Here is a 56,099-nt window from a genome sequence, read left to right as displayed (position 1 = left end):
TCTCGGAGGGACGGCCGTTAATTGGTTGGGGATCCTCTCTCCCCGACCATTTACTTTTTTCTGTTTGTTATCAGGCAGTTACGGACACCCTCTTCTTGAGGACGTAGCACCAAAACGTAGCACACCGAACACAACGAGTTGCGGCGAAACGCCCTTAATTAGCGACAAAATAAGAGGCTTAGGCGACCGTACGCGCCCGCCGTGAGGGGCTTCATCAAAAGTCCTCCCAACGATTACTGATCGCATTGGCTCATAGCCGCCACTGACCTTTAAAGCGGGGCTTTCCACAGCATAAATTCTCTCGGCCATTGAAAGCGTTGCCGGGTCTGGCAACATGCCTGTCACTTCATAGGAGCAGCCAGTGGACTTAGACCATTACCACTATCATGACGGAAGGCCCGTTTCATTTGATAGGACCAAAGTGATCCAACTCGAACCGCACGAAAGCGGGACGGGAACGTTCGTACGGATCGCCTATGAGGGCGGTACAACCGCTATGCACCTAAGGGAAGATTATGAATATCTAAAAGAACGGCTTCCTGACAGTCAGATAACCCGCATCATGAGAGAACGCGCTGAGAAGCGCGGCGAGTCCTTCGACCGAAAAAGCGTGTTCGGCGATCTAGATGAAGCTCCCTTCTAACTGCTTCGCCTCCCAATTTAACTAGAGATTTGCGAGAGCCAGCTCAGACAAAGCGCTTGCGCTATCGTTACCAACCAATAATGGTTCGATATCAAAATGTTATGGAGCCAACTTTGAATCAGAACGATAGCAAAGCGCTTATCCAAAAGCCTGACCAATATCTAGCCGACCGCGCCAAGAACCTCGATGAACTTCTAGATCAGATCACTTTGCCGGATGGGACTGAGGAAGCTATTATTTCCGGTTCAGCAAAGAAGCTCATCCGAGACAAAGCTCTCGGCCTGTTCAAAGTCGGAGAGATAATCAAAGAGTTCCTAGATTGGAATGACAATGTAGATAAAGATATCAAAGAAGCTAAGAAGAATGTACTCCTAGCTCATTATTTCCAGAAGAACGAGTCTAACTCGCTTGCCGTTTCTGAATTGAAAAGCTTTATTTCGAGCGCTCAGGGCAATACCCTGTTCAACAAAATAGTTAGAATTCTTGATGATAGCCCACCCGATGAGCTACTCATGAAGCATCTATCGTCTGCTTTAAAGCATATGATAGACGGAGATTTCATAGGCCTGTTTGAGTCGCACAAGTACGCTCTGTCACAAATTGAACAGATTAGTCCACAAGCGCTGGCGATATTGGCTGACAAAAGCCGATGGCCTCATATGAAGTTGGGAGGTTATTCTGCCAACGGGACAAAATTATCTTCTGATTGGCTTATGGAATTCAATAACGCCTACAGCCAGTCGAAAGGGGTATTCGATGAAGAAACAAGAACTAGGATCAGGTATTCAATAAGTGAACTCATAAACCGCAGAATAGTGGAAGCTCATCTGGTTGGACAAAGCGTAGCGAAGTGTACGGTCACAGATATAGGCGCGCTCATTGAGCCTTACATAAGTAGCTAGAAACGTGCCCTAACCGGGGTAGCGCAACGAAGGGTTGCCCTACCCTGATTGATAGAAATGCCCGCTCGGCCGCACCATTGTATTGTAATCGACCGGTTCCGATACATTGGCGCGAACTGTATCTAAAGTTAGACTCCACATATCTTAGATACATTGCTAGTTTCGTTACACCGAATCGATACAGGAAGTGACGAGATGAGCCGTACCTTTGCCTACTGCCGGGTAAGCACCAGCGACCAGACCACCGAGAACCAGATTCAGGAAATCGCATCGGCGGGCTTCACGGTCGATCCCAAGCGGGTTGTTACAGAGACGGTTTCCGGTTCGGTCGCCGCGATGGAACGCAAGGGTTTTGCTAAACTGTTAGATCGGCTGGAAGCTGGCGACATACTCATTGTCACGAAGCTGGACCGCCTAGGCCGCAACGCTATGGACCTTCGTACCACGGTCGAACGGCTGGCAGCAGAAGGCGTGAAGGTTCATTGTCTTGCCCTTGGCGGCGTGGACCTTACCAGCGCGGCGGGTAAGATGACCATGGCAGTTATCGCCGCTGTAGCTGAGTTTGAGCGCGACTTGCTTATCGAACGTACACAGGCCGGGCTTGCTAGGGCGAAGGCATCGGGCAAAGCTTTAGGACGCCCACAGGCCCTTACCGGCGATCAGCAGCGCATTATTATAGAGAAACGGCGGCAGGGAATTTCGCTTGGCGCGCTGGCTAAGGAATTTGCCGTGTCGCGGGCTGCAATCCAGAGGGTGGAAAAGAGGCTAGCATAACCTCTTTTCTAATTCTGTAATGAATTGTCAAATTCCCTCGACAGAGTACTTCACATAATTGCTCGATACATCAATTATATTTATGATAAAATTCTCAAATTCTATCCGTGTTGGGCTATTAACAAAATTAATAATTTGCTTTTTGCTAACAACCTTCGGATCAACTTGTCCATCGATATGAATGTATTCTAATTCTATCGCCTGATCCTTAAACTTGTTAAATCTCAGTACTTTACGATCAATTTTGTTGAAAGTGTATTCCGGGAATACGTCCACCTTCTGGTACAATACAGGAGATTTTAGAGGCCCAGCCCTCTTAGCGCTGGCACTTGATCGAAAATCGAAAGTTCCGTTCCTGTCAGCGTCTTCCATACAATCTATCATTTTTATATTATGATAGGGCTGTTTTATCCCGTTTATATAATGATCGTATAGCTGCCTGTAGCAGGCTACACTATTATCTTTATCGATAAATTCGTATGGTATTGGCCCGCTCAATGCAAAGTCTTCGTTGGCCTTATCGACAAGAGCCACCGCCACTCTTTTTGCAACACTGCGGAATGCTATATTTTCTCCTCTTTGAGCATTTTGGACAATGTTCAACGGACTGGATTCCACCCGCGTTTCTCCATCGGAGCTAGCGATTGCGTCCATTGCCGCGATGAGAAGGAAAGCAATCAGCATTTACTAAACCTCGATTTTGGAGCGAACTGGCTCATATCAACTCAAGTCTCGATAATTTCGCTAAACAGCAATCCTACTGAGACGATGTAAAAACTGTACAGTTGCAGAAGGGGATTGCCCGACTCCCACTGTTTTGCCAAGAGGATCAGGCAGTTTGAGGTAAGCAAACTGTGGGGCGTGGAATCCCCTCGTTAGGTCAACCGGTCAAGCATTCTTGGCCGGGTGCCTGCGTGCTGTCCAAGGTTCTGCCTAAAAGCGCAGGGCCTTGTGACCTACAGGGATTCCAACACCCGGCTTCGGTCGGGTTGCGCCTCCAATTTTGAACGGGGGCATGATGATCCTAACAGCTATCGCGCTCATGCTGGCGGCGCAGGAACCAATCGTTCAACCCATGCTGGTCCCAGCGGACGGGAAGAAGCACAAGCTACAGCACAATGGCGAGACGTTCGAAGTTCGCAACTACGGCGACAAGATCACTGTTTATCATATTCCTACGTTTTTCGGTCGCAAGCGAGGATCAATCATCCGTGACTGGAATAGGGAAGTTGCTCGTTTAACCAGCGGTTGCGACATTGACGACGAATATGTGGACCCGTTCAGCCTACAGCTTCAAGCCAATCTGATCTGCCAGCCTGTAGCCAGCGGTGCTAAAGGATGACCGACCCCGTTATGGATATGCCGAGGACGGAAGCGGCGGTGAAATGGGGCTGTGTTGCTGCCCCCTTCGTCATCATCCTTCTTGTCGTCCTGTACGCCAATGACATGCTGACCTTCACCAACCCTGCTGATCCCAACCAGCAGTACGCCGACCGTGCGATGGCAAGCGCCAGAGACAGCATGTTGGACCCTACGGCGGTTAAGTTCAAAGACCTGACCGTCAGCGCGAAGGCCCGCTGTATGTACGGGCAGATTTTGGGTAAAAATGCGATGGGTGCGTACACCGGGTATCGTGATTTCGTTTGGACCAATGGTCAGACATTGGTTTCAACTGCCGATCAGACCAGCCCTTTATCGACGGCGGGTGACATTGATACGGTGACGAAATATTTTAAGGCTCGGACGGATTGCATAAGTGCCATGCCGACTGATCCCGGCAGCTTGCCGCTGACCATACCGGAAGCATGATGTAAGAGAGGGGGGAAGTCGTAGAAGATAGACCCCCACCCCCATTCCTATCGATTCACAGTGCCGTCCCCGGTTTATACCGTCCTCACACCCTCTTGGCGCTCATCGCAACCCGTTATCCTTTGATCTTCAACATGGGCACCGCGCCGGTATGCTTCTGAAAGCAACGGCTTAGAACCTCCATAGCCAATTCCTGATCCTTTGCCGGAACAATGATGCTGTCATGTACCGGCAAAGCTGGAACGTCATGTTTGTAGGCCAATATCTCCATAGTTTCCAATATGATGCAGCTTTCCACATATTGCAGATCATCCCAGCGGTAAGGGCTGGTATCCCATTCCCGTAATAGGGGCAGAACATCGAAGACGGCTTCTCGAACGTCATCGACGGCGTACTGGTTTAGGTCGATCTTCCCCTTTCTGAGAACCGCAGCTATCGTCTGTTCGGCCCAATCCCCAGCGGTTCGCGTCCGCCCCATCATCATCGCGACGTAAGCCTTGGCGACATCGCGCGGGAAACGGGTAAGAGTATAGGGATCGATAGCGGGGTCTAGGGGCTGACCCATAAGCCCATAATAAATGCGGGTATGGCAGGACGAGATATCAATCTCACAAGCCGGACCGCCATTTATAAGCATTCTCGAACGATTTTCGGGGCTCATCCCTTGGTAGCCGCCGCCTTCTGAAATGATGCGTCCGCCCTTGTTGAAATCGAAGCCTTCAACGTCCCCATTATGGAATATCCGATAGAAGGCATGGTGGTTGTCAGGGGTAATAACCTGCCCTGCCCAAAAGTGATTGAGCCGGTTCATTCTGATCCCTTCGCGTAATAATCGGGGATCGCGGGAATCGTACCGGATATACGCCTTCTGCTTCTTTTTACCGTTGGCCCATAGCCGCTTCTTCGTCACCCTTATTGGATTAAATATCGCCTTTGGCCGGGGCAGCTTGCCGAAATGCATCGACCTGTTTTTAGGGGTGATCCCATAGCCCAAAGCAAATTCCAGCAGCTTCGGCGTCATCTGCATGGTGGTGACCTTACCTATGCCGTCCTCAGCCCGCCGCCACCACACTCCCCTCTCCACCGTGATGAACCCCGCCTGTTCCATCTTGTCTTTGATGCCGGTGAACGATTTGAAGCCCACATGACAATGTTCGAAGGTATTGGGGGACATATACCGGCCACAGGGCTTAGGAGGGCTGTAGGAGTGCCCTTTTAGAAGATCGCGAACGACAGCAGCGGTCGCCTTGTACGCCTTCCTTGTTGGCCTTTTCTGTACATCTGCCTGCTCATATAATTCCTGAGCAAGGCTTTCGATCAATGCTCTAGAATTATCGGAAGAACATTTCCCATTCAACTTCATATTATAGAAACCTAAATCATCCCCATAAGTATAATCAATCGAATGATCTAACGAATCTTCTTCTAATTTAATACCATTTAACATCAGAATATCTATCTATTATATACAATAAAGGGAAGAGGGAGAGAGGAGCATTGGAGTAACTTTTTGTTACATTCCATTTTCCCAGACAAACAGGTACAAGCTTCCCTATCTTCATGAACAGGGCAGGGCTTTTTGCGTTGAAAGGATCATTAGGACATCAGACTCCCCTTGCCGGTCATCGGATGACCCTACATCAGCAGGCGGGTTGTTATTTGAGGTTGTAGGAATAGGGTCGCCCTCATCCATGAAATCGAAGCGCAGTTGTATAAAGTCCATGAGCATTCCTCGCGTTAAAACTGAGTACAAACGCGGGATAGACCAATCTTATTGGGACACAACAGCTAGAACCTTGCTTGTTATGTGATGACCTTCTTGCCTTATCAGCTATTTTATGTCCGATCTTAGATGGGCCACTTTGTCATTATGTTTAATTAACTTATAGGATTATTTACGAAATACGGCGATTTCGTGTTAAATCACGCCCGATACACGTTAAGGCGTGTCAATCCTTTAACACACTAGCAGTTTGCCAATGCCGGAAATGCTGGGTTTGAAATATCTTCTGTATGGTTGGTACGGCTGTTGGATCAGGGATTGCGGTACGAATGCCGATCCTCACCCAAGCCGCGCGATGGTGGACGCCGCCGCCGCTGACATCGCACCATACATCATTCCCTCTTTCGGGCCTTCTGCTATGCAGCCCTATTGACGCCATGGGGGGTGGCATTGTGACAAAGCAAACTAGAACAAAGACCAGCCGCAAGAAGCTTGGCATTCCGCCAAAAAGAAAAGTATCGGCCATTAGGATCGATCGCAAAAACAACTTCGTAATGGTCGCTACAAATAACATTATACAGAATATGCTACATCGGGACGGGCCGAAAGTGAGAAGGTCTTTCGACATTATTACTCGTACGCACGTAGCTGAGTGCAGCGCGCTATTGGGTGATACGGTGGGTATGATGATGTTGCATCTGCCCAAGATCGATGATGACGGTTACAAGGCTACCGTCTCTCGCCTGCTTAACACAGCCGTAAACACCTACCTTGCAAGCATAGAGACTGCTCGTCATGGTTTCAGACGTCAGTACGGCGTTCTAGCTCGCACATTGATTGAGCTTATCGCGACGGTCATTGTGATAGGAACGGACCCCGATGCCCTTGAGCGGTTCCATGCGGGTGGATTACCCTCGACGAAGTGCGTCGGCTGGGCAAAGGCAGTTCTTGAACCGATTGGCATGTACTATGGAATGCTAAGCAGTCAGTTTGCACATATTGGTCCAGTTCATGCCATACTAGAATCTCCGAAGACTTACAGTCGTGATGATGAAGCACTTAAGTTCATTATCGCCACAATGCGAAGTAACATTTGGTTGCTATATCTAGCTACTGAGCTTTCATACCATGATGAATTAAGCGAATGCCGATATTGGAAGGCGATAGGACGCGGTGTTGCTTATAACCCCGACAAAAAGGAGCGCGCTTGGATGAACAGCTTTCTGATAAATCCGTACGAGGATGAACAACTGTAACCACAAATATCTGCAATCATGCGCCGAGGCGTCAGCCCCATGCGCAAACATGCTCTATTTTGCCCTCAGAATGCCCGTAGAGCGCGATCTAGAAGAATTGGCTACCCTGGGTAGCCCAACGAAACAATCGCGCCAGAAACGCCCTAAATGGCGGAACTATCATCTGGCGCTTTGATCTCACTGTACAAGAGTGCTGACCATGTTAATTGATCGCTTCTCTCGCGATTGTGAGCTTATGTACAATTTCCCGGAGAGTTTCATGAATATCACAATCAAGATCATGGTCAAAGAACATGTGAACTATTTCATCAATGGCTTGATTGATAAGGGTTGATGGTACTATCGGATTATCGTTCATTATATTCTCTCTTTTTTGATGCTTGTAATTATTCAATGCAATTCGTTTTCGGACTTAGTAGTGAAGTCCCTCAATCTCGCTTCACCTGCCTCTAACTAAGGTGAGAGTCAGCTTTAAAGCCAGCCTCCGCCGGTGTGCGGACGCTGTGCTAGCCAATCCCGTATCTCGGTGTAGCGCCACCGCACAGCCTGTTTTCCAATGCGGTAGGGACGAACAAACCTACCTTCCGCCATCATCCGATAAATCGAGGCCGTGGACAGAGATGTGAGCGCCTGGACCTCAGCGCGCCGCAAATATCTTTCGTCTTCCATTGTGCGACTCCTTTGCTTGGGAGGCGGCATATGGGATCGCTTGAACTGCCGTTCAAGTGAAAAATCGGCCCTTATTAAAGTTTTACTATCGCAATTACTATAATGATTCTTAAACACTTGATACGGTTGTTAGAACATCGTCAAACAATCCTAAATTATATATTCTGCCCAATCCGTCATAAGCGCCCGTCTCTTCTCAAATAGGTCCGACCGCGCATAGGCAGCTTCGGCTTTATCTTTAATTACGTGCGAGAGCGCGAACTCTATGACTTCGCGGGGATGGTGCGTCTGCTCGCCTGCCCAATCCCTGAATGACGACCGGAAGCCGTGCGGCACGGCTGGGATCGCCAATTCCTTCATCAGCTTGGAGAGCGTCATATCCGACAGTGGTTTATCGGCGCGTGTACCGGGGAACACCAAGTCGGAATCATTCTGCTTAAGGGCCTTGGCTCGCTCCAAGATCGCAAGGCATCGATCCGACAACGGCACTCTATGAGGCTTCTTCGCCTTCATGCGGTCGGCGGGGATCGTCCAGACCTTTTTATCCAGATCAAATTCGCTCCATACAGCTTCGCGGGTTTCTCCTGACCGGGTGGCAGTCAGTACCAAAAACTCAAACGCTAGCTTGGTTGCTATGCCTGCCTCGCTGCCGTGAACCTTGCGGATGGCATCGGCGACCTTGTCATAGTGAAGGGCTTTCCTGTGTTTGACCTTTGACCTATCATGTTTGGGCAGCGCCTGCCCAATAGCGTCGGGGGTATAGTGATACGGGTTCATGCTTATCTCAGTCGTCATGGTTATTGGACTGAGGCCGGTACACCGGGGCGTTTTCGACCTCGGTTTCCCATTGAGCGAAGAAATCTGCGACTGGCAATAGCGCAATAATCTTGCTTCAAGTAGGGCAGCACTAGAAAGTGAATTTAGAAATAATTGTTATTTATCAACGTTATGGATTGAAATACGCGCCAACATGAGGGGTAATTTATTTTTCTGCTACTGATGATGATACGTACGGCGAAAGGGTTGCGCCCACCGAGCCCGTCCGCTCCCTTGCCTCAGAACTGGGGGCTGAACCCGACCAGAAATTGCCGTTAGGCTTGCCTTCGCGACCACTCCAAAAGAGACATTCTAAAATCCGATTGTCGCGCCATATAAGCCGAACAGCGCGAAACCGCCGAAGAATGCCACGTTGCCCCAATATGCGAATGGCTTGACGATACGTCCCGGTATGACGGCGTTTCCAGGCAAATTATAATCGGCAGCAAAAACGAGAACGAGAAGGCCGCAGCAGACGAAAAGACCTGTCCCTGTCCACTGCGCGTTCGTCATAACGTAAAGCTCCCAGCCAGCTTATGCCTCGCAATCGCCTGCTTTCCAACGTCATTTGGAAAGCTGCCCGCATAAAATCGACCAAAGGTGGCCGCTTAAATCGCCAAGCCTCCGTACAGAAAGCGGACGTCAATCATCTTTTGAACCCGGCGAGACGGCAGCAGATCGCTAGGAAAGTCACCGTTTCTCCAAGCCCGTTACAGTGGATAAATCGCGCGATGTAGCTGGCATCATCATGGCCCACGTTGCACAGCATATTAAGCCAAAGATCGGCGCGGCATATCCATCAGGATCGTAAGGAACCGAGGGCGCTCCATCCCTCAGCCATTGGACGGAAATCCCTTTACCTAGCAGCCAACCGGCAATGCCCAACAAGACCATCGAGGCATAGCGATGTCGAACGAGCAAACGGCGTATTGGCCAAGTGAGGGGTGCAACGACAAGGCCCATTACTGTCATGGTTATCGGCACTCCCAACAAGAAAGCCGGTGGACCAAAAAGGAATAGGGCGACTGGAAGCCATGCGACGCTGCCTCTTGCCTGTCCAAAAAGCAGCAGGAAAGTGGCGTATGCAATGGCGCCAATTGCACTGCCCAATACGGCCGACAAAAGGGCGCGTTTGAGAAATAGCTGTGCGTCTCGGCTCATATCGGACGTAATAAGGTGATCGAAGGCAAAGCGCTACCTCATCACGGCTGCTTCCTGCCATTCCCGCCCAATAGCGGTCAGTCTCCAATCCACCCATACCAGACATACCGCCCCGAGAAGCAACGCAGTTCGTCCCGTTTAAAGGCCCCACAGCAGACATGCTCTATTTTACACGTAGAAGGCTCGTAGAGCGCGATTTAGGGGTTTTGGCTACCTGAGTAGCCAAATTCAAAGATAGGTCTTCCTGAGGCTTTAAATCTATGATCAGAGATTTTGTTTGTAAAGGTGAGTAAAATCCACTCCTTCGAAGCGTACGGCCTCAATAATTTCAGCTATTCGTCCGATAGTTCCTTGCCGTAGCTTACCATAACCAGACGTAACTGTCTTTTGACTATGACCAAGCACCACAGCTATATCCTGATCAAAATACCCTGCCAGACGTAGTTGGTCTGCCAATCCATGGCGGAATGAGTGCGAACCAAAGCCGTCCCCCGCCTCCTTGAGGCCGATGCGTTCCAAGTACACCCGCCAAAACCGTGACGCTTTACCGCTTTGGTCCCGTTCGTTTTTTTGAAGTTCGGGAAATAAACGATGATCGCCATCTTTGGCAGCCCGCTCCCTTTGGCAACGTACATGATCGATGAAGCCCATGGCGATCAGGGTGGAGTGCAGGGGAGCGATGCGGTTCTTGCCTGATTTGGTCGCCTGCCCCTTTGCCGGTTCGTTCTTAATTTCGATGTAGTGAACGTCCCCCTCTTGCCGGATGTCCTCAAGCCGTAGCTGAGCTATTTCTCCTAACCTAGCACCGGTGAACAAGCAGACCAATGGAAGCCAGAAGCGCCAATCCCTTGTCTGGACATTTCCTTTTTTAAACTCCTTCCCATCCCGAAGGAATCCGGTGAACAGGGGAGACCGGAGGATTATATTCAACTGCTCCACCGTGAAGGGCGGGCGCGCATTCTTCTGTTTATCAACCTGATAGAACAGCCCATTTACGGGATTGTCTTCAACGTACCCTTCACGCTTAGCCCAAGCGAATAGCGCCGAAACAGCGGACAGCTTCCTGTTGACGGTAACAAGGTCGAGGGTCTGCATTCCCCGCTCCTTGGCGACGGCGGCGATCTGCCGGACGGGCATCCCTTTGAACTCGTTTCGTTTACCGTACGTAATAGGAAGAGAGGTTTGAAGGTTGCGCCATTCTCGCACATCGGACGGCTGGATTGATCGCAAGCTACGATCTACCCCAACAAAGGAGGCGAACTCATCAATGGGCTTTCGATCCTGCCGTAAGGTATCGGGCCGCTTCCTGCCTTCTGCTAGACGCTGGGCCTGATAGCTATCATATAGCTCAGCAATGCGCTCGCCTTCTCGCGCCCTCTCATTCTTCCTTTTCAATGCCGCTTGGACTGGCACCGATGGCATGAACGCGTGTTCTGTATCATCAATGATCGCCACCGCCCGCGCAAACGTGTCTGTCCCCGCCCGCGCTAGCTGCTGAACAAACTCAGCGAATTCGGGGCTTCCCTCCAACAAGTCCCACCCGCGCTTGTGGACCTGCCGGACAGCATGACCGCGCCAGTACGTATAATCTTCGCCTTTCAGCAGACGGATCGAGTCAGCATGACGGCGTTCAAACTCAGACCGCAGCGCTCGGTAATGAGCATCGCCAAGCTGGGCCTTGACCTTTATTAGCTGCCCTACGCGCTCGCTGGCCCGCTCATACCCAACCACAAGTGCCGCTTCTTCCAATTCCGTCTCTGTAGGACGAACAAGGCAGCCCTGAGCCTTCGTACCCCGGTCTGACGACGACAGGGCAGCTTCCACCCTAGACTTCCATGCCATGAGGACCGGCAGCGCAGTTTCCTCAGCGCGCCGACGATCAGTGACGCCTAGGGACTTGGTAAATTCCCGCTTCCCGATGACAGGGCGGGCAGCAGCAGGGACCATCATCCGAAGCTGCCAATGTTGGGATCGGGGACGTTTGCGAAGGTAACTGTTCAACATCAAAAATTCGTTCCGAATGTGGAATAACGTAGCACTCGCACGTAGCACTGCCACAATCGGAACCCGCAGAAAACCGCGACTCCTAGGACTTCTAAGGGGTTTCTTACCTCACTTAACCGGCAACTTAGACCTCCTCTCTCCCCGACCAATTTCTGCGCATCAATGTGAATATAAGGCGTCGCGCCGGGCCGTGGCGCGGGCCTTCATGCTTGGCTTTACATCCTCGAACCCGTTCGGGCTGAGCGAAGTCGAAGCCCCCAGCCGAGCGGAGCGAGGCAAGACCGCCCTTCGTTTTCCTCAAGGCGAACGGAAACATAAGGGGATGATCCCCGCCCCTGCATGCCCGCAGGAGCGTTTCAGCAGCCCGTCAGCACCGCCAAAGCAGGACACAAGGCCCGGCACACCCGCACCGGGCCCTCCTCCAGCATCTCCGCGTCAGGCTTCGCCGAAGACGCGGCGGAAGATCGTGTCGACCTGGCGGAAGTGATAGTCGAGGTCGAACTTCTCCTCGATCTGTCCGGGGGTCAGCGCGGCCGTGACATCGGGATCGGCTTTCAGAAGCTCCAGCAGCGATAGCTGCCCATCCGACTCCCACACCTTCATCGCGTTGCGCTGTACATAATGGTAGCTATCCTCGCGCGAGACGCCAGCCTGCGTCAGCGCCAGCAGCACGCGCTGCGAGTGAACGAGGCCGCCCATCTTGTCGAGATTCTTCATCATCCGCTCAGGATAGACGAGCAGCTTGTCGATCACGCCCGTCAGGCGGCCCAGCGCGAAATCGAGCGTGATGGTGGCGTCCGGGCCGATATAGCGTTCGACCGACGAGTGGCTGATGTCGCGCTCGTGCCACAGGGCGACATTTTCCATCGCGGGCATGGCGTAGCTGCGCACCATGCGGGCAAGGCCGGTCAGATTTTCGGTCAGCACCGGGTTGCGCTTGTGCGGCATGGCCGAACTGCCTTTCTGTCCTGGCGAGAAATACTCCTCCGCCTCCAGCACCTCGGTGCGTTGCAGATGGCGCACTTCCACCGCCAGGCGTTCGATCGAACTGGCGATGACGCCCAGCGTCGCGAAGAACATGGCGTGGCGGTCGCGCGGGATGACCTGCGTGGAAACCGGCTCGATGGCGAGGCCCAGCTTGGCCGCGACATGCTCCTCCACGCGCGGGTCGATATTGGCGAAGGTGCCGACCGCGCCCGAAATGGCGCAGGTGGCGACTTCCTCCCGCGCGGCGACCAGGCGGGCGCGGCAGCGGGAAAATTCGGCATAGGCCTCCGCCATTTTCAGGCCGAAAGTGACCGGCTCGGCGTGGATGCCGTGGCTGCGGCCGATGGTAGGCGTCAGCTTATGTTCGAAAGCGCGGCGCTTGATGACGTCCAGCAGCTTGTCGAGATCTTCGATCAATATATCGGCGGCGCGGGAAAGCTGAACGGCAAGGCAGGTGTCGAGCACATCGCTGGAGGTCATGCCCTGGTGCATGAAGCGGGCTTCGTCGCCCACCTGCTCCGCCACCCAGGTCAGGAAGGCGATGACGTCATGCTTGGTCACGGCCTCGATCGCGTCGATGGCGGGCACGTCGATCGCGGGATTGGTGGCCCACCAGTCCCACAGCGCCTTGGCCGCCGATTTGGGCACGACGCCCAGTTCGCCCAGCGCCTCGGTCGCATGCGCCTCGATCTCGAACCAGATGCGGAAACGCGCCTCCGGCTCCCAGAGGGCAGTCATTTGCGGGCGGGCGTAGCGCGGGACCATCGGGTCGAATCCTGATTGCTGATGAAGGGTCGCCGCGCGACTAGCAGCCTCGTTCCCGAAGGGCAAATGGGCGGAAAAAGGCTCTCCTGTCCTGCCTTCCTACAGTCCTTTCATCGTGAATATCGCAGCCGGTACAGACGAGTTGAACCATATGCGAGGGCGAATGGAGGAAGATGAACAAATGTTCAGGAAATCTGCCGGACAGTCATGTATTCAGATGAATAATTCATCGTGCCGCGTGTCTTGCAACGATGGGAATTAATTAAGGAGTTCGCGATGATCCGCGTTCTGACATTGTCGATGGCGATGCTGATCAGCCTGCCCGCTGCCGCACAGCAAGCCTCTTCTCCGCAGACAGACGCCACTGCGCCCTCTGCTCCTTCCGCCACCCCCGCAAGCCCTGCCGACTCCATCGCGTCGATCGTCGACACCGAGTTTCCGGCCTATGACGCCAACAGCGACAACCAGCTCGACAAGAGCGAGTTCTCCCGCTGGATGGTCGCGCTCAAGGGGCAGGAGATGAAGACGACCGGCAAGACGCTGGCCCCTGCCGAGATTACCGCCTGGGCGGACGGCGCGTTCGCCACCGCTGATGCTGACAAGAGCACTTCTGTCAGCAAGGCCGAACTGATCAGCTATTTGAGCGGCGGCGCCTGACGAAGAACCTCCCGCGCCAAAGCGGGAAGACCAGCCTGAACAAGGGCCGCACATGAGGCGGCGTGGAGCGAAGGCCACGCCGCCTCCTTTTTTTTAAGCCGTATAGATCAGCCGCGCTTTTTGTTCGCGTACAGCAGCGCGGCGACGATGGCGGCCGAACCGATTCCCACGGCCGTGCCCATCCACACGCCCTTGCTGGCGGACTTGCGCGCGGCGGATGCCAGATCGGCCTTGTCTTCGGGGGTATCGGCGGTTTGGGCGCCTTCCGAGGGCGCATCATGGCTGGGCTTGGTCATAATGGTCCGAAACTATGCACTAAAGCCGCGGCAGGGAAGCCGCTTTCAATAATCGGGCAGCGTCTGGCGCGCTTCGCCCCATCCGCGCAGGTCGCGGCTATTGGCGCGCTCGATCAGCTGATCGACGTCGGCGATGGTGAATGCGCCCGCACTCTCTATGTCTTCCAGTTCCTCCCAGGTCACCGGCACGGCAACAGGCGCATTTTCGCGAGCGCGCACGACATAGGGCAGGACAGCGGTCGCGCCCCGCTGATTGCGCAGCCAGTCGATGAAGATGCGGCCCTTGCGTTTGGCCTTGCTCATGGTGGCGGTAAAGCGGTCCGGCTCCGCTGCCGCCAAGGCGCGGGAAAAGCGATCGGCGAAATCCTTCACCTGCGGCCATTGCGCCTGCGGCGTCAGCGGCACGACGACATGAACGCCCTTACCGCCCGACAGCATGGGAAAGCTGGTGAGGCCGATATCTTCCAGCGTCCAGCGGATATCCCCCGCCGCCTTCTTCACATCCTCAAAATCCAGCCCCTCATCAGGGTCGAGATCGAAGATCAGCCGGTCGGGCCGCTCCACATCCTCCACTCGCGAACCCCAGCCGTGGAATTCGATCGTTCCCATCTGAACGCAGGCCAGCAGCCCGTCTATATCGTCGATGTAGAGATAATCCTCCTCATCCCCATCTTTCTCGCGGATGGGAATATGCTTCACATGATCGCCGAAGCTGCCGCTGTCATGCTTCTGGAAAAAGCATTTCTTCGCCCGTCCCTGCGGGCATCGCACCAGGCTGATCGGCCGGTGCGCGATCCAGGGGAGCATGATCGCGCCTGCCGCCGCATAATAATCGGCCAGTTGCCCCTTGGTCACCTTAGCCTCGGGGAAGATCAGCCGATCACGGTTGCTGATAGTGATGTCGCTCTCAATCTCCGGCGCTGCCATGGGCTTCTCCCGCCTGACCTCTTTTGCCGCCTTGTCTTCGCGCAATCCAAGGAAGCTCCCGTGCCGAACGACATTGTCGCCGGTGAATTCGGCAAAGGCGATTTCGGCGACCAGATCCGGCCGCACCCATTGAGCGCCCCGCGATTCACTGCGGGGGACAGCGACGGCAGGCGCTTTGCGCGCGCGGGCCTTGAGCAATTGGAGCAGGCTTTCGCTATTACGCGCATTGAAGCCGGTGCCCACCTTGCCCGCATAGACAAGGCCGTCCTCACCATGTTGCGCAAGCAGGATATTACGCAGGGCGCGGCCGCTCGCGCCGCTGGGGGTCCAGCCGGCGATGACGAATTCCTGCCGCCTGGTGCATTTCACCTTGAGCCAGTTCCTGGTTCTGGCGCCGCGATAGGGAGCGTCGGCCCGCTTGGAGATGATGCCCTCCTGCCCCGCACCGCACATGGCGTTGTACAGCTTTTCCCCGGCGCCCACTACATGATCGGCAAAGTGGATATGCGCCGCGCCATCGCCGATCAGCGTGGACAGCCTTTCTTTCCTGGCGACGGTGGGAAGCGCGGTCAGGTCCTCCCCGGCAAGCTCCAGCAGGTCAAAGGCGAAGAGATGGAGAGCGCCGCGATCCTCCCCCTTCAGCACGCGCTGGAGTGTCGAGAAGTCGGGGTTGCCGTCCGGTCCCATGGCCACGACCTCGCCATCGATCAGGGCAGGCGGGAGATCGAGCGCGGCCACCTCGGCCGCAAGGGAGGAGAAACGATTGGTCCAGTCGAGCCCGGTGCGAGTGAAAATCTGCACGCGCTTTCCCGCGACGCTGACCAGGCAGCGATAGCCGTCATATTTGATTTCATGAATCCAGCCATTGCCAGTGGGCACGGTGTCCACGAGCGTCGCCAGTTGAGGCGCGCGGAAGGCAGGCGGCTTGCCGGATGCGCGCTTCCGCGGCGGTGTGCGGGACGGAGTGGCCTTTACCGCTTCCATCATGGCGGCATCGAAGGACTTGCCCCTCTTCCCCTTGAGCGAAATCGGCGGCGCATCAGCGGCGATCTGCCCCATGGTGCGGCCGCTGCGAATGCTGGTCAGTTCCCGCGAAACCAAATCATCGGCGGCCCCGGCATAGCCATCCTCGATCTTGCGCAGCAGCCAGTTTTCCCGTTTCTCACCCGGACGCGGTTTCAGTCGGATCAACAGCCATTCGCCCTTCATCCGCTGGCCATGCAGGATGAAGTGAAGATGGCCCTTTTCCAGATCCTTGGCGCTCTTGCCGGGGACAGGCTCCCATGTCCCTTCGTCCCACAGCATCACGGTGCCGCCACCATATTCGCCCTTGGGGATCGTCCCTTCGAAGCTGGCATAGGAGAGCGGATGATCCTCCGTCCGCACGGCGAGCCGCTTGTCGGCGGGGTCAAGGCTCGGGCCTTTCGTCACCGCCCAGCTTTTCAGAACGCCGTCCATTTCCAGCCGGAAGTCGAAATGAAGACGGGTGGCATCATGCTTCTGCACGATGAAGCCGTTACCCCCACTGCGCCCCAGCTTGCCCGCTGGCTCCTTGGTGCGCGTGAAATCGCGCTTATTGTTATAGAGCTTTAGCGGATCGGCTTCGGCCATGGATCATGCCCGCCTTCGCGCGGGGGCCTTGGCCGTGCCAGTCCGCCGCGCGGCGGGCTTTCGGGTAGTGCCTGACTTGGCTGTCGCGCCAGCCGGGGGTTTCTTGCCGCCCGTGTCGACGGATTTTTTGAGCGCGGCCATCAGGTCAATGACATTACCGCTCCGCTTGGCCGGTCCGGTGTCCTCTTCCTCGATGATCCGGCGGCCCTTCGCCTTTTTCTTCTTCTCGATCAACCGCTCTAGCGCGTCGACATAGCGGTCATGGAAGCTGTCGGGCTTAAAGGGCGCGGTCTTCTTTTCGATCAGCGCCTCGGCCAGGTCGAGCAGTTCAGCGTCGGGTTTGACATCCTCTATCTCGCGAAAATAGCTCTGGGCGCGGTTGACCTCATCGGCGTAGCGCAGCGTTTCCAATATCATGCCGCGTCCGCACGGCTTGAGCGACACGATATATTCGCGGCCGCGCATCGCCAGCTGTCCCAGGCCGACCTTCTTCGCCCGGCGCAGCGCTTCGCGCAGGACGACGAACGCCTCTTCGGCAAGGTCATCGGCGGGTACGACATAATAAGGCCGCTCATAGTAGAGAACGTCGATCTCGTCGGCGTTCACGAACTGGGTCAACTCTAGCGTCTTCTTGCTCTCCAGCTTGACGGCCTCAATCTCTTCGGGTTGCAGCAGGACATAATCGCCCTTGCTCACCTCATAGCCTTTGACGATGTCCTCCGGCTTTACCGGCCCGATGCCCGGCACCGTCTTTTCGTAGCGGACGCGCTTGCCGCTGGGCTCATGAATCTGGTGGAAGGCGATCTGCGCGCCCGATTTGGTGGCAGCGTAAATCTCGACAGGAATGGACACCAGCGCCAGCCTGATCTGACCCTGCCAATATGCTCGCGCCGCCATGATCCGATGCCTCCTTGCGACGGTGAAAAATGCGCGAGGGAGGGCCAGAGTTCCGCGTTGACCGCAGCAAAGCCGCAACGCCCAGTGACTCGCATTCGCCCGCCGGACGGCAGGAAATCGGGACGAACCGCTTTCGAAGACCGCCGAAATGCCCTAAGCTGATGGAAATCAGCAGCTAGGACGACATGCCGATGCAATTTTTGCGGACTGCCTTCTGGGTCGTCATCGCCGTGGCCCTCGCCTTTTTCTGCATGGCGAACTACGTGCCTGTGACCGTCCGCCTGTGGGGTGACCTGGTGATGGAAACCAAGCTGCCGGTCCTGCTGATCGGCGCTTTCCTGCTGGGGGCGCTGCCTTTCTGGATCATGGCCCGGGCGACGCGGTGGCGGATGAAGCGCAAGCTGGAAAGCGCCGAGCGCGCGCTGGTGGTCGCCAGCACCCAGCCTGCGCCAACATCCCCCGCGCCTTCCGAAAGCGCGGTTTCCCCGGCACCATCCCTTTCTGCAACAGGAACAGCATGAGCAGCCCTATTTACGTCGCGATCGACACGCCCGACCTGACCAAGGCCCAGCATCTGGCGCAACAGGTGCACAATCATGTCGGCGGGCTGAAACTGGGGCTCGAATTCTTCTGCGCCAACGGACATCATGGCGTGCGGGAGATGATGAAGTTCGGCCTTCCCATCTTCCTGGACCTGAAACTGCATGACATACCTAACACCGTCGCCAAGGCGGTGCAGGCGCTGCATGGGCTGGAACCTGCGGTGCTGACCGTCCATGCCGCGGGCGGACGCGCGATGCTGGAAGATGCGAAGGCGGCTGCTGGCGTCAACACGAAGGTAATCGCCGTCACCGTGCTTACCAGCCTGGACAATGAAGACCTCACCGACATCGGCGTCGGCGGCAAGGCGGAGGATCAGGTCGCGCGTCTCGCTGACCTTGCCCGCAGCGCCGGGCTGGACGGCATCGTCTGTTCGGGCGAGGAGGTGGCGATGGCCAAGCGAGCATGGCCCGACGGCTTTTTCGTCGTGCCCGGCGTGCGTCCCGCTGGCGGCACGATGGGCGACCAGAAGCGCGCCGTCACCCCGCGGGAGGCACTGGATCGCGGCGCGTCCATCCTGGTGGTGGGACGTCCGATCAGCCTGGCGGAAAATCCCGATCTGGCCGCGCGGGAAATCGAAGCGACCCTCTAACCCTTGATTTGGCGCGACCTGCTCCTGCGCGCCAGTTCGAACATTGGTCATGTTTCCAGGAGCGCAGGAACATGAGAGGCTTCGGTCCGCTACAGCTCCGTGGCGGGATCAATAGTCCTTCGAAATGCGAACGTTCGCGCTTTCCCGTCCCAGTGTGGATATGGCGGCCAGCAGGGATAGCCAGCGGGTCACCTGATATTCGATACGAGTGGCGGAATAGCCCTGCCCATCGGTGATCAGCTCCACATAGGTCTTGCGCGTCAGATATTTGCCTGCCGCCAGCGACGTGCCCTGCCCTTGCGCTGGATCGGCCGCGATGATGCGCAGCCGGTCCAGCCCCGCTGCCTTGCGCACCGCGTTGATCGGGTCCAGCCCGCCCCCGCCCTGGAGCGATCCCACCGCCGACGCCAGCTGCAACGCCTCTGGCGCGGACAGGTTGGTGATCGACGTGCCGAAGAGGATGCGGGACAACAACTCATCCTGCGGCAATGCGGGAACGCTGGTGAAGCTGATGTCGGGTTTAAGGCCCGTGCCGCCCACATGGATGGTCGCTGTAAGATCATTGACGTCAGCTTCGGCATCGATGTCCAGTGACGGATTGACCGGCGTGCGCCCGTCGAACTGGATCTTGCCCTCGCGCAGTTCAAACCGCCTGCCCGCGAAGGTATAGCCGCCGCGCACCAGTTCCGCCCGGCCGGAAATGGCGGGGCTGGTCACTGTGCCGCCAATGTCCAGATTCGCGCGCCACTCGCTGTCGAGGCCAAGGCCGGTGACGGTCAGGCGATCACGCGCCCGTGCCTTGATCGCCAGTGCCCAAGGCTGCCGCGTGCGCGGCCGCTCTATCTCATCGCCGTTACGGCTCGTTTCGGTGACGCGCAGTTCGGGGATCTGCGCCACCGCCGCAGCTCTGCCCAGGGTGAAACGGCTGCGGTTGAGGATCAGGTCGCCGCCGATAGCGCCGCCAGTACCGTCGGACCGCAGCGTTATCGGCCCGCTCACCGTAGCGGCGATATCGTCGCGTTCCAGCAAGGCGGCATCGTCCGCCTGCAACCGCAGGTCCATGGCCACGCCGCCAATGCCCGCGAAGGTGAAGCTACCGGTGCCAGTCACCTTGCCGCCGTTGCGGGCCGTGGCCGAGAAATCCGAAATGACGAGCTGCGCGCCGGAAAAGCGCCCGCGCGCGCTGACGCCGCTGAGGCGCATGCCGGTGACCGCGCTGTTGATCGCCGCCTTGTCCGTCGCCAGCGATCCGGCGATGACGGGATTGCCCAAGGTGCCGCGCGCATCGGCGGTAACGCTGACCGGGCCGGAGATATCGACGATCTCCACCCCTGTCAGCCGCCAGAGCGTATCGGCCGTCCCCTTGAAGCGAAGCTGCGCGAATAGAGGCGCGCGGTTCAGCCGCTCTACCAGACTGCCTTCACTGCCCAGCGGCGTCAGCAGAGCCTGGGCGCGGCCGATCGTCTGCCCATCAGCGGCGAAGACCATGCGGGTCGCCAGCCGGTCCTGCGAAAGGATAGCGTTGACCCCGGCATCGACGGGACGTGAACTGAGCGACAGGCCGGAGCGGGAAAGGCCGCGCACCCGCAATTCCGCCGTGCCGCTGGGCAGTCCCCCGCGTGTATGAATGTAGCTGAGCGCGCCGGTCGCGGTGCCGCCAAGCCCCAGATCGTCATAGGCGATGTCGAGCAGCGACAGCGGCAGCTTGTTGAGCCGCGCCTCCACCCGCGTGGTCGCGCCGCTCAATTCCCCGCCCAGTTGCACCGAGCCGCCCGCATAGCTGATCGTCGCGGGGGAAAGCCGCCATCCTCCTTCCGTACGCGTGAAGACCGCTATGCGCGTCAGGCGAACCGGACGGGCATCCACCGTGCCCTTGGCAGTCAGCCGAATGCGGTCAGGTTCGACATTGGCCTCTCCCTGAATGTCGAACAGCCGTCCACGCTGGCCCGACAGGCTGCCCCGAACGACGCCCCGGCCACCCACCAGTTCAGCATTGGCCGTCATGCGCCCGACAAGCAGGCCGCCCACGCGCAAGCCCCGCGCCTGCACGGCGGCGTTGACCGACGTACCAGCCGGATCGAGCAGGATCGTCGCGTTCAGCTTGCCGCGCCGGATCGAGATCGCCGCCGGGCCTGCAAAGCTCGCATCCGTGGCATCGAGCTTCATGACCAATTGCTGCACGCCATTCACTGGCGCAAAGCCGATGAAGCCCGCGACAGGCCCGGTTACCGCCAGCCGGCCATCAAGCCCGCCTGTCACCGGAAGAAGATCGCCGCTCGCGATGACGCCGGATACGGCAAGGCGCGCCACCCGCACCACGGCCTGCCCATCGCGCGGCAAGAGGATCATGCCATCACCAGTGAACGGCCCCAGCGTCGAACCTCCTTCGGCAGTGAAGCCATATCCGGCATCGACCGGCGTCAGCCGTGCATGCAGATCGGTGACGCCCAGCGCATCCAACGGGCGCTGGAGCAGCAGGTCGACCGCAGGCCGCTCGATCCGGCCGTCCAGCGTCAGGCGCAAGGGGCCATAGCGGTCATGGGTGCCGCTGCCTTCGAAATGGAATGTGCGGTCGCGCCGCCGGTAGCCCTCCGCGGAGAGCCTGAGCAAGGGGGCCTCAAGCCGCAGACCGGAGAAGATCAGCCGTCCGTCAGGTCCCAGCGACAGGCCGCTGCGCAGCGTTGGCAGGCCCCCGCCCAGCGACCGCAGGAAGCTGTTGTCCAGCCGCCGCATCTTCGCCAACGCATTGCCGCTGAGGCTGAACGCGCCTTTGGGACCGGGCACTGCGCGCAGGCGGGATACAAGATCCACTATGCCAAGTCCCCGGATCGCCAGGCCCCTGATCTGACCATCAAGGCCGAAATCATAGCGGCCGGTCTTAAGGTCCGCGAGCATCAGCAGCCTGCCGCTCAGCTTGTCCGAACGGATCGTCATCGGATTGCTGACGATTTGCTGGCCCTTGATCTGAAGCACGCCATCCAGCGAAAAATTGCGCAATATGCCCTCTACCAGCTCCCCTTGGCCATCGAGCCGCCGCGCCTTGAGCTGAATCGGGATCAGTGCCGGGCCATTCTTCGCCTTGCGGCCCTTTCCCTGGGCGCGCACGTCGCTGATCATCGTGCGGTCGAACGCCAGTTGGCGGGCGCGCAACAGATATTCATAGCCGAAGGCCGCGAACGGTCCATCCAGGCGGATGCGCGCGGTCACGTCCCGTCCGCGCATTGATTTAAGCAAGGCTTGCGGGCGAGCCAGCTTCACATCGACCAGCACATTGTCGAGCGCATTGTTGCGCAGGTCGAGCGCCCCGTCGGCGTTCAGCTCCAGCGCGGCGGAGGTCAGCGACAGGAAGCCATCGATCCGCCGGTCCTTCATCGCACCCTTGGCATTCACCGCCAGCCGGGGCGCGGAAAGGCGCTGGATCAGCCCCTGCCTCACTATCGCCGATCCTTCGATCGAGCCGGTCGCCGAATAGGTCCCGCCCCTTGCGCCAAGCTGAAGATCGACTACCGGGTCACCATCCAGCGTGCCGGAAAGGCGGCCATCCCACCGGGTCCAGCTTCCTTCCCCGCGTACCCGCAAATTGGCGTCCTGCCGCAGGCCAGCCATCGCCGCCAACACGCCGCCCTTGGGCGCGTTGAGCGTCACGTCCAGATCGAAGCGGTCGTCATCGGGGCGGCTGTCGAGCGCGATGTTCAGCGCATCGTCACCGTCCAGTGACCGCGCGGAAAGGTCTATCACCGCCCGCCGGTCCCGAATGTCGGCGTCCCCGCTGATCGTCGCCTGCTGCACACGCCCGGTGATGTTCCTGCCGATCGTCAGCCGCTGAATGGAAAATTGCATCAGGCGGATATCGAAGCCGGGAAGGATCGGCCCTTCCCTCTGGCTCGGATTAAGCTTGGGCAGCTTGTGCAAGGTGGCGGCGGGGATCACCAGCCGGTCGATGTCGAGCCGGTTGGAAAGCCATGCGAAAGGCCACCAGTCCAGCTCCACGCGCGGCGCATCCAGAAAGGGCCCCTTCGGATCGGACAAGGTCAGGCCGTGCAGCACCGCCCGGCGGTAGATGCTGCCCTCGATGCGGTCGACATGGATGCGCAGCCCTGACGGCGGCGCGATCCGTGCGATCCGCGATATGAGGAAGCGGTGGCCCGAAGGCGTGTCCAGCCAGGCCAGCGCGCCCACACCGGTGAACAGCAGCAGGGCCAGCATTCCCGCAAACCAGCGCTGCCACCTGCCGTCCCAGGCACGTTGGCGTTTGGCCTGAGGATCGCCGTCCGCCATCAGAAGGCCTGTCCCAGCGAGACATAGACGGCGATCTTCGGATCATCCTTCTGCGGATTGAGTGGGGTGCCCACATCGACACGGATCGGGCCGAAGCTGCTATAATAGCGCACCCCGATGCCAGCGCCGATCCGCAGGTCCCGGAAGCGCGGCAGGAAGCTGGTTGAGATATTGCCTGCGTCCACGAACGGAACCACGCCGAAATTGCCGAAGCGTATGCGCGATTCCAGCGAAAATTCGGCAAGGCTCTTGCCACCGATCGGATCATTGCTGGAATCGCGCGGGCCGATCGCCTGATAGCCATAGCCGCGCACCGACGCGCCGCCGCCCGCATAGAAGCGCCGCGACGGGGCAATGCGGTCGACCGTCGATCCCAATATGGTGCCGAAACGCGCGCGCGCGGCCACCACCACCCGATCGGTCACCGGCTGGTAGACGCTCCCGTCCAGCTGCACGCGCGCATAGCCGAAGGTGCTGTTCTGGAAGGACAGTTCCGGGCTGACGCGTCCGCCCAAGCGGAAACCCGTGCTGGGATTGAGCAGGTCGTCACTGCCGTCATAGGTCAGGCTGAGCGGCACGGCGCCGATCAGGAAAGTGCGCCGGTCCCCGCCGCTGAAAGCGTCCTTTTCGTCGGACGCGATGACCTCAGCGCCGATCCGCCATACCCATTTCTTCTGGAAAAGGATGTTGGTCTGCCGCTCCAGCGCGCCGGACAAGGTTATGGTGCGCGCGTCATAGGCATCGCGCTTGATATTGCTGACCGACACCAGCCCGGTCAGCACATGGTCACGGCGGCGGAAATTGTTGCGCCGGTAGGTGAAGGAAGCGGTCTGCTCCTGCGTCCCCAGAACCCCGCGCACCGTCACGGCCCCTTCGGGCGGGAAGAGGTTGCGGTGCTGCCAGCTGACCTCCGCGCGATAACCTTCGCCCGTGCCGTACCCCAGTTCTCCGGCGACCGTCCGCATCGGCGCGGGCCGCACATCCACGGCCAGATTCACATGCTCGCCATCGCCCGCATCCCTGGGCGTCAGTGTGACGGCAGAGGCAAGGCCGGTCGCGATGATGGCGTTGCGCAGGTCTTCCACATCGGACGCCATATAGGGGTCGCCCGGCCGGAACCGGGCGATGCGCTGCACATGGCGGGCGCTGAATATATCGTCGTTCGACAGCAGGATCGTGCCGAAGGTGCGATAGACGCCGGGAGAGACCACGATGTCTAAGTCGCCCCTGCGTTCCTCATGATCGATATGCACTTCCGGCTCACCCACCTTGGCGAAGGGAAAGCCGTTTTCCGCGAGTGCAAGCGACAGCGCTGTCTGCCCCGACAGGATCGCATCGGCGTCGATCGGGTCGCCAACCTTCAGCGGAAAGGCGCTGCGCAGTTTGGCTTCCCGCTCGCCTGCGGCCGATAGTCCCTCCAGATCGACTGAGGACAGCAGATAGAGCGTGCCGGGCACTATGCGGAAGGAAACGGCCAACCGGTCCTCACCCGCCGGGGCGACGGAGGAGCGGATGCGGGCGGCGTAATAGCCCTTGGCCCGCAGCAGCCGGTCCAGAAGCTCAGTATCCTCCGCAATGCGCCGGTTGATCTGGGCCAGATTGGCGGGCTTGTCCTCCCCCAGCCGCAGCGCCGACAATTCGCGAAAGCGCGCGTCGAACTGCGCGTCGGCGATCTCCTCCACGCCCTTCAACTGTACCGTATAGCGATGTTCCTGGGCAGGATCGGCGAACGCACCAGCCAGATCGGTTTCGGCTGCCGCTGCCTCATCCTTGCTTTCAGTAGCAAGTTCCGGCTCATCGGCCACGGGCATGTCCGCCGTCTCTTCAGCGGGAAGGGACTCTACGCTATCAGGCTGCTCCAGATCGGGCCAGGCAATGCCAATATCGGGCATGGGATCGAGCGGGGTCTGCTCCTCCCCGTTTGCTGGGGGCGGGGCAGCACTCTGCGCATGCGCGGGATGCGCCAACAGCAGCAGCGGCGCGAAGATAAGTCGAGCAGCTTGCGGCATGCCTGAAATGCGGCAGTTGGTCCGCAAACCGGTGTTCATATCAATGGTCTAGACCATATGGACGGGCAAGCGCCAGAGCGTATCGGCACATGGATGGTCAACCGGCCGGGTTCAAAAAGCCGTGTTCAGCCGGTCCATCAATGCGCGGGCGGGACTGGTCAGTTGCTGCGGCCGGGGGCGCGCCATCTTGTCCATGCTGTCCTGCAATCTGGAGACGCGCTCATATAGTTCCTGGCTCGCCTCGATCAGCGCCCTTGCCGCGAAGGGGAAGGCCGCCGCCACCTCCGGGTCGGTGCCGGTGGCGCGGCCCAGGCGGTATTTTTCGTCGGTCAGATCCGCATCCCCAATCTCCCCCCGCTGCCAGGCCCGCTGGCTGAGAAGCCAGGCGATGATGTGCATCAGCCGGGTAGTCACCTTGAGCGATTCGCAGGCGAAAGATACACGGCGCAGTGGATCGTCGATCCCCTCCTCTTCCGCTTCGCGCATATCGAAATAGGACCGCGCCTCATCCGCCATGACCATGGCTTCCAGATACAGGCCGTCGACAAGACGCCGGTGCAGACCGCGATCAAGGAACGGAGTGGGAGACATGCTGCATTCCTGACATAAAAGATATGGCTTGTCAGGCCCAGGCGCACCCTGTTGCGCGGCCTGTCCCATTCGGGGCCGTTCTGGCGCGGAATTAACCACGATCTCCCGGCAACCGAGCCGTCAGGCGATGATGTCGGGGATTAGCGAGTCTTCCAGCAGCGCGATTTCGTCGCGCAGCCGCAGCTTGCGCTTCTTGAGTCGCGCGACCTGCATCTGGTCGCCCGCTCCGCTGCCCACCAGCGCGCCAATCGCGCCATCGAGATCCCTGTGCTCGACCCGCAGCAGTTCCAGCCGACGCATGATGTCTTCCCGGCTCAACCCGCCCTCGCTTTCCACGCCCTTTTCCGGCTGTCCCTGATAGCTTGGCTCCGCCCATCGAACCATCGCAAAATTTGGGGCGGCCCGCCGCAAAGCACAGTTCGCATGGGGACAAAGCCGAAGATTCATGATTTACTCATCCATCCATCACCCTCGCAAGGAGAATGTCATGGAAAATAGCCACATTTCAGCTCTTTCGGCCAAGCATGCAGGGCTTGAGGCACGCATCAAGGCGGAGACGAGTCGGCCCATGCCTGACGCGATCCTGGTAGCCTCGCTCAAAAAGCAGAAGCTGCGGCTGAAGGAGGAAATGTCGGCGCGAAATTGAGCCCGGCATAGGCGAAGGGACTGGGCGGCATCATCGCCGGTCAGTCCTCCGCCGCCCGCCCATTGCATTCCTTCGACAGGCGCTGTTCCACTGCTCATGTGTAGAGGCGGCCGCAGGCGGCGATTGCTAACGACTGGTCCTCGATGGGCGGAAATGGATGGGCGCTTGGCGCTGCGTATCGCGGGACACAGGCTTGCGCGCCATGTGCGGGTCGATCTCATGGGCGAACTCAACGCCTATTTTGTCGTCGCGTGACCAGACGACCTTGCCGCGAATCCAGCCGATGCCGCGCAATTCCATCAGCAGGTCGATGCCCGCAGGCACCGGCCGTTCGCAATCGGCCATCATGCCCGTGGCGGACAGGTTGCGCACCCGCGCGCGTCCAAGGGGAGCGCCTTCGGTGGACTCCAGGCTGGTGAGCAGGAACAGGCTGTCCCTGGGACCGGTCCGCGCCGGACCCCGCTCACCCAAATCTTGTTCGCTGTCCATCATCAACCCTTGGGATGCCCGCTGTTTCTAACGGACTTGCCATGAGCCGGTGGACAAAGGGTTAATCGTCGCGGGAAACCTTTTCCTGCCGCTCGTGCCGTTCCTGGGCCTCAACGGTCATGGTCGCGATCGGACGGGCTTCCAGACGGCCCAGCGAAATGGGTTCGCCGGTCACTTCGCAATAGCCATATTCGCCCTCGTCAATGCGGCGGAGCGCGGCGTCGATCTTGGAAATGAGCTTGCGCTGGCGATCGCGGGTGCGCAGTTCGATCGACCAGTCGGTCTCGCTCGACGCGCGGTCGTTGAGGTCAGGCTCCCGCAGCGGCTCGTTCTGGAGAACCGCCAGCGTGCCTTCCGCCTCCGTCAATATCTGCTTTTTCCAGTCCAGCAGCCGCTGGCGGAAATATTCGAGTTGCAGGGGGTTCATGAACTCTTCGTCAGGCGACGGACGATAGTCGGCGGGAAGTAGTACAGCCGATTTTGGCGGATTTTGGCCGTCATTATCGGAATTCAGGACCGATGCCATCTGGCTCTCCGACTCGATAGGCCCCCTCATGTTTGATTTGCGGAGCCGTGACTTATGGTTGAGCGCGCCTAATAGCCAGCAGCGCCGGGCGACACAAGCGCCCATTCCGAAAGCGACTCAGCCGCCGCACACGCCAGTGAGAGACCGGTGGCGGCCCGGCACCTTCACGACATGGAGGCGCCATGACCCCGTTAAGAGACGATTGTTCGCCCAAAGCCGTTCCACAATGGGACGTTAACCATCTTGATTGAACGCCATTAAGAATTTCTCTCGACTTAACCCCGGCATTCAGAGTTAACGCCATTGAAGTTAATGCGCTCTTTTGCATTTTTGCATGAAGGGGATTGTTCTACGGCCATTACCGGCATGCGGTGACTGGACGGAAGAACAAGAAGACAAAGAAGAGTGGATCACTATGTCGGTACGGATGGCATTGGCTAAATTATGCGCATGCACCTGCGGCGGAGCCTTGATCGGCGGCGGTGCGGTTCATGTCGCGGAAAGCGCTCGTCCCGCGGGGGTCCACAGCAACAAGAGCGCGAAGGCCGCTCCGCGGCGCCATGTCACCCGGCCAGTGAAGCGCAAGGTGGTGAAGACCGTCACCTCCTGCGCCCCGCAGACCATCACCGTAACGACCCAGGCCCCGCCGGTGCCGCTGCCTCCCCCCATGGTGGCAAGCGAGATGCCGGTGATGTCGGGGGGCGGCGGCGGCGCTCCGGTGGTGATGGCGGGAGGACCTGCCTTCGGCGGCGGCGGCTTCATCGGCGGCTTCTTCGGGGGTAGCGGCGGCGGAGGCGGCGGATCGATCGTGATCTCCTCTACCAGCAGTTCGACCGGCGGCATCAGCAGTTCCACAAGCTCGACCACGGGGGGCGTTTCCACCTCGACGGGCGGCGTGTCCACGTCCACCGGCGGCGTTTCGACATCGACCGGCGGCGTGTCCACCTCCAGCGGAAATGTCTCTACGTCCAGCGGCAATGTCTCTACGTCGAGTGGTAACGTTTCCACGTCCAGCGGTAATGTGTCGACGTCGAGCGGCAATGTGACGAGCAGTTCTTCCTCGTCCACTTCCAGCTCGACCTCTTCGTCCACCTCGTCCAGCTCCTCCACCAGCAGCTCGACGTCCAGTTCATCGAGCACCTCAGGCGGTACATCGACCAGCACGGGCGGGACGGATGTTCCCGCGCCGCCGATGGTTCTGCTGTTCGGCGCGGCGGCCGTGGCATTGGTGGCCCGGCGGCGCTTTGCCGAGCGGAAGGCGCAAGCCGCCTGACACGGCGAGACGCATGAACAAAAGGGGCGGCCCCAGCGGAGCCGCCCCTTTGTCATTTTCGACCCGCGCCGGTTCAGCTTTGGGCGATGATCCGTTCAATCTCCGGCACGGGATGGTTGGCAAGGTCCTTGGCGATCTCTCCCACCAGACGGCTTTGCACTTCCTTGTGATAATGTTTGCGCATCTCGCCAAGCGCTGCTGGCGGAGCCACCACGATCAGCTTTTCAAACTCGTTCGCCAGAGCGCGTTGCTTCAACAGGTCGGTCGCTTCGGCGGCGAAGCGCGCTTCTTCCTGGGCATGATAGTCGGTCTTGCCCATCGTCGCCTGCCCCCCGATGGTCGAGGGCGCCTGGCCCGACAGGTCTGATGACTGGTCCCGGTCGGCGGGATTATCCTGCAACTTGACGGTCTCCGCTTCGAGATTGGGAGCAAAGCGGTCGCCCTTGTTCCGAAAGAACAGCATCTTGCGTCCGTCCGCAACCAGTACCATCGCATCATGATCGATCCACATCGAAGGCTCCTTTCTCTGTCTGCCGCCCTGTCAACGGACATCGGCGCGCAGGGTTGCGCGGTTCAACGCGGAACGGCATAGGGCTGACCCATGCACGACATCCGCTTCATCCGTGAAAATCCCGCTGCTTTCGACGCTGGCCTCGCCCGGCGCGGCATGGCTCCGCAGAGCGCGGAAATCCTGCCGCTCGACGAACGCAGCCGCGCGATCAAGACGGAGTTGCAGCAGGGCCAGGCGCGCCGCAACGAATTGAGCAAGGCGATCGGTCAGGCGATGGCGGCCAAGGATGTTGCCAAGGCAGAGGCGCTGAAGGCGGAAGTCGCGTCGCTCAAGGAGCGCATGCCCGCGCTGGAAAATGAAGACCGCGCGCTGGACGATCAGTTGCAAGCGCTTCTGGCCGCCCTGCCCAACATCCCGGCCGCCGATGTGCCCGGCGGCCAGGACGAGGCGGATAATGTCGAGATCGCCCGCTGGGGCACGCCACGCGATTTCGGTTTCGCGCCGCAGGACCATGCGGATTTCGGCCCGGCGTTAGGACTGGACTTTGAAGGCGCGGCCGCTTTGTCGGGTGCGCGTTTCGCCGCATTGCGCGGACCGATGGCGCGGCTGCATCGCGCGCTCGCCCAATATATGCTGGACCGGCAAACGGGCGAAAATGGCTATGAGGAAGTCAATCCGCCCTTGCTGGTGCGCGACGAAGCACTGTTCGGCACCGGGCAGTTGCCGAAATTCGCCGAGGATCTTTTCCGCACGACCGATGGCCGCTGGCTGATCCCGACGGCGGAGGTCAGCCTGACCAACCTTGTCCGAGAGCAGATCGTCCCGGTGGACCATCTGCCGCTGCGGCTGACGGCGCTGACCCCCTGTTTCCGGTCGGAAGCGGGGTCGGCGGGGCGCGACACGCGCGGCTTCATCCGCCAGCATCAGTTCGAGAAGGTGGAACTGGTCGCCATCTGCGCGCCCGATGAATCGGCGGCGGAGCATGAGCGGATGTGCGCGGCGGCCGAAGGCATATTGCAGGCGCTGGAACTGCCCTATCGCAAGATGCTGCTGTGCACCGGCGACATGGGCTTTTCCGCCGCCAAAACCTATGATCTGGAGGTCTGGCTGCCGAGCCAGCAGACCTACCGCGAAATCAGCTCCGTCTCGAACTGCGGCGATTTCCAGGCCCGGCGCATGAATGCGCGCTACCGGCCGGAGGGTGAGAAGCAGACGCGTTTCCTGCACACGCTGAACGGATCGGGACTGGCGGTCGGGCGGACGCTGGTCGCGGTGCTGGAAAATTACCAGCAGGAGGATGGCAGCGTCATCGTGCCCGCCGTGCTGGCGCCGTATATGGGCGGGATCACGAAGCTCAACCCCAACGGAGGTTAGGTTATCCATGCGCATCCTGCTCACCAATGATGATGGCGTGCATGCGCCTGGCCTCAAGGTGCTGGAGGATATTGCGCGCACCCTGTCGGACGATATCTGGATCGTCGCGCCGAGCGAGGAGCAATCAGGCGCCGGGCACAGCCTGACGCTGACCCGCCCCCTGCGCATTCGCAAGCATGGCGACAAGCATTATAGCGTCACCGGCACGCCGACCGATGCGGTGATGATGGCAGTCGGTCACCTGATGAAGGATTGCCGCCCCGACCTGATCCTGTCCGGCGTCAACCGGGGCGCCAACCTGGCGGAGGACGTAACCTATTCGGGCACCGTGTCGGCTGCGATGGAAGGCGCGATCTCCGGCATGAAGTCCATCGCGCTCAGCCAGGTTTATGCGCGGGAAGGCATGGCGGACAGCGTGCCTTTCGCCGCCGCCAGCGCCTGGGGCGAAAAGGTGCTGCGCCCGCTGATCGCGATGCCCGCCAGTCCGCGCATGCTGTTCAACGTCAACTTCCCCGCGATCGACCCGGATGAGGTCAAGGGCATCCGCGTCGCCCGGCAGGGCTTCCATGATGTGGGCCGCACGCACATTGTGGAGGGAACGGACCCGCGCGGCTACCGCTATTACTGGTTCGGCCTTGGCAGCAGCGCCGCCGTGCCCGAAGGCAGCGACCTTGCCGCCATCGCCGATGGATATGTGACGGTGACCCCGCTGCATTACGACCTGACGCAGGACAGCGCGCTGGCCGCGACGGCGCAGGCCTTCGGCCTCTGACCCGCTGGCGGGGATGGAAAGCGTGGCCGGGCTGCATTAGGGTGGCGCGAATGCCCCGCCCCTTCCTTTCCGGCCTGCACATGGACGCGGCATCGGCGCGTTGCCGCCCATGAGGATCACGCCGATGCGCCCGCCGCTGGCCATGACCGGCTTCCTCAGGCGCAGGTCATCCATGCCGGTCTGGGCGGACCTTGCCTGGCGCGTGGCGCTGGTGTTCGGCCTGGTGGCGGTGGTGCTGGCGATCCACTGGGTGGGTCGCGACGGCCTCAAGGACAATCTGGACGGCCGGATCAGCTTCATCGACGTGCTCTACTTCACCACCGTGACGGTGACGACCGTGGGCTATGGCGACATCGTGCCGGTCAGCCCGGAAGCCCGGCTGTTCGAAGCATTGCTGGTCACGCCGATCCGGCTGTTCGTATGGCTGATATTCCTTGGCACGGCCTATAATCTGTTTTTCCGCAACATCCTCTACAGGTGGCGCATGGCTCGCATTCAGGCCGATCTGCACAATCACATCATCGTGACCGGCTTTGGCACCAGCGGCAGCGAAGCGGTGCATGAGCTGCTGGCGCGGGGCGTCGATCCGCGCGAGATCGTCGTCGTGGACCCGGATGAAAAGGCCCTGATCCAGGCGGAAGATCTGGGCTGTAACGTCATGTGCGGCGATTCCACGCGCGACCGGACGTTGAAGGACGTGGCGGTCCATCGCGCGCGGACGCTGATCGTTTCGGCGGGACGGGACGACACGTCGATCCTGATCACGCTGACCGCCCGCCATCTCGCGCCGCGCCTGCCGATCAGCATCGTGGTGCGCAACGAGGATAATGAACTGCCCGCGCGCCAGGCGGGGGCGACGACCGTGATCAATCCGGTCAGCTTTGCCGGGCTGCTGCTGGCGGGCAGCACCAGCGGGCCGCACATCGCCGACTATATGGCCGACCTTGCCGCTACGGGAGGACAGGTGCGTCTGCACGAGCGATGCGTCATGCCCGAAGAGGTCGGCGGGCCGCTGTCGGCGATACGAACGGGGCTGGGCGTGCGCATCTATCGCGGAACGCAGGTCATCGGCTTTTGGGAACCCGGTGCCGCGCAGTTGCAGAGCGGCGACATGATCATCGAGATCGTGGCGGGCGTGGAGCATGACGGACCGCACAATCCCGCCTGACTCCGCCGCAACAAAGGCTATTGGTGACATGGCCCCCGAAAATCACTATGTGCGCGCCGATCATGGCAACCAAAATTCCCGAAGCGCCGAAGGTCGGCATGGTGTCGCTGGGCTGTCCCAAGGCACTGGTCGACAGCGAGCGCATCCTGACCAAGCTGCGGTCCGACGGCTATCAGATGTCGGCCGACTATGCGGGCGCGGACGTCGTGCTCGTGAACACCTGCGGCTTCCTTGATTCGGCCAAGGAAGAATCGCTGGAGGCGATCGGGGAAGCCATCGCCGAAAATGGCCGCGTAATCGTCACGGGCTGCATGGGCAATGAGGCGGAACTGATCCGCCAGAAATTCCCACAGGTGCTGGCCGTGACCGGCGCGCATCAATATGAGGCGGTGGTGAATGCGGTGCATGAAGCATCGCCGCCGGTGCCCAACGCCTTTGTCGACCTGGTGCCCGAAGGCGGGCTGAAACTGACGCCGCGCCATTACAGCTATCTCAAGATTTCCGAGGGCTGCAACCACCGCTGCTCCTTCTGCATCATCCCGTCGATCCGGGGCGACCTCGTGTCGCGGCGCGTGGACGCGGTGCTGCGCGAGGCGGAAAAGCTGGTGCAGGCGGGGACGAAGGAACTGCTGGTCATCAGCCAGGACACCTCGGCCTATGGAGTCGATACACGGCATGAGAGCCGGTCGTGGAAGGGGCGTGATGTCCGCGCCCACATGACCGATCTGGCGCGGGAGCTTGGCCAGCTGCGCACCGCCGATGGCACGCCGCCATGGGTGCGGCTGCATTATGTCTATCCCTATCCGCATGTGGATCAGGTCATCCCGCTGATGGCGGAGGGGCTGCTGACGCCCTATCTGGACATACCGTTCCAGCACGCCTCGCCCAATGTGCTCAAGGCGATGAAGCGCCCGGCCAATGAAGCCAAGGTGCTGGACCGCATCCGCAACTGGCGGTCGATCTGCCCGGATATCGCCATCCGGTCGTCCTTCGTCGTCGGCTTCCCCGGCGAGACGGAGCAGGATTTCCAATATCTGCTCGAATGGCTGGACGAAGCGCAGCTTGACCGGGTCGGCGCTTTCCGGTTCGAGCCGGTCGAAGGCGCGGCCGCGAACGGCCTGCCCGGCGCGGTGCCCGAAGAGGTGAAGGAGGAACGCTACCAGCGGATCATGGAACGGACCGCCGCGATCAGCGCCGCGAAGCTCAGCGCAAAGGTTGGCTGCGTGATCCCCGTCATCCTGGATGAGGTCGGGGAAGCGGACGAGGATGGCGCGATCGGCGCGACGGGCCGCAGCCAGGCGGATGCGCCGGAGATCGACGGCAATGTCTTCCTGCGCGATGCCGGGGAAGGACGAAAGGCCGGGGACATTTTCGACGTCCTGATCGAAGATGCCGACGAGCACGACCTTTACGGCGTGCCCGCCACCCGTTGAGGCAGCTTACCCCGGCGCGGCGAAAGCGTCCTGATATTCCGTCTTGATCGCCTTGCGCATCGCGGCGTCCACCGGCAGGAACACTTCATAGCTTCCTTCCGCATAAGGACCGGCGCTGTAGGGGCTGATCATCACGGTGACCCCTTCGATCAGCTTGCCGCCCTTCGACGCGGGCGTCAGCACTTCCTTCATCGGATCGATGCAGTCGGAGAAGGGATCGTCCCCGCCTCGCGTGACAGGTTCGCCACGCTTCTCCGCCCGTGCCTTGTCCAATTCGTCACAAAAGCGGTCGCGAATCGCAGCGGCGAATGCGGCCTCTGATGTCATCAGCGCCGGAAAGCTGGTTTCCCGGCGGCGCGCCTTGTCCCATAACAGGGCCTTGTAAGCCGTCATCCCATGTGCGCCGCCCGTATAGCTATAGTTGGTCGATTGCAGCGCCAGAAAGCGCGGCGTGTCCGCCGTCACCGTCCAGCGGGTTTCCAGGCTATGCGCGTGAAAAGGAAAGCCCGACTGACGCGCCCCCTTCCGGTCCTGCTCCGCCATCTTCAATGCGTCGGCCTTCCCCTCCGTCATGTCCTTGCGCAGCTTGGCCGCAAGGTCAGGCACGGCAGACACCTGAGCGGGCCAGGCATAGAGGAATTCCAGCAATTCGGTCTTTTCCGACTGCTCGAACGGCTTGGCCGGTGCAGGGCGCGGCGCTTCCGCTCCCGCCATGCGGTTGAGGAAATTGGTGGTGGCGACATCCGCGGCACCATCCTGACCCTTGGCTTCATTCTGGCTGGAGGGAGAACAGGCGCACAGCAGCAGGGCCGCTCCAGCGAGCGGCCCCGTCAGCAACATCGATGCGGTGCTCAATGCGCTTTGGCCGCCGCCAGACAGCGCTCGCTGATCGCCTTGCGCGTATAGCTGCTTTGCAGCGCGGCGGCGGCGTTGGGCCAGCCTTCCGCCACCAGCGCCTGCTCCACGGCATGGGCGCCATCGAAGCGCCCGCTTTCGGCCAAGGCGTAAGCGCGGGCGCGCAGCGCCTGTAAACGGCTGTCTTCGCTATGCATCATCGCTTTTCTCCTTTTTTACCCGTGGTTCCAATTTAGACCCGGCGAGCGCAGTTGGCAAAGGCCCAGCCGTCATGATGAGCCTTCCCAGCGACGAAAATTCCGCTTCCCAACCTTGCCGCCATTGTTCAGAGTTCATGGCATGACGCAGTTTTCCGACCTGATCAAAGCCGATAACAACCAGCCAGCCCATATGATCCAGATTGTGGATGCTGGAAGCTTCGAAACATGGCTGGCGGCGCAGCCCGATCGCGTCTGGGCCGTCATCGCGGCGCAGAAGTTCAGCGGAAAAGGCTATGAACATGCGATCGTACCGGGCGAAAGCGCCGGAGATTGGTCGGTCGTCGCGGGCGTGGCCAATCATGCGGAACTGGGCGCATGGTGCCTGGCCAAGCTGGCGGAGGTGCTGCCTGAGGGGCACTATCGCCTTGCGGATGCGCAGGCAGGCCCGGCGATGCTTGGCTGGCTGACCGCCCAATATCGCTTCGACCGCTACCGCAAGGATGACGCCGCATCCGGCCCGCGCATATTGCTGACGGGGGAAGTGGCGAAGATCGACGCCGCCGTAAGGCTTGCGCAAGCCGTTGCGCTTGTCCGCGATCTGGTGAACACACCTGCCGCCGACATGGGCCCTCCCCAGCTTGAAGAGGCCGCCCGCAAGGTCGCGGACGAGTTCGGCGCTACCCTGACCGTGACAAAAGGCGATGCGCTGGAACAGGGCTTCCCCATGATCCACGCGGTCGGCCGCGCTGCGGACAAAGCCTTCGCGCCGCGCCTGATCGAGCTTCGCTGGGGCGATCCGTCGCACCCGCGCCTTGCGATCGTTGGCAAGGGCATATGCTTCGACAGCGGCGGGCTGGACATCAAGCCGTCTTCGGCGATGCGCCTGATGAAGAAGGACATGGGGGGCGCTGCCCACGCGCTGGCCCTGGCGCGCCTGATCATGGGTTCAGGCCTGGCCGTCCGGCTGCACATGCTGATCCCCGCCGCTGAAAATGCCGTGGGGGGCAGCGCCTTCCGCCCCGGCGACATATTGCGCAGCCGCAAGGGGCTGACTGTGGAGATCGGCAATACCGACGCGGAAGGCCGCCTGGTGCTGGGCGACGCGCTGGCGCTGGCGGGAGAGGACGAGCCGGAGTTGATCATCGACTATGCGACCTTGACCGGCGCGGCGCGGGTCGCGGTCGGGCCGGATCTGCCCGCCCTCTTCACCAACGACGATGCGCTGGCGGCGGAGATGGAGGAAGCGGGCAAGGCGGCCGATGACCCCTGCTGGCGCTTGCCGCTGTGGGACGGCTATGCCGAAATGCTGAAATCGGACATTGCCGACATCAACAATGCCGGTGAAGGCGGATTCGCAGGCGCGATCACCGCCGCGCTGTTCCTCAAGCGTTTCGTGCCGGAGAACGCGAAATGGATGCATCTGGACACGTTCGCATGGCGTCCCTCGCCGCGTCCGGGACGGCCCAAGGGCGGCGAAGCGCTGGGCCTGCGTTCCGTCTTCCACCTGCTGCAAAGACGCTACGGCGGAGCTGCGCAGAAATGATCATTTGCCACAATGCCGTTACGCAACCGCATTAGACATTGTGCGTTAGGGGGGCATGGACGCCGCATCTTCCCCAGACATGGCCACTGAGCTGAACCGCCCCGGCCTGAAACAGCTTGGGCAATGGATGCGAACGCTGGTCGATTATGTCCGATCGGGCAAGCCCGACCTGACCAACCGTCAGATGGCGCTGATGATGACGGTTTATATCAGTGCCGGCCCGCACACCGTGCGCGGTTTGGCCGAGGCGCTGAACGTTTCCAAGCCGGTGATCACCCGCGCGCTCAACAAGCTGTCGGCGCTGGGTTACCTTCGCCGCGAGCGCGATGCGGCGGACCGGCGCAATATTTTCATCACCCGCACCCCGAAGGGGGCGGAATTTCTTGACGCCTTTCACCATTTCATCGCAGGAACCGGCCGCGATGAAAGCCACGATTTCTCCTCAGCGTAAGGCACCGCCTGAACGTACCCGTTTCAAACTGGATGGCCGCTCCGTCACCCTGGACAGCCGCATCCATGCCGCGCGCGGGGACCTTGCCGATGTGTCGCTGGCGGGGGTGCTGTTTTCCGCCCATTATGCGCGCGCGGTCGAGCTGACCTGCGTCGCGGCGGGCGCAGCGATCCTGTCGGCCCCTTCGGCGACGGCAACGGCGGTCAGCGAACTTCTGCGGGGCGAAAGCTTCCATGCGCTGGACGTGACGACCGATTGGACATGGGGCTTTTGCGGCCATGACGGCTATGTCGGCTATGTCCGCCGCGAGGCCCTGGACACGCACGAGGAAACGAACCACCGCATCTTCGCTGGCACCGCACCGCTGTTCAGCGCGCCCGACATAAAGGCGCCGATTGCCGACTATTGGCCCGGCGGCGCATTGTTCAAGGGAGAGGCGCAGGGCGATTTCCTGATGTGCAGCGACGGCTATATCCACCGCAGGCACGCCGTCGCCTCCGATGCGCTGGAAAGCGACTGGGTTGCGGTGGCGACGCGCTATCTGGGCCAGCCCTATGTCTGGGGCGGGCGCGGCCATCGCGGCGTGGACTGTTCGGGACTGGTGCAGGTCGCGCTGGGACAATGCGGCGTCAACGCACCGCGCGATACGGATTTGCAGCGGGAAGGGATCGGTTCGCCCCTCCCCGAAGATGCTCCGTCGCAGCGCGGCGACCTGGTCTTCTTCCCAGGCCATGTCGGCATCATGGCCGATGAGCAAAATCTGTTGCATGCCAACGCATATTGGATGGCGGTGGTGATCGAGCCGCTGGCCGATGTGGTGGCACGGCTGGCGGACGACCATGCGCACCCCATCATCGCGCGGCGGAGGATCAGCGCATGACTCACAAGATATTCATCGACGGCGGCGTCGGCACCACGGGGCTGGAAATCGTGGAGCGGCTGGCGGGCCGCCCCGAACTGTCCGTCGTCACGCTTGACAAGGACCGGCGCAAGGATGCGGATGCGCGCAGGGATGCGCTGAACGCCGCCGACATCGTGATCCTCTGCCTGCCGGACGATGCGGCGCGGGAAGCTGTCGCGCTGATCGGGAACGAGAGCACGCGGGTCATCGATGCGTCGACCGCCCATCGTGTCGCGGACGGCTGGACCTATGGCTTTCCCGAACTGGAGCCGGGCCATCGCCAGAAGCTGGCGCAGGCGCGGTTCGTCGCCAATCCCGGCTGCTGGCCGACCGGCTTTCTGGCGCTGGTGCGGCCGCTGGTGCTGGCGGGGCTGCTGCCTGTGGACTGGCCCGTCACGGTTTCGGGCGCGTCCGGCTACTCAGGCGGCGGCAAGTCGATGATCGCGGAGTTCGAAGGGCCGGATGGCGCACCCACCGCCTTCCGCCCCTATGGCCTCGGCCTGTCGCACAAGCATGGCCCAGAAATGCTGCGCTATTCGGGCCTCCAGCACCCGCCCCTGTTCGCGCCTGCGGTGGCGAACGCCTATCGCGGGATGATCGTGGAAGTGCCGCTGCAACTTTGCGCGATGCCGGGCGCACCCAGGATCGCGGATATTCATGCGGCGCTCGCTGATGCCTATGCGGGGTCGGCGATCGTTCAGGTCGCTCCGCTGGAGGAAAGCGGCGCGATGACCCAGTTGCGGCTGGAGCATGTCGGCGCGACCGACAGGCTGGCGCTGTTCGTCTTCGGCAATGAGGGAACAGGGCAGGCCCGGCTGGTCGCGGCGCTGGACAATCTGGGCAAGGGCGCGGCTGGCGCTGCTGTCCAGAATCTCAACATCCTGGCCGGGCTCCCGGAAACTGCGGGCCTGCGGCTCTAACGCCGCAGCCCGTCAGTGGACCGTGCCGACCGGCTTGGCCTGCCTCAACAGCACGATCAGACGTTCGATCTGACGCCAGCGGCAGAAATGAATGTGGTTGCCAAGGTCGCGGCTTTTGTCCGCACGCGCCGACGCCTCATAGCCGGCATTGTCGCCAAAGGCCGCGATGAGTTCCGCCGCATCCTCAAAGCTCTTTCGATCCGAAAGATATGGCAGTTGCATGTGACCCCGCATTCCGTCCCGCTTGCCACATAAGCCATTCAATCGGCGTGCCATTTCGCCGCCACGCCCGTTCGCTGCGGGATTGAAGGGTGAACGCGCCGTTATCCACGTCCCTCTCTGGCACATCCATCCCGCAGAGGGACGGCCGCCTGTTTCGAAATGACGCGCAAGAAAGCCGCTGGCGCACGCGCCCTCCCCATGGCAATGCAGGCGCACGATGAGGAAAGACAGGAAGAATCCCACCGGCGCGGGCGCGATCATCGCGTTCCTGATCCTGGGCGGCACGATCGCGGGCGGCCTGATGGGACAGCCGAGCGCCGGGCTGCTTGCCGGGGCAGCGCTTGGCGCGCTGATCGCATTGCTGCTGTGGCTGCGGGAGCGCCGCCAATAGCTTAGGGGCGCCGCTCCGATCCTTGCGGGCCGATGGATCGCATCCTAAACAGGATGGCATGAAAAAACATCTGATCGCCATCACCCTGATCGTGCTGCTCATCATCGCGGGCGCCATCTTCTACTTCGCACGAGGAGACACGGCGAAGCTGGCGGCGGGAGCGGACACGGGACGGGAGCCGGTCTTCACTTCGCCCCGCAGCGAGATCTTCCCGACGATCAACGTGGCGAAGGCCGTTCGCTGGCAGGCCAATGAAAAGCCAGTCCCCGCCAAGGGCCTGACGGTGGCCCGCTTTGCCGAGGGGCTGGCGCATCCGCGATCGATGCTGGCGCTTCCCAATGGCGACATATTGGTGGCCGAGACGAACAGCCCGCCGCGCCCGGCCGAGGGCATTGTCGATCGCATCATGACCTACCTGATGGACAAGGCGGGCGCTGGCGTCCCGTCGGCCAACCGCATCACGCTGCTGCGGGATGCTGATGGCGACGGGCGGGCGGAAATGAGGACGGCCTTTCTGACAGGCCTGAATTCCCCCTATGGCATGGCGCTGGTGGGCGATACGCTGTATGTCGCCAATACCGATGCCCTGCTGGCTTTCCCTTACAAGGCGGGAGAGACGCGCATCACCGCGAAGGGGCGCAAGATATTGAACCTGCCCGCGCAGGCGCCCAATCAGCATTGGACCAAGAGCCTGGCCGCCGGGCCGTCCGGCCTTCTCTATGTCGGCGTGGGATCGAACAGCAATATCGCCGAAAACGGGATGGATAAGGAAGCGAACCGCGCCGCCGTTCTGGAGGTCAATCCGAAGACCGGCGACTATCGCATCTTCGCGTCGGGCCTGCGCAATCCGGTCGGATTGGCGTTCGAGCCCAATAGCGGCGCGCTCTGGGGCGTGGTGAATGAGCGCGATATGCTGGGCAGCGATTTGGTGCCGGATTATCTCACCCGCATCGAATTTGGCGGCTTCTATGGCTGGCCGTGGAATTATTGGGGCGGCTATGAGGATCGCCGGGTGCAGCCGCAGCGGCCGGAAGTGCGTGAATATACCAAGCGCCCGGATTATGCGCTTGGCAACCATGTCGCGCCGCTGGGCCTCACATTCGCCGCTAAGGTGAAGCTGGGCGCGCCCTTCCAGAATGGCGCGTTCGTGGGCCTGCACGGCAGCTGGAACCGCAAGCCCGCCGCAGGGTACAAGGTCGTCTTCGTCCCCTTCGCCAGCAATGGCGAGGCCAGTCGCGCCAAGCCGGTCGATGTGCTGACCGGCTTCCTTGATGCGGACGGAAATGCGCGCGGACGCCCCGTGGACGTCACAGCCGACGCCAAGGGTGCGCTGCTGGTGACAGATGACGTGGGGGGAATCGTGTGGCGGGTGGCGAGCGCCAGATAAGGCGCGCCCGCCTTCCCGTTTGCCGGAGAATGCCCGTCAGATGGCCACGCCGCTCCGGCCAGCCAGTTCGACCACATATTGCCAGGCGACGCGCCCGGACCGGCTGCCCCGCTGCGTCGCCCACTGGATTGCTTCCAGCGGATCGAAGCTCAAGCCAAGGCTTTGGGCATAGCCGGAAACGATATCGACATAAGCCTGCTGGTCGATCGCATGAAAGCCAAGGCTAAGGCCGAAGCGGTCCGAAAGCGCCATCTTGTCATCCACAACGTCGCGCGGGTTGACGGGATCGTCCTGCTCCGAAAGATGCCGGGGCACGATATGACGGCGGTTAGACGTCACATAGAGCCGCACATTGGCGGGCCGCGCCGCCGTGCCGCCCTGTAGCAGCGATCGCAGGGATCGCGCGTCACCCACGCCATTTTCATCAAAGCCCAGATCGTCAAGGAAGAGGATGAAGGGCCTCGCCGTATCCCTGAGGATGGAAAAGAGGCGCGGAAGGCTCGCCAGCTCGTCAATCGCGCATTGCAGCAGCGCGATATCCTGCCCTTCCTGCTGGAGCTTGCGGACCACCGCCGCGACCACGGCCGACTTGCCGGTCCCCCTCGCGCCCCACAGCAGCACGTCATGCGCGGCATGGCCAGCGGCATGACGGCGCGTATTTTCCAGCAGCGTCTGCTTTTGCGCGTCGATGCCGGTCAGTAGCGCATAATCGACCGGGTTGAACTCTTCCACGGCGCTGATCACTGCGCCGTTCCAGACATAGGCGGGGGCTGCGGCGAGATCGGCGCTGGACGATGGCGGCGGAGCGATCCGCTCCAGCGCCTCGGCAATGCGGGTCAGAAGGGCGTCATTCATGGCGTCGGCTTAGCGGCGGCGCAAGGACCGGGCAAGCGCGGCCGCGCTGTCATTCTTCTGTAGTAATGGACTTTTACTCGATGAAAGGGGGGCTTATATCGCGGGGGTCGTGACCATCCCAAATCCAGTCTTTTCCACCAGGATCTGCCGCTATGGCGCGGAAGCGCTGCGCGAGGCGGCATTACTGATCCGTGCCGGTGAGCCCGTCGCGGTCCCCACGGAAACGGTTTACGGACTGGCGGCCGATGCGACGGACTCCAATGCTGTCGCCGCCATTTATGGGGCCAAGGGACGGCCCAGCTTCAACCCGCTGATCGTCCATGTCGCTGATAAGGACATGGCGCAAAGCCTGGCCATATTTTCCCCGGCGGCTGAAAAACTCGCCAGCCGCTTCTGGCCCGGAGCGCTTACTCTCGTTCTGCCGGTTCGTGAAGATAGCGGGCTGTCCCCTCTGGTCATGGCCGGACTTCTGACTGTGGCGCTGCGCTTGCCTGCCCACCCCGCGATGCGGGCGCTGATCCGGGAGAGCGGGCGTCCGCTGGCCGCGCCGTCAGCCAATCGCAGCGGGTCGATCAGTCCCACGCGCGCCGAGCATGTGCTCGCCAGCCTGAATGGCAAGATCCGCCTGATCCTGGATGAAGGCCCGACGAGCGAGGGACTGGAATCGACCATCGCCGCGCCCGAACAGGACTGCGTCCGCCTCCTGCGTCCCGGTCCGGTCACCGCCGCCATGCTGGAGGAGGCAGCGGGACTGCCGGTGATCATCGGGACCGGCGCGAAGATCGAAGCGCCGGGCCAGCTGGAAAGCCATTATGCGCCGTCCAAGCCGGTACGGCTCAACGCCTTGAATGCCGAAAAGGACGAATATCTGATCGGCTTCGGCCTGATGCCCTGCCACATGAACCTCAGCGTGGACGCGGACATTCAGGAAGCGGCGGCGAACCTTTTCGCGATGCTGCATCTGGCCGATGCAAGCGCGGCGAAGAGGATCGCGGTTGCGCCTATTCCTGATGAAGGCATTGGGGCGGCGATCAATGACAGGCTGCGCAGGGCGGCTGCCTGACGTTTTTTTTGGGCGGTGGCTGAGATATACGCTCATCCTGAGCCCGAACGGCGGGAGTTTCGATGTAAGAAGATGCGAGCTGGAAACCAGCTCTGATTAACGTGAAAGCGGCAAGGCGTTCCTGCACGGGACCACGATTGAGCCTGTGGCAGGCGATTGAACCAAGGCTCGCCATCACTCTCGATCCATTCAGCAATTGTCATAACCAGCGCGGCGGCATTCGCGGCGGCGTTGTTCTTCCGCCTTCTTGCGTTCGCGCGCTTCCTGCGCTTCCTGCTTGCGCATGCGGCGGCCATAGTTGCGGTCCGACTCTTCCTGGCTGGTGGTCGCCCAGTCCGCCGCCTGCGCGCCAGCCCGGACCGGCAGGGTGGCGACATCCAGAGCAGTCTTGGCGATGCATCCCGGCAACAGCAGCATCGCCACCGGCGCGCTTATAAGGCAGATGTTCCGCATCGCTCATTCCCCCGTTTCAGGCACCGGCCCATAGCATGGGCGAGATGAACCGCAGCCTAAGCCGCTGGCGCCGATCGGCACATGATCAGCTTTCCACCCGATCGGCAAATCCCTTGCGCAATTTGGCGAGCTTGGGGGGAATGGTGGCCACGCAATAGGGATTGCGGTCGCCCACCCGCTCCCAATATTTCTGATGATAATCTTCGGCCGGATACCAGGGCGCGTCCGGCTCTATGGCCGTGACGATGGGCTGGGCATGACCGGCCTGCGCCCGGCCGATCGCCGCCCGTGCCTCAGCCTCCTGCGCGGCGGAATGCGGGAAGATGGCGGATCGATATTGCGTTCCCACATCATTCCCTTGCCGGTTCAACGTCGTCGGATCATGCGTGGCGAAGAAGATGTCGAGCAGATCGGCATAGCTTATAACCGCAGGATCATAGGTTATGCGGATCGCTTCGGCATGGCCGGTCGTGCCTGAACAGACCTGTTCATAGGTCGGATTGGGCTTCGCCCCACCGATATAGCCGCTTTCGACCGACTGAACGCCCTTGAGGTTCTGATACACGGCTTCCGTGCACCAGAAGCAGCCGCCCGCCAGGGTCGCGATTTCCGTCGCCATCACCATTCCTTTTCCTGATCGGCAGCCAAGATAGGAAGGGTCAGGCCACGCTTCCAGACCGGCTGAGCAGCGCGTCTGCCTTGGCCCGTTCCTCCGCGACGAGTTCCTTGCGCGACAATTTGCCGACAAGCGTCTTCGGCAGGGTCAGCCGCACTTCGACCTCGCTCACCTTTTCATGCTTGCCAAGCTGCGGGTTAAGCCATTGCTTGAGCGCTTCGCCGTCGATCTGCGCGCCGTCCTGCAAGGTGACGAAAGCCTTGGGACATTCGCCGCGATAGGCATCGGGAATGCCGATCACCAGCGCCTCCTTCACGGCGGGGTGATGATAGAGGATCGCTTCGACCTCGCTCGGAAACACCTTGAACCCGCCGACGGAGATCATGTCCTTTAGGCGATCGACGATCTTCACATAGCCTTCGTCATCGATGATCCCGACGTCGCCCGTGCGCAGCCAGCCGCCGTCCAGAAACACTTCCTTGTCGGCATCGGGCCGCCGCCAATAGCCCTTCATGATCTGCGGTCCGGCAAAGACCAGTTCCCCCGGCTCGCCCGGCGGCGGCGGCTTGGCGGGGTCTTCCCGATCCACCAGCTTCACGCGCGTGCCCGGAACGGGCTGGCCAACGGTGCCCGGCTTGTTCAACCCCTCATAGGGATTGGAGCAGACCACCGGGCTGCTTTCCGTCAGGCCATAGCCTTCGCACAGCTTCGCGCCCGTCACGGCCTCGAACCGCTGCTTCAGTTCCAACGGCAGGGGCGCGCCACCGGAGATGCACAGGCGGAGCGAGGAAAAGTCTATGTTCGGCGTGGCGGGATGGTCGAGCAGCGCCTGATACATGGTAGGCACGCCGGGCAGCGATGTCGCCTTCGTCCGTTGCAGCGCCGCCAGCACCTGCACCGCCTCGAACCGGGGCAGCATCACCATCTCGCCGCCATTCAGCACCGTGCGGTTAAGCACGCATGTGTTGGCGAAGACATGGAAGAAGGGCAGCACGGCCAATATGCGGTCGGGCGCTTCCGGGTGCGGATCGATCAGCCGGACCTGCCGCGCGTTGGCGGTCAGATTCTGATGGGTCAGCATCGCCCCCTTGGGCCGCCCGGTGGTGCCGCCGGTATATTGGAGAAGGGCGACATCCTCCATTGGATCGATCGTCACTGCCGCTGGATCATCGCCATGACGCAGCAGGTTCGCATAGCTGGTGATGCGCGGATCATGAGGGACCGCCGCCGTCTCGGACCGCTTAAAGATGCGGAACAGCACCGACTTGGCGGGCGGCAGCGCCTCCGCCACGCAGCCGACGACCAGGCGTTCAAGGCTGCTATTGTCCAGCACCTCCTGCGCGGTGGGCAGCAGCGCCTTGGCCGACAGGGTGAAGAGTATTTTGGTGCCGCTGTCCTCGACCTGATGCTCAAGCTCGGCAGCGGTATAGAGCGGGGAGAAATTGACAACCGTGGCACCGGCCATCGTCGCGCCGTAATAGGCAGCGACATAATGCGGGACGTTGGGCAGGAACAGGCCTACGCGATCGCCCTTCCCCACGCCCAGATGCTGCAAGCCCTTGGCCACGCGCCGGATGACGTCCAGCATTTCGCCATAGCTTGTCCTGCGGCCCAGGAAATCGATCATCACCCCATCGGGGTTGGCCGCGGCGCTGTTGACGACCATGTCCACCATCGACATCGGCGGAAACGACTGATCCCACGGCGCAGGATGATTATAATGGTCTCGCCAGACCTCTTCGCTGCTCTCCATGGAAACAGGAGTAAGTCACCTCCCTGCTTTACGCAAGCGTAAAGCAGGGAGGTGACTGGACTGGCAGCGCCATGTCAATCAGACATGGCCCTTGTTGTCGCTGAACGGGTCCAGGATTTTTGCGGCGCCGGAAATCAGTTCGGACTCGCTTTTCAACGCCTCTTCGGCGCGCTGGGCGGCATCTTCACGCTCCCGGCGCAGTTCGGCGATCAGCGCCTCGCGATCGCCGTCCAGACGCGAGTCCGCCGGTGCTTCGATGCCCGCCTTCTTCGCCGCCTTCGACACCAGGGCGTCAAGCTCACGCTGCGAACAGAGGCCCAGCGTCACAGGGTCCTTCGGCACGATGTTGGCGATGTTCCAATGCGTCCGGTCGCGGATCGCCGCGATCGTCGTGCGGGTGGTGCCGATCAGCTTGCCGATCGCGCCGTCCGAAATCTCCGGGTGGTTGCGCAGGATCCAGGCGATGCCATCGGGCTTGTCCTGCCGCTTCGACACCGGCGTGTAGCGCGGCCCCTTGGTACGGCGAACGGGTTCCGGGCCTTTCAGCATCTTGAGCCGGTAGTCCGGGTTCGCTTCGCCCTTGTGGATTTCCTCCATGGTGATTTCATGGGCGCGCACCGGATCGCGGCCGGTATATTTCGTACCGGCGGTATCGTCGGCGATCGCCTGCACTTCCAGGATGTGAAGCCCGCAAAATTCCGCGATCTGATCGAAGCTCAGCGCGGTGTTGTCGACCAGCCAGCTGGCTGTCGCATGGGGCATGAGAGGCTGGGACACGGGGACTTCTCCGGCACTAAAAATGACAAGGGCCGCCCAAGCAGGGCGGCCACGCCCGTGCAGAGATAATGCATGACGCGGCGGCGGGCAAGGAAAAGCGTCAGGCCGCCTTCCCCGCCATTGTGGAGCCGATGCAATGAAGGCCGGTCAGAAACTCCCGCGCGCTGCGCTCCCAACTGAAACTTTGCCCATAGGCGGCGCAGTCGTCCCTGTCGCACTGCAAGGCTGCCGCGATCGCCTGTTCCAGCGTTTCGGACAGGGCGCCGCTTTCAGGGGTCACTATGTCCAGAGGGCCCGGCACTGGGTAGGCGGCCACCGGAGTGCCGCAGGCCAGCGCCTCGATCATCACCAGCCCGAACGTGTCGGTCCGGCTGGGAAAGACGAACAGGTCCGCGCCCGCATAGGCCCCCGCCAGTTCAGCGCCGAACAGGGGACCAAGGAAATGCGCATCGGGATAGGCCCGCTCCAGCGCCGCGCGCGCGGGGCCGTCGCCCACCACGACCTTGCTGCCCGGATGATCGCAGGCAAGGAAGGCTTCCAGATTCTTCTCGATCGCGACGCGGCCGACGGACAGCATGATCGGCCGGGGCAGATCGGCGAACAAAGGCGGCGGCGCGGCATCGGGCGAAAAGGCGTTCAGGTCCACGCCCCGCCCCCATCTGCGGACCTGGGCAATGCCGTGCGCCCGCAACTGCTGCCGCACCGACCGGGTGGATACGAGCACCGCGCGCGCGGGCCCGTGGAACCATCGGATATAGCGCCAGAACCATGCGGCAGGCAGGCCGGTGCGGCGCGACACATAGTCGGGAAAATGCGTGTGATAGGCCGTGGTGAACGGCACGCCCGACCGCAGGCACCAGCGCCGCGCGGCAAGGCATAGCGGCCCTTCCGTCGCCAGGTGCACCGCGTCGGGCCGGAACTGCGCTATCGCCTTGCCGATCACGCTTGAGCGGACGAACGCCAGCCGGATTTCCGGGTATGTGGGACAGGGAAAGGAGGCATAGAGGTCGGGTGAGACCACCTCGACAACATGCCCCATGCTTTCCAGCACGCCCCTGATCGTCAACAAGGTTCGCACGACGCCATTGACCTGCGGGGACCATGCGTCGGTCACGATGACAATGCGCATCAGCCGGTCCGTCACGCGGCGATGCGGGCGGGCTGGCCCGTGTCGCGCGCAGCTATTTCATCGGCCCAGTGCAATATCTCCATCCGCCCGTCGAAATGCTCCACCAGCGCGGTGCATCCTTCCACCCAATCACCGTCATTATAATATTCGACGCCGGCAATCTCGCGCATCTCGGCATTGTGGATATGCCCGCACACGACCCCATCGACCCCGCGCGTTCCGGCCTCATGCGCCACCACTTCCTCGAAGCGGGAGATGAACTCGACCGCATTCTTGACCTTGTGCTTGGCGATCTTGGACAGCGACCAATAGGGCAGCCCCATGCGCTGGCGCACGGCATTGACCACCACATTGAGACGCATCAGCATCGAATAGGCGGCGTCCCCCACAAAGGCGAGCCAGCGATGGGCGAGCATGATCGTGTCGAACTCGTCCCCATGCAGCACCAGCAGCTTGCGGCCGTCAGCGGTCTCATGGATCGCCTTGCGCCGGATTTCCACCCCGCCGAAGCTGAGTCCGGTGAACTGCCGGAACATCTCGTCATGATTGCCGGGGATATAGATGACCCGCGTGCCCCGCTTGGCGCGCTTCATCACGCGCCAGACGACATCATTGTGGGCGGCAGGCCAGTAGAAGCGCCGCTTCAGCCGCCAGCCATCTATGATATCGCCGACCAGATACATGATATCGCTGTCCACGCTGTCGAGGAAGTCGATCAGCATCTTCGCATTGCACCCGCGGGTGCCAAGATGGATGTCGGAAATCCAGATGGTGCGGTAGCGCCGCCGCTGCCCCTCCCGCTCGGGGATGACCGGGCGATCGGCCCCGTCCTCCATGTCGGCAAGGAAGGGCAAGCGCGTGATGGCATTCATGATGCGGCCTTCGGAGCTGTTGTCCTCAGGACGGATTTCTAGCTAGCCAATGTTACAATCTCGCACTGATTATGACGCTATGACTACAGCCCGGATCAGGAGACCGTCAGCACGATCTTGCCGAAATGCTCGCCCGCATCCATGCGCGCATGCGCCCTGGCGGCATCCGCCAAAGGAAAGCGCATGTCCATCGCCGGGCGCAGCTTGCCCTCTTCCACGAAATGCCAGACGACCTGCCTCAACTCATCCGCGACCAGGCTCTTGAACGCAGCCGATCGGGGCCGCAGGGTCGATCCGGTCAGCGTCAGGCGTTTCGTCATGACTTCGGGGATGAAGATGCTGGCCTTCGCGCCGCCCAGCACGGCAATGGACACATGCCGCCCATCTTCGGCCAGGCATTGCAGGTTGCGCGGCACATAGTCGCCGCCGACCATGTCCAGCACGGCCTGAACGCCCTGACCACCAGTGATGCGGCTGACCTCCGCCACGAAATCCTGCGTCCGGTAATTGACGGCATGATGCGCGCCCCAGCTCAAAGCCTGTTCGCACTTGGCATCGCTGCCGCAGGTCACGATGATGCTGATGTCGAACAGGCGGCAGAGCGAAATGGCCATGGTGCCGATGCCGCTCGTGCCGCCATGGACCAGCACGGTGTCGCCGTTCACCACATAGGCCCGCTCGAACAGGTTGGTCCACACGGTAAAGAGGGTTTCGGGGAGGGCGGCAGCCTCCGCGATGTCGTATCCTTCCGGCACCGGCAGGCACTGCCCGGCTGGCGCGACGGCATATTCCGCATAGCCGCCGCCCGGCAGGAGGGCGCAGACCCGCTGGCCAAGCGCAAGGCCGGTATCATCTCCGGCGGCGGCGATGATGCCAGCGACCTCCAGCCCGGGGATGTCGGTCACGCCGGGCGGCGGCGGATATTTGCCCAGCCGCTGTAACACGTCCGGCCGGTTGACGCCCGCCGCTGCGACCCGGATCAGCACTTCGCCGGGACCAGGGCGCGGAACAGGCCGCCGCTCCATCACCAGCGCTTCGGGGCCGCCGGGCTTGGGCACCGCAATGGCGTTCATCTCTCCGGGAAGTCCGTCTTCAACCGCCATCCTGGCCCGCCCCCAAGCATTATTGCGCTGCCGCTTTCGATAAACGGCGTCAGCGCCTTATTGACAGACTGGATTGGGCGGTCAACATTGGTGTCATGGACGTGGATGACGATCTTGCCCGCCGGGCTGATGATCCGCTGGCCCAACTGCTCCGACAGGATCTGGGCCCGATGTCCGTTGCCGATCTGGAAGCGCGCATAAAGGCGCTTGAGGGTGAGATAGTTCGAACCCGATCAAAGATTGAAAGCGCCGTTAACCATAAGGCAAGTGCCGAGGCGTTATTCAAGCGATGAACCCGCGCCCCGCCCCCTGCGGCCCTGACAAGGGTTTCACCGGGCACGGGCAGTCTGGCAATTCCGGCGATCAGGGACCCCTCCTTGATCCGCCGTCGAGCAATGCCGACATATGGTTCAAGACAGCCCCTCTTGCGGGCTCAGGAGTAGAATAGAAATGCCATCTTTCGCACCCGCCCTTGAAACCACCCTGCACAATGCGCTGACGCATGCGTCGGAGCGCCGCCATGAATATGCGACGCTCGAACATCTGCTGCTCGCCTTGATCGACGACGAGCATGCGTCGAAGGTGATGCAGGCATGCGGCGTGGAGCTTGGCGAACTGGGCGACGCCGTCACCCAATATCTCGACAGCGAGCTGGACAGCCTGAAAGTTGAGGGCGCGAGCGACCCTTCGCCCACCAGCGGCTTCCAGCGCGTCGTCCAGCGCGCGATCCTGCACGTTCAATCCTCTGGAAAGGATGAAGTGACGGGAGCCAATGTGCTCGTCGCGCTTTTCTCCGAGAGGGAAAGCTACGCCGTCTACTTCCTCCAGCAACAGGACATGAGCCGCCTGGATGCCGTGAGCTACATCAGCCACGGCGTGGGCAAGGGCACCTCCGCGCCCGAAACCCGCGAGACCAAGGGCGCTCAGGAAGAGGAAAAGAAGGCGCAGGACAGCAAGGGCAAAAAGGACAGTGCCTTGGAGCAGTTCACGGTCAACCTCAATGAGAAGGCGATGCGGGGCAAGGTTGACCCGCTGATCGGCCGCGCGGCCGAAGTCGACCGGACGATCCAGATCCTGTGCCGCAGGTCCAAGAACAACCCGCTCTATGTGGGCGATCCGGGCGTGGGCAAGACCGCGATTGCGGAGGGGCTGGCGCGCAAGATCGTCGAGGGCGAAGTCCCTGACGTGCTCAAGGAAGCGGTGATCTACTCGCTCGACATGGGCGCGCTGCTGGCGGGCACCCGTTATCGCGGCGACTTCGAGGAGCGCCTGAAGGCGGTTGTCACCGAGCTTGAAAAGATGCCGCACGCGGTTCTCTTCATCGACGAGATCCACACCGTCATCGGCGCGGGCGCGACCTCAGGTGGCGCAATGGATGCGTCGAACCTCCTGAAACCCGCTTTGTCGGGCGGCACGATCCGTTGCATCGGTTCGACCACCTACAAGGAATTCCGCAACCATTTCGAGAAGGACCGCGCCCTGCTGCGCCGGTTCCAGAAGATCGACGTGAACGAACCCACGGTCGAGGACACGATCAAGATTCTCGCCGGGCTGCGCAGCGCCTTTGAGGAGCATCACAACGTCAAATACACCCCCGACGCGATCAAGGCGGCGGTGGAGCTTTCGGCGCGCTACATCAACGACCGCAAGCTGCCGGACAAGGCGATCGATGTGATCGACGAGGTCGGCGCGATGCAGATGCTGGTGGTGCCTTCGAAGCGCAAGAAAACGATCACCCCCAGGGAGATCGAAGCGGTGATCGCCACCATGGCGCGCATCCCTCCCAAGACCGTCTCGGCCGACGACAAGTCGGTCCTCGAAACGCTCGACACGGATTTGAAGCGCGTCGTCTTCGGCCAGAACCGGGCCATCGAGGTGCTGTCCTCCGCGATCAAGCTGTCGCGGGCGGGGCTGCGCGACCCCGACAAGCCGATCGGCAACTATCTCTTTTCCGGCCCCACCGGCGTCGGCAAGACGGAGGTTGCACGGCAACTGGCGAACCTGCTCGGCATTCCGCTCCAGCGGTTCGATATGTCGGAATATATGGAACGCCACTCGGTCAGCCGCCTGATCGGCGCGCCTCCGGGCTATGTCGGCTATGATCAGGGCGGGCTGCTGACCGATGCGGTGGACCAGAATCCGCACAGCGTCCTGCTGCTGGACGAGATCGAAAAGGCGCATCCGGACCTGTTCAACATCCTGCTCCAGGTGATGGACAATGGCCGCCTGACCGATCACCACGGCAAGACGGTGGATTTCCGCAACACCATCCTCATCATGACCACCAATGCCGGTGCGTCGGACATGGCAAAGGAAAGCATCGGCTTTGGCGAATTGACCCGCGACGATGTGCAGGAGGATGCGGTGAAGAAACTCTTCACCCCGGAATTCCGCAACCGTCTCGATGCCATTGTGCCCTTCGGCTATCTGCCGCCGGAAATCGTGGCGCGGGTCATCGACAAGTTCGTGCTTCAGCTTGAACTTCAGCTCGCCGATCGCGACGTTCACATCACGCTGGATGACGAGGCCAAGGCATGGCTGACCAAGAAGGGCTATGACAAGCTCTATGGCGCCCGCCCGATGGGCCGTCTGATGCAGGAGAAGATCAAGCAGCCGCTGGCCGAGGAACTGCTGTTCGGCAAGCTCGTCCACGGCGGCGAGGTCCATGTCCGCTTCAAGGACGACGCCCTCGCCTTCGAGATCACCCCCGCCGCCCCCAAAAAGGGCAAAAAGGGTGGCCGGGCCAAGCCTGCCGAACCGGCGAAGTAAGTCCTTCCGCCATGTGAAAGATTGAGGGCGGCCTGCTTGGGCCGCCCTTTTTCATGAGCGCGATCATCGTCGCAACCCATGCGAAGGTCAGAAGCCGTCCCAGACCAAAGCCGTGCTCCTGCGATGGCTGGAGCAAGTCTCGACCACATTGGATTGCCCGCGCCCTGCTGATAGGATGACGGCCCGATCCCACACCACAACAGGGAGTACCCCGATGGCGGCCGACATCACCTTCTACACCAACCCCATGTCGCGCGGACAGATTGCCCGCTGGATGCTGGAAGAGGTTGGCCAGCCTTATGAAATGATCATCCTGGACTATGGTCCCGCGATGAAGGCGGCGGATTATCTCGCCATCAACCCGATGGGCAAGGTCCCCGCCATCGTGCATAAAGGCAAAGTAGTGACCGAGGCCGCCGCCATCTGCGCCTATCTGGCCGATGCCTTCCCGAACGCGGGACTGGCTCCGCCTCTCGCCGAACGTGCCGACTATTATCGCTGGATGTTCTTCGCCGCTGGTCCGGTGGAGGCCGCCGTGTCCAACAAGGCGTTGGGACTGTCCGTACCCGAAGGGCGCGAACGCACCATCGGCTATGGCAGCTTCGATCACATGATCAATGCGCTGGAGCAGGCGGTTTCGGGCGAGCAATGGATTTGCGGCGATCAGTTCACCGCCGCTGACGTCTATGCCGGTTCACAGGTGGATTGGGGCCTGACCTTCGGCACCATGCCTTCGCGGCCAGCCTTCGAGGCCTATGCAGCGCGGCTGCGGGAGCGCCCGGCTTACAAACGGCAAAAGGAACTCGACAACGCCCTGATCGCCCAGATGCAAAGGCCCGCATAAGAAAAGGCCCGGCGGAACACCCGCCGGGCCTCACCATATGGTTCCGCTGTCAGGCGATCATTCGCGATTGCCCATGAAGCGCAGCAGGAACAGGAACATATTGATGAAGTCGAGGTAAAGGCTGAGCGCCCCCATCACCACCGACTTGCCCATCATGTCCGTGCCCGCGACATGCGCGTAGATGCTCTTGATCTTCTGCGTGTCATAAGCGGTCAGCCCGGCAAACAGCAGCACGCCGATAAAGCTGATCACCATGTCCATCGCGCTGGACCGCATGAACAGGTTGATGAGCGAAGCGACCAGCAGGCCGACGACACCCATGATCAGGAAAGTGCCAAACCCCGAAAGGTCTTTCTTCGTCGTATAGCCCCACAGGCTGAGACCCGCGAACGCCGCGGCGGTCGCGAAGAAGGTCTGTGCGATCGACGTCTGCGTATACATCAGGAAGATGGACGACAGCGAAAGCCCCATTACCCCCGCATAGGCCCAGTAAATGGCCTGGGCCGCAGGCGTCGACAGCTTGTTGATGCCAAAGCTCAACACCATCACGAACAGCAGGGGCGAAAACATGATGACATATTTCAGGATGCCCGGCTGCAACAGGATCTGCGCCGCGGGCGAGCTCATCCCGCCCCAGGAAAACAGCAGCGCGACGATGCCGGTCAGCAGCACGCCGCTCGCCATATAATTATAGACGGACAGCATGTAGCTGCGCAGGCCAGCGTCGAACGCCTCCCCTCGCGCAACCGTCGTGCCGCCAAGGCCCGCAATGTTCGAGCGGGGATCAGACCAATTGGCCATGGGTTAATCTCCTTTGCCGGGCGATCTTCCGCCGGTCATTCCATTATCGGCGCATATGGCTCGCAGTTCAAGCATGGAGCGAAGTTCTGGCGTAGCGCCGCACCCATCCTATATGATCGGCATGCACCGGCTGTTCATTGCCATCCGCCCGCCCGCCGAAATTCGGGCGCGGCTGCTGTCCCTTCCCGGCAATGTGCCCGGCGCGCGCTGGCAGGATGACGATCAGCTCCATCTGACGCTGCGATTTGCCGGAGAAGTTGGCCCGCATCAGGCTCAGGACCTGGCCGATGCGCTTGATTCAGTGCGCTTTGGTTCCTTTTCCATTGCCCTTGCCGGTCTGGGCCAATTTGAACGAAAAGGCAGGGTGAACACGATCTGGGCGGCGGTGCAGCCACGAGAACCGCTCGCTCAGTTGCAGCGCAAGGTCGACCGGGCATGCGTTCGCGCGGGTCTTCCTCCGGAGGAGCGCGCCTTTCTGCCGCACATCACGCTCGCGCGTTTGGGCCGGGACGCGGGTTCCACCCAATCCTTCATGGAACTGAACGCCGGACTTACCAGCCCGCCTTTTTCGGTCGACAGTTTCGCACTGTTCGAAAGCCACCTGGGCCAATCGGGCGCGATCTATCATCAGGCGGCCATCTACCGCGCCACACCGGCGGAGATATAGCGCAAGTCCAGCCGCGCGTTGATCGATGCCATGTTCCTGCGCAGGCAGAAACCCAGTTCCCATCTCTCTCACGGACCCCTTGTCTCGTGCGCGAAAACACTCGTGCGGGATCTGGATCAGATACATTTCTGGGTAGCACCCTCCCCGCACGAATGGGCCGGGCTGCTCTGCCGGAAAGCAGCGCCCGGCCATCCCGGCGAAAAGAGATCAGGCCAGCTCAGCCCGCGGAAACGACGCCGCACGCCACCCGGCCGCCAGCATTGCCCGCAGGATCGCTCTTATTATCATCGGCCTGAGCGTGGATCACGATCGCCGCGCCGTCCGCGTCCAGCAATGGCGTCGAACCGCTGCGAAGCATTGCGCCAGGAATGACATATTCCATCTGCCCGGAACCGTCAGCGCCCGCGAGCATGTTGGGCATGTCTCCCATATGCATGCCTGCCGGATTGTCCTTGCCATGCTGGCGGCCCGTCGGGTTCCAATGCCCGCCTGCACTGGTGAAGTCGGGCGGCGTGCAAACGCCGGTTCCATGGACATGGACTGCATGTATGCCGGGGGTCAGGCCTGTGGCATTGATCGTCACATGCAGGCCGTCAGCGGCCTCCGTCACGCTCGCCTCACCGCGCGGCGATCCGTCACCCGCCAGCAGAACAGCCGTGGCAGATGCGGCGGGCGAGGCCCCTTGCGCACTCTCGCTCTGCGGCGTCGCACAGGCGTTCAAGGCGCAAGCTGAGGACAAGACTAAGGCTAGGAGGGATTTTTGCATGAGGGATTGCACTCCAAATTGATCTTCTCAGGCTAAAGCGGCCAGATCCGCTTTTGTTGCGCAGGCGGCCGTGGCCGGGCTTCCGCGTCACCACCGCCTCGGCGCTGGCATGCATGCAATGCGAGAACGGAACCCTGGCATCGGTTCAGCACCTGCCGCGCCATGAAGAAAAAAGGGGCCAGTCTTTCGACCGGCCCCCATTTCTCTTTCCATCTCGAAAGATGGAAAATCCTTACTGACCCGAACCCGGACCGTAGGTGATTTCCACGCGACGGTTCTGAAGTTCGCGCACACCGTCGGCGGTTTCGACGCGGGGGTTCGATTCACCGAACGCCTGGGTCGTCATCACGCCATCGGGGATGCCCTTCGAAGCCATGTAGGCCTTGACCGCGTCAGCACGGCGCTGCGACAGGCCGACGTTGTACGAGGCCGAACCCGAACGGTCCGCATAGCCCGCCAGCATGACTTGGGCGCTGCCGCAGTTGCTGTAGGCCGAAACCGCGTTGTCCAGAATGGTGGCGGCGTCAGGCGTGATGTCCGACTTGTCCCATTCGAAGAAGACGATGTACGGCCCAGGGCTGCACTCAGCGACCGGCGGGGGC

At 61.0% G+C, this 56,099-nt stretch carries 57 protein-coding genes; 25 read left to right on the top strand and 32 right to left on the bottom strand.

Going from position 1 to position 56,099, the window contains the following annotated elements; all coding sequences use genetic code 11:
• The first annotated feature begins 361 nt into the window (after positions 1-361).
• The 3 genes from L288_RS43465 (at position 362) to L288_RS31710 (ending at position 2,319) form a co-directional block, all read left to right on the top strand.
• Entirely contained in the window at positions 362-643 is a 282-nt protein-coding gene (locus L288_RS43465) for a hypothetical protein (protein WP_161625653.1), read from the top strand.
• A 113-nt stretch (positions 644-756) separates the two neighbouring features.
• Complete coding sequence (locus L288_RS31715; RefSeq protein WP_201766638.1) at positions 757-1,545, top strand: hypothetical protein; 789 nt, start codon at positions 757-759, stop codon at positions 1,543-1,545.
• Between the two features lie 195 nt (positions 1,546-1,740).
• Positions 1,741-2,319, top strand: coding sequence for a recombinase family protein (locus tag L288_RS31710; protein ID WP_021238241.1), 579 nt, complete (start codon positions 1,741-1,743; stop codon positions 2,317-2,319).
• A 27-nt stretch (positions 2,320-2,346) separates the two neighbouring features.
• Here L288_RS31710 and L288_RS43025 read toward each other — a convergent pair whose 3' ends face one another.
• Complete coding sequence (locus L288_RS43025) at positions 2,347-3,003, bottom strand: hypothetical protein (RefSeq protein WP_152522064.1); 657 nt, start codon at positions 3,001-3,003, stop codon at positions 2,347-2,349.
• 331 nt (positions 3,004-3,334) lie between these two features.
• Here L288_RS43025 and L288_RS31700 point away from each other — a divergent pair, with 331 nt between their 5' ends.
• Both L288_RS31700 and L288_RS31695 read left to right on the top strand, forming a co-directional pair.
• Positions 3,335-3,661: a hypothetical protein gene (locus tag L288_RS31700; protein WP_021238239.1), complete on the top strand. Its 327-nt coding sequence runs from the start codon at positions 3,335-3,337 to the stop codon at positions 3,659-3,661.
• Entirely contained in the window at positions 3,658-4,128 is a 471-nt protein-coding gene (locus tag L288_RS31695; RefSeq protein WP_152522063.1) for a hypothetical protein, read from the top strand. Before L288_RS31700 ends, L288_RS31695 begins: the two co-directional genes overlap by 4 nt.
• A 115-nt stretch (positions 4,129-4,243) precedes the next feature.
• Here the strand turns inward: L288_RS31695 and L288_RS31690 are convergent, their stop codons facing one another.
• Positions 4,244-5,575, bottom strand: coding sequence for a hypothetical protein (locus tag L288_RS31690; RefSeq protein ID WP_152522062.1), 1,332 nt, complete (start codon positions 5,573-5,575; stop codon positions 4,244-4,246).
• A 605-nt stretch (positions 5,576-6,180) separates the two neighbouring features.
• On the opposite strand from L288_RS31690, the gene L288_RS31685 reads away from it, so the two are divergent.
• On the top strand, positions 6,181-7,107 hold the full coding sequence (locus tag L288_RS31685) for a hypothetical protein (RefSeq protein WP_161625652.1): 927 nt from the start codon (positions 6,181-6,183) through the stop codon (positions 7,105-7,107).
• A 471-nt stretch (positions 7,108-7,578) separates the two neighbouring features.
• Here the strand turns inward: L288_RS31685 and L288_RS44265 are convergent, their stop codons facing one another.
• The 5 genes from L288_RS44265 to purB all read right to left on the bottom strand — a co-directional run bounded on the left by L288_RS44265 (position 7,579) and on the right by purB (position 13,509).
• Complete coding sequence (locus L288_RS44265; protein WP_021238234.1) at positions 7,579-7,776, bottom strand: helix-turn-helix transcriptional regulator; 198 nt, start codon at positions 7,774-7,776, stop codon at positions 7,579-7,581.
• Positions 7,777-7,926: 150 nt separating this feature from the next.
• Positions 7,927-8,553, bottom strand: coding sequence for a tyrosine-type recombinase/integrase (locus L288_RS31675; protein WP_021238233.1), 627 nt, complete (start codon positions 8,551-8,553; stop codon positions 7,927-7,929).
• A 351-nt stretch (positions 8,554-8,904) separates the two neighbouring features.
• On the bottom strand, positions 8,905-9,105 hold the full coding sequence (locus tag L288_RS31670; protein ID WP_021238232.1) for a hypothetical protein: 201 nt from the start codon (positions 9,103-9,105) through the stop codon (positions 8,905-8,907).
• Between the two features lie 912 nt (positions 9,106-10,017).
• A complete protein-coding gene (locus L288_RS31665) occupies positions 10,018-11,577 on the bottom strand; it encodes a site-specific integrase (RefSeq protein ID WP_161625651.1) in 1,560 nt (519 codons plus the stop codon).
• 615 nt (positions 11,578-12,192) lie between these two features.
• Positions 12,193-13,509, bottom strand: coding sequence for an adenylosuccinate lyase (purB, locus tag L288_RS31660; RefSeq protein WP_021238230.1), 1,317 nt, complete (start codon positions 13,507-13,509; stop codon positions 12,193-12,195).
• A 276-nt stretch (positions 13,510-13,785) separates the two neighbouring features.
• Here purB and L288_RS31655 point away from each other — a divergent pair, with 276 nt between their 5' ends.
• Positions 13,786-14,166 carry an EF-hand domain-containing protein gene (locus tag L288_RS31655; RefSeq protein ID WP_021238229.1) on the top strand — a complete coding sequence of 127 codons (381 nt, stop codon included), beginning with the start codon at positions 13,786-13,788 and terminating at the stop codon, positions 14,164-14,166.
• A gap of 107 nt (positions 14,167-14,273) precedes the next feature.
• Here the strand turns inward: L288_RS31655 and L288_RS31650 are convergent, their stop codons facing one another.
• The 3 genes from L288_RS31650 to ku are packed head-to-tail and all read right to left on the bottom strand — an operon-like array spanning position 14,274 to position 17,897.
• On the bottom strand, positions 14,274-14,462 hold the full coding sequence (locus L288_RS31650; RefSeq protein ID WP_021238228.1) for a hypothetical protein: 189 nt from the start codon (positions 14,460-14,462) through the stop codon (positions 14,274-14,276).
• A gap of 45 nt (positions 14,463-14,507) precedes the next feature.
• Positions 14,508-17,000 carry a DNA ligase D gene (gene ligD / locus L288_RS31645; protein ID WP_021238227.1) on the bottom strand — a complete coding sequence of 831 codons (2,493 nt, stop codon included), beginning with the start codon at positions 16,998-17,000 and terminating at the stop codon, positions 14,508-14,510.
• 3 nt (positions 17,001-17,003) lie between these two features.
• Positions 17,004-17,897: a non-homologous end joining protein Ku gene (gene ku / locus L288_RS31640; RefSeq protein ID WP_021238226.1), complete on the bottom strand. Its 894-nt coding sequence runs from the start codon at positions 17,895-17,897 to the stop codon at positions 17,004-17,006.
• Positions 17,898-18,088: 191 nt separating this feature from the next.
• Between ku and L288_RS31635 the strand changes: the two genes are divergently transcribed.
• The gene (locus L288_RS31635) at positions 18,089-18,418 is read left to right on the top strand and encodes a lipopolysaccharide assembly protein LapA domain-containing protein (RefSeq protein ID WP_030541472.1); all 330 of its coding nucleotides are present in this window, start codon (positions 18,089-18,091) and stop codon (positions 18,416-18,418) included.
• Positions 18,415-19,089, top strand: a complete 675-nt coding sequence (pyrF, locus tag L288_RS31630) for an orotidine-5'-phosphate decarboxylase (protein ID WP_021238224.1) — start codon at positions 18,415-18,417, stop codon at positions 19,087-19,089. Before L288_RS31635 ends, pyrF begins: the two co-directional genes overlap by 4 nt.
• Before the next feature lie 108 nt (positions 19,090-19,197).
• Here the strand turns inward: pyrF and L288_RS31625 are convergent, their stop codons facing one another.
• From L288_RS31625 to L288_RS0121565, 4 genes are all read right to left on the bottom strand, one after another.
• Positions 19,198-23,367, bottom strand: coding sequence for a translocation/assembly module TamB domain-containing protein (locus L288_RS31625; RefSeq protein WP_021238223.1), 4,170 nt, complete (start codon positions 23,365-23,367; stop codon positions 19,198-19,200).
• Positions 23,367-25,415 (bottom strand): autotransporter assembly complex protein TamA, encoded by a 2,049-nt coding sequence (locus L288_RS31620; protein WP_021238222.1) that lies wholly within the window; start codon positions 25,413-25,415, stop codon positions 23,367-23,369. Before L288_RS31620 ends, L288_RS31625 begins: the two co-directional genes overlap by 1 nt.
• Positions 25,416-25,487: 72 nt before the next feature.
• Positions 25,488-25,967 carry a DUF1465 family protein gene (locus tag L288_RS31615; protein WP_021238221.1) on the bottom strand — a complete coding sequence of 160 codons (480 nt, stop codon included), beginning with the start codon at positions 25,965-25,967 and terminating at the stop codon, positions 25,488-25,490.
• 120 nt (positions 25,968-26,087) lie between these two features.
• Positions 26,088-26,267 (bottom strand): YdcH family protein, encoded by a 180-nt coding sequence (locus L288_RS0121565; protein WP_030541475.1) that lies wholly within the window; start codon positions 26,265-26,267, stop codon positions 26,088-26,090.
• 187 nt (positions 26,268-26,454) lie between these two features.
• Between L288_RS0121565 and L288_RS42350 the strand changes: the two genes are divergently transcribed.
• Entirely contained in the window at positions 26,455-26,613 is a 159-nt protein-coding gene (locus L288_RS42350; RefSeq protein WP_021238219.1) for a YdcH family protein, read from the top strand.
• Positions 26,614-26,739: 126 nt separating this feature from the next.
• Here the strand turns inward: L288_RS42350 and L288_RS31610 are convergent, their stop codons facing one another.
• The 4 genes from L288_RS31610 to L288_RS31595 all read right to left on the bottom strand — a co-directional run bounded on the left by L288_RS31610 (position 26,740) and on the right by L288_RS31595 (position 29,412).
• Positions 26,740-27,102 (bottom strand): PilZ domain-containing protein, encoded by a 363-nt coding sequence (locus L288_RS31610; protein ID WP_031304355.1) that lies wholly within the window; start codon positions 27,100-27,102, stop codon positions 26,740-26,742.
• 61 nt (positions 27,103-27,163) lie between these two features.
• Positions 27,164-27,628 (bottom strand): RNA polymerase-binding protein DksA, encoded by a 465-nt coding sequence (gene dksA, locus L288_RS31605; protein ID WP_021238217.1) that lies wholly within the window; start codon positions 27,626-27,628, stop codon positions 27,164-27,166.
• Between the two features lie 489 nt (positions 27,629-28,117).
• The gene (locus L288_RS31600; protein ID WP_236613019.1) at positions 28,118-28,957 is read right to left on the bottom strand and encodes a hypothetical protein; all 840 of its coding nucleotides are present in this window, start codon (positions 28,955-28,957) and stop codon (positions 28,118-28,120) included.
• Positions 28,958-28,974: 17 nt separating this feature from the next.
• Positions 28,975-29,412, bottom strand: a complete 438-nt coding sequence (locus L288_RS31595) for a host attachment family protein (protein ID WP_021238216.1) — start codon at positions 29,410-29,412, stop codon at positions 28,975-28,977.
• A gap of 90 nt (positions 29,413-29,502) precedes the next feature.
• Here L288_RS31595 and serS point away from each other — a divergent pair, with 90 nt between their 5' ends.
• The 4 genes from serS (at position 29,503) to rimO (ending at position 34,159) form a co-directional block, all read left to right on the top strand.
• The gene (gene serS / locus L288_RS31590) at positions 29,503-30,786 is read left to right on the top strand and encodes a serine--tRNA ligase (protein WP_021238215.1); all 1,284 of its coding nucleotides are present in this window, start codon (positions 29,503-29,505) and stop codon (positions 30,784-30,786) included.
• Positions 30,787-30,793: 7 nt separating this feature from the next.
• The gene (gene surE, locus L288_RS31585) at positions 30,794-31,558 is read left to right on the top strand and encodes a 5'/3'-nucleotidase SurE (RefSeq protein WP_021238214.1); all 765 of its coding nucleotides are present in this window, start codon (positions 30,794-30,796) and stop codon (positions 31,556-31,558) included.
• Between the two features lie 124 nt (positions 31,559-31,682).
• Entirely contained in the window at positions 31,683-32,726 is a 1,044-nt protein-coding gene (locus L288_RS31580) for a potassium channel family protein (RefSeq protein WP_021238213.1), read from the top strand.
• Between the two features lie 47 nt (positions 32,727-32,773).
• Positions 32,774-34,159, top strand: a complete 1,386-nt coding sequence (gene rimO, locus L288_RS31575; RefSeq protein WP_021238212.1) for a 30S ribosomal protein S12 methylthiotransferase RimO — start codon at positions 32,774-32,776, stop codon at positions 34,157-34,159.
• Positions 34,160-34,165: 6 nt separating this feature from the next.
• Here the strand turns inward: rimO and L288_RS31570 are convergent, their stop codons facing one another.
• Both L288_RS31570 and L288_RS31565 read right to left on the bottom strand, forming a co-directional pair.
• On the bottom strand, positions 34,166-34,999 hold the full coding sequence (locus L288_RS31570; RefSeq protein WP_021238211.1) for a DUF4163 domain-containing protein: 834 nt from the start codon (positions 34,997-34,999) through the stop codon (positions 34,166-34,168).
• Positions 35,000-35,010: 11 nt separating this feature from the next.
• A complete protein-coding gene (locus L288_RS31565) occupies positions 35,011-35,214 on the bottom strand; it encodes a hypothetical protein (RefSeq protein ID WP_021238210.1) in 204 nt (67 codons plus the stop codon).
• 139 nt (positions 35,215-35,353) lie between these two features.
• Here L288_RS31565 and L288_RS31560 point away from each other — a divergent pair, with 139 nt between their 5' ends.
• From L288_RS31560 to argC, 4 genes are read left to right on the top strand one after another with little or no spacing between them, the layout of a single operon-like run.
• Positions 35,354-36,757: a leucyl aminopeptidase family protein gene (locus L288_RS31560; RefSeq protein ID WP_021238209.1), complete on the top strand. Its 1,404-nt coding sequence runs from the start codon at positions 35,354-35,356 to the stop codon at positions 36,755-36,757.
• A gap of 55 nt (positions 36,758-36,812) precedes the next feature.
• Positions 36,813-37,208, top strand: a complete 396-nt coding sequence (locus L288_RS31555; protein ID WP_030541482.1) for a MarR family winged helix-turn-helix transcriptional regulator — start codon at positions 36,813-36,815, stop codon at positions 37,206-37,208.
• Complete coding sequence (locus L288_RS31550) at positions 37,180-38,088, top strand: C40 family peptidase (RefSeq protein WP_021238207.1); 909 nt, start codon at positions 37,180-37,182, stop codon at positions 38,086-38,088. Before L288_RS31555 ends, L288_RS31550 begins: the two co-directional genes overlap by 29 nt.
• Positions 38,085-39,029: an N-acetyl-gamma-glutamyl-phosphate reductase gene (gene argC, locus L288_RS31545; RefSeq protein WP_021238206.1), complete on the top strand. Its 945-nt coding sequence runs from the start codon at positions 38,085-38,087 to the stop codon at positions 39,027-39,029. Before L288_RS31550 ends, argC begins: the two co-directional genes overlap by 4 nt.
• A gap of 12 nt (positions 39,030-39,041) precedes the next feature.
• Here argC and L288_RS31540 read toward each other — a convergent pair whose 3' ends face one another.
• Entirely contained in the window at positions 39,042-39,251 is a 210-nt protein-coding gene (locus L288_RS31540) for a hypothetical protein (protein WP_021238205.1), read from the bottom strand.
• Positions 39,252-39,468: 217 nt separating this feature from the next.
• Here L288_RS31540 and L288_RS43640 point away from each other — a divergent pair, with 217 nt between their 5' ends.
• Positions 39,469-39,642, top strand: a complete 174-nt coding sequence (locus L288_RS43640; protein WP_021238204.1) for a hypothetical protein — start codon at positions 39,469-39,471, stop codon at positions 39,640-39,642.
• 58 nt (positions 39,643-39,700) lie between these two features.
• Positions 39,701-41,029: a PQQ-dependent sugar dehydrogenase gene (locus tag L288_RS31535; protein ID WP_021238203.1), complete on the top strand. Its 1,329-nt coding sequence runs from the start codon at positions 39,701-39,703 to the stop codon at positions 41,027-41,029.
• Positions 41,030-41,065: 36 nt separating this feature from the next.
• Here the strand turns inward: L288_RS31535 and L288_RS31530 are convergent, their stop codons facing one another.
• Positions 41,066-41,884, bottom strand: a complete 819-nt coding sequence (locus L288_RS31530) for an ATP-binding protein (protein WP_021238202.1) — start codon at positions 41,882-41,884, stop codon at positions 41,066-41,068.
• 109 nt (positions 41,885-41,993) lie between these two features.
• Here L288_RS31530 and L288_RS31525 point away from each other — a divergent pair, with 109 nt between their 5' ends.
• Complete coding sequence (locus L288_RS31525) at positions 41,994-42,947, top strand: L-threonylcarbamoyladenylate synthase (RefSeq protein ID WP_021238201.1); 954 nt, start codon at positions 41,994-41,996, stop codon at positions 42,945-42,947.
• 189 nt (positions 42,948-43,136) lie between these two features.
• Here the strand turns inward: L288_RS31525 and L288_RS31520 are convergent, their stop codons facing one another.
• From L288_RS31520 to L288_RS31490, 7 genes are all read right to left on the bottom strand, one after another.
• Entirely contained in the window at positions 43,137-43,400 is a 264-nt protein-coding gene (locus L288_RS31520) for a hypothetical protein (RefSeq protein ID WP_021238200.1), read from the bottom strand.
• A gap of 85 nt (positions 43,401-43,485) precedes the next feature.
• Positions 43,486-44,019 carry a peptide-methionine (S)-S-oxide reductase MsrA gene (msrA, locus tag L288_RS31515; RefSeq protein ID WP_030541488.1) on the bottom strand — a complete coding sequence of 178 codons (534 nt, stop codon included), beginning with the start codon at positions 44,017-44,019 and terminating at the stop codon, positions 43,486-43,488.
• Positions 44,020-44,059: 40 nt separating this feature from the next.
• The gene (locus L288_RS31510) at positions 44,060-45,769 is read right to left on the bottom strand and encodes a long-chain-fatty-acid--CoA ligase (protein WP_021238198.1); all 1,710 of its coding nucleotides are present in this window, start codon (positions 45,767-45,769) and stop codon (positions 44,060-44,062) included.
• 78 nt (positions 45,770-45,847) lie between these two features.
• Positions 45,848-46,531: a DUF1013 domain-containing protein gene (locus tag L288_RS31505; RefSeq protein ID WP_021238197.1), complete on the bottom strand. Its 684-nt coding sequence runs from the start codon at positions 46,529-46,531 to the stop codon at positions 45,848-45,850.
• A gap of 115 nt (positions 46,532-46,646) precedes the next feature.
• Positions 46,647-47,675 carry a glycosyltransferase family 4 protein gene (locus L288_RS31500; protein ID WP_021238196.1) on the bottom strand — a complete coding sequence of 343 codons (1,029 nt, stop codon included), beginning with the start codon at positions 47,673-47,675 and terminating at the stop codon, positions 46,647-46,649.
• A gap of 11 nt (positions 47,676-47,686) precedes the next feature.
• Positions 47,687-48,547 (bottom strand): UDP-2,3-diacylglucosamine diphosphatase, encoded by an 861-nt coding sequence (locus tag L288_RS31495; protein ID WP_021238195.1) that lies wholly within the window; start codon positions 48,545-48,547, stop codon positions 47,687-47,689.
• Positions 48,548-48,642: 95 nt separating this feature from the next.
• Positions 48,643-49,650, bottom strand: a complete 1,008-nt coding sequence (locus L288_RS31490; RefSeq protein WP_031304351.1) for an NAD(P)H-quinone oxidoreductase — start codon at positions 49,648-49,650, stop codon at positions 48,643-48,645.
• 95 nt (positions 49,651-49,745) lie between these two features.
• Between L288_RS31490 and L288_RS0121555 the strand changes: the two genes are divergently transcribed.
• The 3 genes from L288_RS0121555 (at position 49,746) to L288_RS31480 (ending at position 53,263) form a co-directional block, all read left to right on the top strand.
• Complete coding sequence (locus L288_RS0121555) at positions 49,746-49,943, top strand: DUF1192 domain-containing protein (protein WP_030541494.1); 198 nt, start codon at positions 49,746-49,748, stop codon at positions 49,941-49,943.
• 157 nt (positions 49,944-50,100) lie between these two features.
• Entirely contained in the window at positions 50,101-52,419 is a 2,319-nt protein-coding gene (gene clpA / locus L288_RS31485; RefSeq protein ID WP_021238192.1) for an ATP-dependent Clp protease ATP-binding subunit ClpA, read from the top strand.
• Positions 52,420-52,633: 214 nt separating this feature from the next.
• Positions 52,634-53,263 carry a glutathione S-transferase family protein gene (locus L288_RS31480; protein ID WP_021238191.1) on the top strand — a complete coding sequence of 210 codons (630 nt, stop codon included), beginning with the start codon at positions 52,634-52,636 and terminating at the stop codon, positions 53,261-53,263.
• A 57-nt stretch (positions 53,264-53,320) separates the two neighbouring features.
• On the opposite strand, the gene L288_RS31475 is transcribed toward L288_RS31480, so the two are convergent.
• Positions 53,321-54,064 carry a Bax inhibitor-1/YccA family protein gene (locus L288_RS31475; RefSeq protein WP_021238190.1) on the bottom strand — a complete coding sequence of 248 codons (744 nt, stop codon included), beginning with the start codon at positions 54,062-54,064 and terminating at the stop codon, positions 53,321-53,323.
• Positions 54,065-54,185: 121 nt separating this feature from the next.
• On the opposite strand from L288_RS31475, the gene thpR reads away from it, so the two are divergent.
• Positions 54,186-54,731 carry an RNA 2',3'-cyclic phosphodiesterase gene (gene thpR / locus L288_RS31470; RefSeq protein ID WP_030541496.1) on the top strand — a complete coding sequence of 182 codons (546 nt, stop codon included), beginning with the start codon at positions 54,186-54,188 and terminating at the stop codon, positions 54,729-54,731.
• A gap of 217 nt (positions 54,732-54,948) precedes the next feature.
• Here the strand turns inward: thpR and L288_RS0121550 are convergent, their stop codons facing one another.
• Together L288_RS0121550 and L288_RS31465 are read right to left on the bottom strand one after the other, a co-directional pair.
• Positions 54,949-55,497: a superoxide dismutase family protein gene (locus tag L288_RS0121550; protein WP_031304349.1), complete on the bottom strand. Its 549-nt coding sequence runs from the start codon at positions 55,495-55,497 to the stop codon at positions 54,949-54,951.
• Between the two features lie 232 nt (positions 55,498-55,729).
• Positions 55,730-56,099 (bottom strand): OmpA family protein (locus L288_RS31465; RefSeq protein WP_021238187.1); only part of this gene is annotated, 370 nt, incomplete at its 5' end.

It is taken from the genome of Sphingobium quisquiliarum P25, assembly GCF_000445065.1.
GTDB lineage: Bacteria > Pseudomonadota > Alphaproteobacteria > Sphingomonadales > Sphingomonadaceae > Sphingobium > Sphingobium quisquiliarum.
Note: the sequence above shows the minus strand (reverse complement) of the source record. Positions and strands in the feature narration are given on the sequence as shown.

Bases quoted from the DNA above. Each gene is read 5' to 3' on its own strand.
- L288_RS31670 (WP_021238232.1), bottom strand. From the start codon at position 9,105: ATGACGAACGCGCAGTGGACAGGGACAGGTCTTTTCGTCTGCTGCGGC.
- L288_RS31610 (WP_031304355.1), bottom strand. From the start codon at position 27,102: ATGGACAGCGAACAAGATTTGGGTGAGCGGGGTCCGGCGCGGACCGGT.
- L288_RS42350 (WP_021238219.1), top strand. From the start codon at position 26,455: ATGGAAAATAGCCACATTTCAGCTCTTTCGGCCAAGCATGCAGGGCTT.
- L288_RS31700 (WP_021238239.1), top strand. From the start codon at position 3,335: ATGATGATCCTAACAGCTATCGCGCTCATGCTGGCGGCGCAGGAACCA.
- thpR (WP_030541496.1), top strand. From the start codon at position 54,186: ATGCACCGGCTGTTCATTGCCATCCGCCCGCCCGCCGAAATTCGGGCG.
- L288_RS0121565 (WP_030541475.1), bottom strand. From the start codon at position 26,267: ATGCGTCGGCTGGAACTGCTGCGGGTCGAGCACAGGGATCTCGATGGC.
- argC (WP_021238206.1), top strand. From the start codon at position 38,085: ATGACTCACAAGATATTCATCGACGGCGGCGTCGGCACCACGGGGCTG.
- purB (WP_021238230.1), bottom strand. From the start codon at position 13,509: ATGGTCCCGCGCTACGCCCGCCCGCAAATGACTGCCCTCTGGGAGCCG.
- L288_RS31675 (WP_021238233.1), bottom strand. From the start codon at position 8,553: ATGAACCCGTATCACTATACCCCCGACGCTATTGGGCAGGCGCTGCCC.
- L288_RS43025 (WP_152522064.1), bottom strand. From the start codon at position 3,003: ATGCTGATTGCTTTCCTTCTCATCGCGGCAATGGACGCAATCGCTAGC.
- surE (WP_021238214.1), top strand. From the start codon at position 30,794: ATGCGCATCCTGCTCACCAATGATGATGGCGTGCATGCGCCTGGCCTC.
- L288_RS31540 (WP_021238205.1), bottom strand. From the start codon at position 39,251: ATGCAACTGCCATATCTTTCGGATCGAAAGAGCTTTGAGGATGCGGCG.
- L288_RS31475 (WP_021238190.1), bottom strand. From the start codon at position 54,064: ATGGCCAATTGGTCTGATCCCCGCTCGAACATTGCGGGCCTTGGCGGC.
- L288_RS44265 (WP_021238234.1), bottom strand. From the start codon at position 7,776: ATGGAAGACGAAAGATATTTGCGGCGCGCTGAGGTCCAGGCGCTCACA.
- L288_RS31570 (WP_021238211.1), bottom strand. From the start codon at position 34,999: ATGTTGCTGACGGGGCCGCTCGCTGGAGCGGCCCTGCTGCTGTGCGCC.
- L288_RS0121550 (WP_031304349.1), bottom strand. From the start codon at position 55,497: ATGCAAAAATCCCTCCTAGCCTTAGTCTTGTCCTCAGCTTGCGCCTTG.
- L288_RS31710 (WP_021238241.1), top strand. From the start codon at position 1,741: ATGAGCCGTACCTTTGCCTACTGCCGGGTAAGCACCAGCGACCAGACC.
- L288_RS31495 (WP_021238195.1), bottom strand. From the start codon at position 48,547: ATGAATGCCATCACGCGCTTGCCCTTCCTTGCCGACATGGAGGACGGG.
- L288_RS31565 (WP_021238210.1), bottom strand. From the start codon at position 35,214: ATGATGCATAGCGAAGACAGCCGTTTACAGGCGCTGCGCGCCCGCGCT.
- L288_RS31635 (WP_030541472.1), top strand. From the start codon at position 18,089: ATGCAATTTTTGCGGACTGCCTTCTGGGTCGTCATCGCCGTGGCCCTC.
- serS (WP_021238215.1), top strand. From the start codon at position 29,503: ATGCACGACATCCGCTTCATCCGTGAAAATCCCGCTGCTTTCGACGCT.
- msrA (WP_030541488.1), bottom strand. From the start codon at position 44,019: ATGGCGACGGAAATCGCGACCCTGGCGGGCGGCTGCTTCTGGTGCACG.
- clpA (WP_021238192.1), top strand. From the start codon at position 50,101: ATGCCATCTTTCGCACCCGCCCTTGAAACCACCCTGCACAATGCGCTG.
- dksA (WP_021238217.1), bottom strand. From the start codon at position 27,628: ATGGCATCGGTCCTGAATTCCGATAATGACGGCCAAAATCCGCCAAAA.
- rimO (WP_021238212.1), top strand. From the start codon at position 32,774: ATGTGCGCGCCGATCATGGCAACCAAAATTCCCGAAGCGCCGAAGGTC.
- L288_RS0121555 (WP_030541494.1), top strand. From the start codon at position 49,746: ATGGACGTGGATGACGATCTTGCCCGCCGGGCTGATGATCCGCTGGCC.
- L288_RS31580 (WP_021238213.1), top strand. From the start codon at position 31,683: ATGCGCCCGCCGCTGGCCATGACCGGCTTCCTCAGGCGCAGGTCATCC.
- L288_RS43640 (WP_021238204.1), top strand. From the start codon at position 39,469: ATGAGGAAAGACAGGAAGAATCCCACCGGCGCGGGCGCGATCATCGCG.
- L288_RS31510 (WP_021238198.1), bottom strand. From the start codon at position 45,769: ATGGAGAGCAGCGAAGAGGTCTGGCGAGACCATTATAATCATCCTGCG.
- L288_RS31505 (WP_021238197.1), bottom strand. From the start codon at position 46,531: ATGCCCCATGCGACAGCCAGCTGGCTGGTCGACAACACCGCGCTGAGC.
- L288_RS31555 (WP_030541482.1), top strand. From the start codon at position 36,813: ATGGACGCCGCATCTTCCCCAGACATGGCCACTGAGCTGAACCGCCCC.
- L288_RS31500 (WP_021238196.1), bottom strand. From the start codon at position 47,675: ATGCGCATTGTCATCGTGACCGACGCATGGTCCCCGCAGGTCAATGGC.
- L288_RS31685 (WP_161625652.1), top strand. From the start codon at position 6,181: ATGCCGATCCTCACCCAAGCCGCGCGATGGTGGACGCCGCCGCCGCTG.
- L288_RS31650 (WP_021238228.1), bottom strand. From the start codon at position 14,462: ATGACCAAGCCCAGCCATGATGCGCCCTCGGAAGGCGCCCAAACCGCC.
- L288_RS31695 (WP_152522063.1), top strand. From the start codon at position 3,658: ATGACCGACCCCGTTATGGATATGCCGAGGACGGAAGCGGCGGTGAAA.
- L288_RS31655 (WP_021238229.1), top strand. From the start codon at position 13,786: ATGATCCGCGTTCTGACATTGTCGATGGCGATGCTGATCAGCCTGCCC.
- L288_RS31480 (WP_021238191.1), top strand. From the start codon at position 52,634: ATGGCGGCCGACATCACCTTCTACACCAACCCCATGTCGCGCGGACAG.
- L288_RS31620 (WP_021238222.1), bottom strand. From the start codon at position 25,415: ATGAACACCGGTTTGCGGACCAACTGCCGCATTTCAGGCATGCCGCAA.
- ku (WP_021238226.1), bottom strand. From the start codon at position 17,897: ATGGCGGCGCGAGCATATTGGCAGGGTCAGATCAGGCTGGCGCTGGTG.
- L288_RS31600 (WP_236613019.1), bottom strand. From the start codon at position 28,957: ATGACAAAGGGGCGGCTCCGCTGGGGCCGCCCCTTTTGTTCATGCGTC.
- pyrF (WP_021238224.1), top strand. From the start codon at position 18,415: ATGAGCAGCCCTATTTACGTCGCGATCGACACGCCCGACCTGACCAAG.
- L288_RS31690 (WP_152522062.1), bottom strand. From the start codon at position 5,575: ATGTTAAATGGTATTAAATTAGAAGAAGATTCGTTAGATCATTCGATT.
- L288_RS31530 (WP_021238202.1), bottom strand. From the start codon at position 41,884: ATGAATGACGCCCTTCTGACCCGCATTGCCGAGGCGCTGGAGCGGATC.
- L288_RS31625 (WP_021238223.1), bottom strand. From the start codon at position 23,367: ATGGCGGACGGCGATCCTCAGGCCAAACGCCAACGTGCCTGGGACGGC.
- L288_RS31595 (WP_021238216.1), bottom strand. From the start codon at position 29,412: ATGTGGATCGATCATGATGCGATGGTACTGGTTGCGGACGGACGCAAG.
- L288_RS31550 (WP_021238207.1), top strand. From the start codon at position 37,180: ATGAAAGCCACGATTTCTCCTCAGCGTAAGGCACCGCCTGAACGTACC.
- ligD (WP_021238227.1), bottom strand. From the start codon at position 17,000: ATGGCCGAAGCCGATCCGCTAAAGCTCTATAACAATAAGCGCGATTTC.
- L288_RS31490 (WP_031304351.1), bottom strand. From the start codon at position 49,650: ATGGCGGTTGAAGACGGACTTCCCGGAGAGATGAACGCCATTGCGGTG.
- L288_RS31615 (WP_021238221.1), bottom strand. From the start codon at position 25,967: ATGTCTCCCACTCCGTTCCTTGATCGCGGTCTGCACCGGCGTCTTGTC.
- L288_RS31560 (WP_021238209.1), top strand. From the start codon at position 35,354: ATGACGCAGTTTTCCGACCTGATCAAAGCCGATAACAACCAGCCAGCC.
- L288_RS31520 (WP_021238200.1), bottom strand. From the start codon at position 43,400: ATGCGGAACATCTGCCTTATAAGCGCGCCGGTGGCGATGCTGCTGTTG.
- L288_RS31535 (WP_021238203.1), top strand. From the start codon at position 39,701: ATGAAAAAACATCTGATCGCCATCACCCTGATCGTGCTGCTCATCATC.